The sequence below is a fragment of the Mesorhizobium sp. ESP-6-4 genome (genome assembly GCF_020164735.1).
Classification (GTDB): Bacteria; Pseudomonadota; Alphaproteobacteria; order Rhizobiales; family Rhizobiaceae; genus Mesorhizobium.
This window is the reverse complement of sequence record NZ_JAIUGS010000015.1, coordinates 1-57,671: the sequence shown is the minus strand read 5'-3', so window position 1 is coordinate 57,671 and position 57,671 is coordinate 1. Positions and strand designations below refer to the sequence as shown.

Below are 57,671 nucleotides of genomic sequence, written 5' to 3'. Positions count from 1 at the left end.
GTTTGAAGGCCGGCAGGACGCGACCGCCGATGGCTGTCGGCGCAAGCCGAAGCATGTCCCCAATCTGTAGCGGCCGTGTGCCGGCCAGGATGAAACTCAGCATCGTCGGGCCTTCGACCAATTCGATAAGGCCGACCACATAAGGTGCCACAGGCAGCCAGCCGGCATGGCCGGGCTTGTGCACCTCCGAAAAAGACTTGAGCCGCCCTCTGCCCGATGCGTCTTTCCAGACCAGGCGCTTGTTCCAGCAATGCGGGCAGATCGGGCGCGGATAGAAGATAGCCTTGCCGCAGTCCTCGCAGTGCTGGATGGTCAGCCGGCCTTCGGCGGCGGCATCCCAGAACGGCTTGGTCAGCGCGGTGATCGTCGGGCCAGGGGTTTTCAGCGTATTGAGATCGACGGACATCAGGCGGCTCCCAGCACGAGCGCTGTCGCTTCGCTCATCGTCGCGCCATTGCCGGTGACCAGCGCGAGCCCGGCCTTGCCGATCTGGCGTTCGCCCGCCTCGCCGCGCAGCTGGCGTACCGCCTCGACGACATGAGTCATACCGCCGGCAAGGTCCGGCTGGCCGAAGCCGAGCTGGCCGCCATGCGTGTTGAGCGGCTTGTCGCCCTTGTGGGAAAGGTCGTGGTCGTTGAGCCACGCGCCGAACTGGCCCGGCGCGCAGAGGCCGGCATCCTCGATCGTGGTGGCGACCAGGATCGTATAGCAATCATAGAGCGACAGAAGGTCCATCTCATCGGCCCGCGTGCCGGACTGTTGGAAGGCCCGCGCCATGGCGCTCTTCAACGGACCGGAGGTAAGACTCGGCGCCTGGCTGACCGCGCGGTGCGTGACTTTCTCGCCGGCGCCGAGCAGATGCACGGGCGGCTTTCGCAACGACCGCGCGCGTTCGACCGAGGTGACGACGACCGCTTCGCCGCCGGCGACCGGCATGACGATTTCGAGGAGGTGCAGCGGCGAAGCGATTATCGGCGAGGCCAGCACCGCCTCCACATCGGCCGGCTTGCCGAAGAAGATGGCGTCGGGATTGAGCTGCGCATTGGCGCGCGCGGCCGCGGCGATCAGGGCGAAGTCCCGCGCGGTCGAGCCGTATGCGGCCATATGCGCCTGCATCAGCAGCGCATAGGAGATGTTGGCGCCCGAGGCGCCGAAAGGCACGTCGAACTCGCGGATCGGATTGCGGTTGGGAGAACGAGGCGGCGTCTCCTCGCGGTTGTTGGCGAGCACGCACAGCACCGTCTCGCACATGCCTGCCTCGATCGCGGCGGCCGCGCGCCAGACCATGCCGGCGCCGGATGCGCCGCCGAGGTCCACGACATTGGCCATGGTCGGCGCGAGACCCAGATATTCGGCAATCGTCGCCGGCACATGCTGCGGCGTCTCGCCGACCTGGGGACCGACCAGCAGCCCGTCAATTGCCGCCGGATCGAGCCCGGCGTCGAGCACCGCCAGGCGCGAGACCTCGGCGATCATCTCCAGCGTCCTCACGCCGCTGGTCAGGCGCTGCGGCTTCAACTCGCCGATGCCGACGATCGCTCCCTTCGGCCGGCTCATGCCGCCTTGCTCCGGTCGAGCGTGCGGTATTCCTCTAGGCATGCCGGATTGGCGAGCGAAGCCATGTTCTTGACCGGCTTGCCCTCGAGCGTGGTGCGGGCGGCGCCCTCGACGCGTTTTCCGTTCAGCGTATAGGGCACGGCCTGCACCGCATGGATGCGATGCGGCACATGGCGCGGCGAGGCCCCTTCGCGAATCGCGCCGCGGATTTGCGCGGCAAGCTCTGGGGTCAACGCATAGCCATCATTGAGCTTGACGCAGAGCACGATCTCCTCGTCGCCTTCGACCGGCGCGCCAAAGACCAGGCAATCCTCGATCTCGGCAAAGTTTTCGCAGGCGGCATAGATTTCCGCCGTGCCGATGCGCACGCCGCCGGGCTTCAGCGTCGTGTCCGAGCGGCCGTGGATGACGCCGGAGCCGTAAGCGGTCATCTCAGCCACGTCGCCATGCGTCCAGATCTCGTGGCGCGTGGCGAAATAGGTGGCGTGATAACGCTCGTCGCCGTCCTTGCCCCAGAAGGTCAGCGGCATCGACGGGAAGGGCTCGGTGCAGACGAGATCGCCCTGGCGGCCGATCACCGGCGCGTTGCGCTCGTCCATGACGGCCACGGCGAGGCCAAGGCCTTTCACCGTCAGCTCGCCGCGCCGCACAGGATGGATCGGCGATCCCAGCAGGAAGCAGCCGATGATCTCGGTGCCGCCGGAAATGGAGGCAAAGATCATGTCGCGCTTCACATGCTCGTAGACCCAGTCGAATTGCCCGGGCGAGACGGGCGCGCCGGCCGACAGCAGCGAGCGCAGCGGCGAAACGTCGTGCAGGCGCCCGGGCGCGTAATTTTCGGCGGCAAGCGTCGCCAGATATTTCGGGCTGGTGCCGAAATGCGTGACGCGGGCACGCTCGGCCATCGTCCATAGCGGACTGGGGTCGAGGCCATCGGCCGATTTCAGGATCGGCGCGCCGTCATAGAGAACCACTGTCGCACCGCAGGCAAGGCCGGAGATCAGCCAGTGATACATCATCCAGGCGGTGTTCGTGTACCAACTCATGACGTCGCCGGGGCGAACATCGCCGTGCAGCAGGTGCTCCTTCAGATGCTGGAGCAGCACGCCGCCGGCCCGATGGACGATCGCCTTCGGTGCGCCTGTCGTGCCGGAGGTGTAAAGCACATAGGCAGGATGGTCGAAGGGCACGCGTTCGAAGGTGAGTGGCCTTTCGCCGCCGAATTTGTCAAACGCAACGCTAGCCGCCGCGCAATCCGGCTTGGCGGCCGCTTCGCCGGTCAGCACCAGCATCGTCACTGTCGGCATCGCGGCGACGATCTCGCCCAGCCTGCCGGAAATGTCGTGCTCCTTGCCCGCATAGCGGTAGCGGGGCGCGGCGAACAGCGCCTTGACGCCGATCTGGCCGAGGCGGTCGACGATCGCGGCGGCGCCGAAATCCGGCGAACAGGACGACCAGACGGCGCCGATGGAGAGCGTCGCCAAAAGCGCCACGAGCCCTTCGACCCTATTGGGCAAGATACCGCCGACACAATCGCCCTTGCCGATACCGGCCGCGCGCAGGCCGTCGGCCGTTCGAGCTACAAGCCGGCGCAATTCAGCGAGCGTGATCGCCTGGAAATGGCCGCCCTCGTCGGCCTCGATCACCGCGACCCTCTCGCCGTCGCCACGCAACAGGTTTTCCGCAAGATTAAGCTTTGCTTCCGGCAGGAAGCGGCTCCCGGTCATCGGCGCATTGTCGTCGCGCAGGAAGGAGATCGCGCCTGGATCGCCGACGACCTCGGCGAAATCCCACACCGCCCGCCAGAAGGCCCCGGGATCGCCGATCGACCAGCGATGCAGCGTATCGTAGTCGCGCGGGTCGAAGCCGTTGGCGGTCGAAAAGCGCGCAAGGTTGGATGATTGGAACGCGGCCGGCGCCGGCGTCCAAAGCACGGATGACATGGATTTCCTCCCGCAACGCAGATCGCTCGATGCCGCGACCTTGCCTGCCGATGCATTTCATGATTATTGGTTATAACCAGAATGTCAAGCGGCGATCCCGCCTGTGTGGGTCGCGCGTGCGGAGGATCGGAAATGGATGCGGTTTATGTCGTTGCCGCCAAGCGCACGCCCATCGGCAAGCTGAACGGCGCGTTCGCCAGCCTGTCCGCGGCGGAGCTGGGCGGGCAGCTTATCCAGGCAATGCTTGCCGATACTCAGCTCGCGCCCGATGCCGTCAGCGAGGTGATCATGGGCCAGGTGCTGACCGGCGGCGCCGGGCAGAACCCGGCGCGGCAGGCCGCGCTCAAGGCTGGCCTTCCGGTCAGTATCCCCGCCATGACCGTCAACAAAGTGTGCGGCGCCGGCCAGAAGTCGATCCATCTCGCCGCCCAGGCCATTCGCTGCGGCGACGCCGATTGCGTGATCGCCGGCGGACAGGACTCGATGACCTCGGCACCGCACTTCATTTCCGATATGCGCGGCGGCATCCGCATGGGCGACCGTACCCTCAAGGATTCGATGATCACCGACGGGCTGTGGGATGCCTTCCATCAGGTGCATATGGGCGTAACGGCCGAGGCGCTGGCGCAGCGTTACCAGATCACCCGCGAGGAACAGGACAGGTTCGCGCTGCGCTCACAGGAGAAGGCGGACGCCGCCATCCAGACTGGCCGGTTCGACGAAGAGATCGTCCCGATCTCGATAAGGACAAGGCAGGGCGATCTCGTCATCGACCGTGACGAACATCCCAATCCCTCCACCACCATGGAAGTCCTCGGCCGGCTGAGGCCGGTCTTCGATGCGGCTGGCACGATCACGGCCGGCAACTCGTCAGGCCTCAACGACGGGGCGGCGGCGGTGCTGGTGATGTCGGAGGCGCGGATGAAGAAACTCGGCCTGACGCCCCTCGCCCGCATCGCCTCCTACGCTTCAGCCGGGGTCGAGCCTATGGACATGGGCCTCGGACCGGTGGCGGCCTCGCGCCGCGCGCTCGACAAGACCGGATGGCACGCGTCCGATCTCGACGTGATGGAGGTCAACGAAGCGTTCGCCGCGCAAGCCATCGCGGTCAACCGCGAGATGGGCTGGAACGAGGACATCATCAACATGAGCGGCGGCGCCATCGCGCTTGGCCATCCGCTGGCCGGCTCCGGCTGCCGCATCGTGGTGACGCTGCTCCACGAAATGATCCGCCGCGACGCGCGGAAGGGCCTCGCCTCGCTCTGCATCGGCGGCGGCCAGGGCGTGGCGATCTGCCTGGAGCGGTGAGCCTGAAACTCTGAGCAGTTAGTTGCCTGAGGGAATTGGGCAATGAGGCTTGGCCAGAATCTGGCGAACGACAGCTTTGGGTCAACGATAGAGCTCAAGACTACGGCCGACATTAGGCGCTAAGCAGACGTTCAAGACTTTGTCAGCAGGAGGTCACTTCGGTCAACTTGCGCCATGCGCTTGACAAAGTCGGACTGCCTTAATGGCGACCGGCAGCGGTCCAGCTGCGCCGAGTTGGGACCTGCGAGTAATATTCGGGAACCAAACCAATCCACAGAAATATTTTGTTGGTATTTTTTGTTGGTTAGCACTGCTTTTGCGCGAGTCTTAACCATTTGAAATGACAGCCAGATTTCTCTGACTTGGATTCCGCGTCTGGCACCATCCCCTCTTCTCCCGACATTCCCCTGCGCCGAAGCTTCTACGCTCAGTCGAAGAAACCCGCATCCTCTTCCCTGAGATATTTCCTGGCTGCCTCGGCGTCGATATCGAGCCCCAGTCCCGGCGCTTCGAGCAGGTCCACCATGCTGTCCTTCACGATCTGCGACGGCAGGCCGATGACGATGTCTTCCCACCAGGGATCGGAGGCGCTCGGATATTCGAAGGCGATGTAGTTGGCGGGCAAGGTGGCGCAGACATTGATCAACGCGCCAAGACCGAGCAGGCCGTTGGCGGTGCCGTGCGGCGCCATCAGGATGGAATGCATGTAGGCGTGCTCGGCCACCCATTTGAGCTCGGCGATGCCGCCTATATCGGCCGGATCCGGGCCGATGACGCGCACCGCCTGCGTCTCGATCAGCTCCTTGAAATTGTGCCGCAGATAGATCTGCTCGCCGGTATGGATCGGCGTCGAGGTGGAGGCGGTCAGCTCCCGATAAGCCTGCGGATTGACCCACGGCACATAATCGCCGGTCAGCATGTCCTCCAGCCACATCAAATTGTACTTCTCGACCGCGCGGGCGAATTTGATCGCATCGGGCAACATCCAGCCCGGGCCGCAGTCGAGCGCCAGGCTCACCTTATCGCCCAGCACTTCCTTCATCGCGATCACGCAGTCGAGCATGTGATTGAAACCGCGCTCGCTGATAACGCCCTGATCCATGGCGCCGTGATAGCCGGCCTTCTTCTGCGTCACGCCGTAATGGAAGCCCTCGATGGTGTCCTTCATATTGGAGTGGAACGAGATTCCCTGCTTGATCATGAAGAAGTTCTGCGGCTGCTCCATCATCCATTTGACGTCGGCAGCGTAGTCCTCCGGCCGGTCGCCGGTGCGCTTGCGGCGGATCGAGCCGTTGTAGACGCGCACCTTGTCGCGCACCTTGCCGCCAAGCAGCTTATAGACCGGAACGCCGGCGGCCTTGCCGGCAATGTCCCACAACGCATGCTCAATGGCGCTCACCGCCGCGCCATAGGGTTTGAAGGAGCCGCGCTGACGGATCTTCAGCATCGCCCGCTCGACGTCGGTCGGGTCCTCGCCGATCAGCGCTTCGCGGAAATGCAGCACAAAGGGTTTGAGGTAGGTCTTGGTGAACTCGACTTCGCCAAGGCCGTAGAGGCCTTCGTCGGTCACGATGCGCACGATAGGGTGCTGGCCGATGACGGCGCAACGCAGGTCGGTGATCTTCATGGCGCAGTCCTAGTTCACAGACGAGAAAGCTGTCGGCGTGAGCAGTTGGCTGCTGATATTGGCAATGATCTGCCCGTCGCGCTCAGACTCGTCCCGGGCCCTGTGCCATGCCGGATCGGTGACGAAAGCCGCCCATTTCGCCTCACGCTCGGCCACCGATTCCCATGCTAGGAAATAGGTGAGGCGATTGCTGTTTTCGCCGATCGCCGTGGTGAAAAAACCGGCCTGGCGGATGCCATGCCTCTCCCGGATGGCCAGCGTTTGATCGGAAAAGCGCTTGAGCAATGCCGGCAGCCTGCCCGGCAGGCAATCATAGATACGCAGTTCGTAGATCATGGTTTCGTCCGTTTCCTTCTTCACCTCTCCCTTGGGAGAGGTCGACACGAATGGTCGGTCGTTGGCCCTGTGAACCTGGGGGAATGAGGGCGGGCGGTCTGGCTAACTCCAGGTCCGGTCCCAGCTATATTCATTGTCCCAATGCTCGGTGGATTGCCATATCCCCGTGACACCGGGCTGCAGATGCTGCGCGATCACTTCGTCGACGACGTCGTCGATCCCCAGGCCCGGTCTGTCCGGAACGGTGATGAAGCCGTCCTTCACCAGCGGTTTGGGCAGGCCGGTGACGATATCGTCCCACCAGTCCACATCGGCGGAATGATATTCGAGCGCCATGAAGTTTTCGGTCGCAGTCGCGACATGCGCCGCGGCCATCGCGGCGATCGGGCTTTCGGCCATGTGGATCGCCATGGCGACGCCGTGGTCCTGCGCCATGTCGCCGATCTTCTTGGTCTCGAGGATACCGCCGCTGGTGAGCAGGTCCGGATGGACGACGGAAAGGCCACCGCTCGCGAGCAGGGGTTCGAAACCCTCCTTGAGGTAGATGTCCTCGCCGGTGCAGATCGGCACCGAGGTCGCTTGCTGCAGCTGCCGGTATTGATCGGTGTACTGCCAGGGAATGACGTCCTCGAGCCAGGCTGGGACATATTTCTCGATGCGGCGCGACAGGCGTATGCCGTCCTGCAATGAGATGTGGCCGACATGGTCGATGGCCAAAGGGATCTCGTAGCCGATGACCTCGCGAACCTCGTGAATGTACCGCTCGAGAAGGTCGATGCCCTTCTCGGTGAAATGCAGACCGGTGAACGGGTGCCGCACGTTCTGCGCGTCATAGGCGAGATTGCGGGCCTTGCGCTCCTCGATCGTGCCGCCGCGGCCGCGCGGATTGGCGTGAAACCCTTCGAGCGCGCCGGCGGGCGATGTCACAGCACCCGGAATGTGGGCGATCTGCATCAAGCCGAGATCCATCTTGAGGAAGGTGAACCCGCGGTCCATGCGTTCCTTGAGGCGTTTACCGGTCTCGGTGCCGCTCGGTTTCTCGGCGTCGGTATCGCAATAGACGCGCACGTGATCGCGGAACTTGCCGCCCAGCATCTGGTAGATCGGCACGCTATAGGCCTTGCCGGCGAGATCCCAGAGCGCGATCTCGACCGCCGACACGCCGCCACCCTGCCGCCCGTGCCCGCCGAACTGCTTGATGCGGCGGAATAGCCGGTCGACATCGCAGGGATTCTCGCCGAGCAGCCGGCTCTTCAGCATCAGCGCATAAGTGGCGCTGGCGCCGTCGCGCACCTCGCCAAGCCCGACGATGCCCTGGTTGGTGTAGATCTTGAGCAGCGCCGAGGTGAACGGCGCGCCGACGATCTCGGCCACCCGCATGTCGGTGATGCGAAGCTCGGACGGTCTGGAATTGGTGTTGACCCGATTGAGAGCCTCGTCGGCTGCATCCGTCTTCGGCATGACTTATCCTCGTTCTCGTCGATGGTTATGCCCCTCGCCTGGCTCGCACAGGTCGTTGCTAGCCCAACTCGATCTCGTGGGCCTGCAGGTAGTCGCGATTCATCTCAACACCGAGACCGGGCTTCGACGTCAGCTTGAGGCTGCCGTTCGAAACATCGAGCGGCTTGTCGATGAGGTGGTCGTATTTGGAGAGGTCCCACTCCGAGGTTTCGAGCTTATAGAAGTTGGGAACGGTCATCATCACCTGCGCTCCCGCGACCACGTTGATCGGTCCGGCAGCGTCATGCGGCGAGACGGGCACGTAATAGGCTTCGCACAGGGCGGAAATCTTCTTGAGCTCGGTGACGCCGCCGGTCCAGGTGACGTCCGGCATGATGTAGTCGGCGAGCTTGCCCTCGAGCACCGGCACGAAATCCCACTTCGTGTGGCCGCGCTCGCCCCACGAGATGGCGGCGCTGACCTTGTCGCGCACCTGTTTGAGGGCATTGAGGCTCTCGGGCGGACAGGGCTCCTCGAACCAGTCGATCTGGCCCGCCTCTTCGAGGCTGCAGCAGAGGCGAATGGCGGTCGGAACATCGAAGCGGCCATGCGCATCGATGAGGATGTCGACATCGGAGCCTGCCGTTTCGCGGATCAGGGCCGTCAGTTCGGCGGCCTCGCGCTCGTCCTTGCGGGTCATGCTGCCGTCGAGATAACCGTCCCGCCTTTCGCGGGCCACGCCATCGACGCTGGGGCCCTGATGGGGAAAAGGATCGAATTTGAGGCCGGTGTGACCGGACTCCACGATGTCGCGAATTTCGCGGATCACGGCTTCCTTGCTGGTGAATTTGGCCTGGTTGGGATGGGTGTAGAGCGCGATTTCATCGCGCACTGGCCCGCCCAGCAGCTCATAGATCGGCTTGCCGAGGACTTTGCCGCGGATATCCCAGAGAGCTATGTCGATGGCGCTGACGCATTCGACGGCGGCGCCGCGGCTGCCCATATAGGTGAAGCTGCGGAAAATCTTGTGCCAGAGATATTCGATACGGGCCGGGTCCTCGCCCGTCACTGCGATGCCGATCTGCCGCAGGATCGTGCAGAGAGCCCGGTTGGCGAGCTTTGTCGTGGTGGTGATCTCTCCCCAGCCACTCACCCCCTTGTCGGTCGTCACTTCGACGAACAGGAACTCTCCCCAGTAAGACGCATCGGACTTGATCAGCCATGGCCGAATGCTCGTGATTTTCATCTGGACTATCCTCTCTGAAACGGCCAGGCTGATGGTGTTGCGGATCGGCTACCCTGCCCGGGCGGCGCTACGCGCACGCATGTGTTCGAGGACATGCCGGCCGGAGCCCTCGACATGGCGGGCAATGAGTTCGGCCGCCTTCTCGGCCTCTCCCGATTTTACCAGCGCGATGAGCTCGCGGTGCTCGCGGATGATCGCGGCGCGTCTGGCAAGCGTGAAATTGAACCGCCGGCTGACCGCCCTCAGCACCTCGCGATGCTTCCACCAGAGCTCGGCCGCATGGCGGTTATAATGCCGCTGGTACATCACGGTGTGGAAGGCGGTATCGAGCTCGCTGTGCCTGAACGTGTCGGCAAAATTGTTCTCCTCGATCAGGTTCTGGAGACGTTCGAGCTCGGCGATGTCCTCGTCGGTGGCCATGTTCACAAACCATCGCGTCAAGGCGGGTTCGATCAGGACGCCGATCTCGTAGATATCCCGGACAAAGTCCTGATCTATGGGTCGCACGCGTGCCCCGCGATTGGGGCTGAAGATGACAAAGCCCTCTCCGCGCAATAATTGCAGGGCCTCGCGGACCGGGTTGGTCGAGGTGCCGTGACGCCGGGCGAGATCGGCGACCACAAGCCGTTCGTTGGCGGCTAGCCGTCCTTCGATGATGTCATCCCTGATCAGTTCATAAAGCGAGGCGCCCTCGCTGGAAGCCCCGATGGGGTCTATTCCCGCAGGTGGCTCCGCTTTGAAATCGCTTGTCTTGGCCAAGGCCCATCTCCCCCAAGTGAATACACCCTCCGCCCTATATCACGCTCGGTTTCGATAAAACAATGTACGATTCTTCGCGTTGACAGATAATCTGTGATCTGAAAACGTACAAAGTCGTCGAAGGGATACATTAGAACTGGCAAAATATCCCGCGATCGAACGAGCAACGACCGCTTGCCTCGACGCAGAGCGGCACGGGAGAGAAACCTGGAGGATACCTATGACGAGGATTACGCTCGGCGGTGCCGTCCTGCGCGGCACTGTCTCCACTGCGTTAATGGCATCGTTGATGGCCGCGCCGGCGCTGGGCGCGCCGCCGGTCGACCTGAGCAAGTGGTCGCCGGAATATGTGCGCTCCATTGCGGGCACGCAGGATTTTGACACTGCGGGCGATTGCGCCAAGGTCACCCCGCTCGACTACAAGGGCCGACTGACCTTCTGGTACCAGGGCGTGTTCGAGGGCGACCCGGACCTTTTGCGCCAGTACTACAAGGATTTCTTCGCAACCTTCCGCAAGACCTATCCGAACATCCAGCTCGAGGAACAAGCCCTCACCTACAACGACCTTCTCGACAAGTTCCGCACGGCGCTGCTCGGCAACGCGGCGCCAATGGCGGTCCGCCTGCAAATCCTGGGCGGCACCGAATTCGCCTCGAAGGGCTATCTGCAGCCGCTCAAGCCAGAGGATGTGGGGTATTCGACCGAGGACTTCTGGCCCGGCGCCATGAAGGCCGTCACCTGGGACGGCGTGACCTACGGAATTCCGACCAACAACGAGACGATGGCTTTCATCTGGAACGCCGACATTTTCAAGCGCGCGGGCCTCGATCCGAACAAGCCCCCGGCAACCTGGGACGACGTCGTCAAATATTCCAAGCAAATCCACGACAAGCTCGGCATTGCCGGCTACGGCCTGGTGGCGCGCAAGAATGCCGGCAACACGCCTTATCGCTTCATGCCGCAGTTGTGGGCCTATGGCGGCGGCGTCTTCGACGAGGCTACCCCCAACCCAACCTACAAGCAGATCGAGCTCGACAGCCCGCAGAGCAAGGCGGCGCTGCAGGCCTCCTACGACATGTATGTCCGCGACAAATCGGTTCCGGTCTCGGCGCTCACCAACCAGCAAGCCGACAACCAGCCCCTGTTTCTCGCAGGCCAGCTCGGCATGATGATCTCGCATCCGTCCGACTACAACGTCATGCTCGATCTGCAGAAGAAGGCGACGGGCACCGACAAGGACAAGGCACAGACCGTCATCGACAACATGCGCTATGGCCTCATTCCGACCGGCCCCGACGGCAAGCGCGCCGTCGTGTTCGGCGGCTCGAACATCCACATCCTGAAGCCCGAATATGTCGAGGGGGGCAAGGTGGACGAGCCGGCCGCAAAGGCCATCATCTGCATGTGGACGAGCCCGGAATGGTCGCTGAAGATGGCCTATGCCGGCTCGAACCCGGGCAACCTCAACGGCTTCAAGACCAAATGGATGAAGGAACGTCTGGACAATATCAAGTTCCTCGACGTCACGACCTCGATGCTGCCATACGGCATCCCGTTCCCGGCGCTGCCGCAGTCGCCCGAAATCATGAACATCATCATCCCGGACATGCTGCAGAATGCCCTGACCGGAGCGATGACCGTCGATCAGGCGGCGGAGGACGCGGCCAAGAAGGTGAAAGACCTGATGGGAGGCGGGCTCTAATCCGGGCCTGACCGACTATCGGATCGGCTGCGCCGTGAGCGCAGCCGATCCTTCCCCAAGAACAAGGGCGCGCTACAGTGACGATCGCGACCGGCAAGGCCGAGGCTCGCCGCAGATTGCAACCCGCCGGGTCCGGCGTGCTCCGCAGTGTCTGGGAGCATCGCGCCGACTACGCGTATGTGCTTCCCGCGATCGCCGTAATGCTCATCGTCATCGCCTATCCGATCTACTACACAATCGAGCTGTCCTTCTTCAACACCCCGCCCGGCCTGCAGCTCCGCGACAAGATCTTCGTCGGCATCAACAACTACACGGCCATCCTCACAAGCGAGGTGTTCTGGAAGGTCACGTGGAACACGCTTATCTGGACAGCGGCCTCCACTTTCATTTCCTTCGTCCTTGGCTTTTGCGCCGCGCTGGCGCTCCACCGCGACTTTGTCGGCCGCGGTATCCTGCGCGCCATCCTGATCATTCCCTGGGTCATCAGCGCGGTCGCCGCTTCCTATATCTGGAAGTGGATCTACCATTCGGATTTCGGGGTCATCGGCGCGGTTCTGGTTGGCCTCGGATTGGCCGGAGGGCCGCCGAATTTCATCGACAATGTCAGCACGGTGCTGCCTTCCCTGATCGTCGTCAATATCTGGCGCGAGTTTCCGTTTGCCATGATCATGATGATGGCCGGCCTGCAGACGGTTCCCGACCAGTTGCTGCGCGCCGCGACCGTCGACGGGGCCAATGCGTGGCAGCGCTTCTGGCACGTCACCTTCCCGCATTTGAGAAACGTCTCGACGGTGACGATCCTGCTGCTCGCGGTAGCTAACTTCAACTCCTTCATCATCCCATGGATCATGACCGGCGGCGGGCCGTCCAATGCGTCGCATATCTGGATCACCCACATTTATGAGCTTGCCTTCGGCCGGCAGCGCTGGGGCGTGGCGTCGGCCTATTCGGTGCTGCTGTTCTTCATCCTGATGACACTCGGCTATTTCTATGTCCGTGCGCTGAGCGGCAACGAGCGGAAGGACGGGGGAGCATGAGCACGATTGCCGAGACGGCCCCTCGAGACCGGGCCCGTCGCCGCATGCGAATCGACGGGTGGCGGTGGGGCGGCCGCATATTCCTGGTGTTCATGCTGCTTTACACCGCGCTGCCGATGATCTGGATGCTGCTGACCTCGATCAAGTCCGGCTTCGCGGCGATGCAATTTCCGCCGCAATGGTGGCCGGACCAGCCCACCCTTGCCAGCTACCAGAAGCTACTCGATCCGCAGAACAGCGTCGGTCAGGATTTCCTGCGCTTCTTCTGGAACAGCCTTTACGTTTCCACTGCCACGACCATCCTTTCGGTGATCGTGGCGGTTCCCGCGGCTTACGCGTTTTCGCGCTTTACCTTCCCGGGCCGGAACTTCCTGTTCTTCGCAGTGCTGCTCCGAAACATGTTCCCGGCGGTGATCTTTCTCGTGCCGCTGTTCATCCTGATGCGTGCGCTCGGGCTGGTGAACACGCATGGTTCGCTCATCCTCACCTATCTGACCTTCGGCTTGCCGCTGGCGATCTGGCTGCTCAAGGGCTTTTACGACAACATCCCGGTGCAGCTCGAGCAGGCGGCACGCATCGACGGCGCTACACGGTTCCAGGCCTTCATCCTGATCGTGATGCCGCTCTCGACGCCGGGGATCATCGCCACCGCGATCTATTCCTTCATCGGCGCCTGGAACGAGTACATCTACGCCTACACCTTCCTCTCCAAGAACGAGCAGTTGACCCTGCCGGTCGGCATCCAGCGCTTCTTCTCGGAAAATACGACGGACTTTCCGGGCCTGATGGCGGCAAGCTTCATGATGAGCGTGCCCGTCGTCGTGCTGTTTCTCGTCCTGCAACGATACTTCGTACGCGCCCTGACGGAAGGCGCGGTCAAGCACTAGGAGTCGCTGCCGATGGCCCACGTGGTCCTCAAAGATCTCGTCAAGACCTATGGCGGCTTCAAAGCTGTCAACGACGTCTCGCTGACGGTCAATGACGGCGAGTTCGTCGCTCTCGTCGGCCCTTCAGGCTGCGGCAAGACAACCACGCTCAATCTCGTGGCGGGTCTGACCTCGGTAACATCGGGCGATATCATCATCGGCGACCGCGTGGTCAACCACCTAGATCCCAAGGACCGGGACATCGCGATGGTGTTCCAGAACTATGCGCTCTACCCGCAGAAATCGGTCTACAAGAACCTGGCCTTCCCGCTGCAGATGCGCAGGCTGCCCAAGGACGAGATCGACAAGAAGGTCAGGGAAGCGGCGCGCGTGCTCGATATGACGCAGTTGCTCGAGCGCAAGCCGCGCGAACTTTCAGGTGGTCAGCAGCAGCGCGTGGCCCTGGGCCGCGCCCTCGTTCGAGATCCGGCGGTGTTCCTGATGGACGAGCCGCTCTCCAATCTCGATGCGAAGCTGCGCGTGCAGATGCGGTCCGAGATCAAGCGGTTCCACCAGGACCTGAAGGCGACGATCATCTATGTGACGCACGACCAGCTGGAGGCCGTCACCATGGCGGACAGGATGGCGGTGATGAACGGCGGCTACCTGCAGCAATATGATTCGCCGGCGCAGGTTTTCGCGCATCCCGTGAACATGTTCGTCGCGAGCTTCGTGGGCAGTCCGGCGATGAGCCTTATTCCGCTCGAGGCATCGACGGCGAACGGCGGCACGGTGTTGACCAGCGCGGAGGGCTGGAGCCTTGAGCTGTCGCCGCCCAATGCGCGGAAGGTCGCGACAGCAACGACCCGGAAAGTCGTGCTCGGCGCGCGACATTCGACGATCAAGTTGCACAAGAGTTCTGTCCCCGGCACCATTCCGGCCAAGGCCTATACGGTGGAACCGACCGGAGACGTGACATTCGTTCAGGCCTTCCTGTCCGGCGCCATCGTCAATGTCAGCGTGCCGCCGAGCATTGCCGTCGCGCCCGACGAGCGGATCTGGCTCGAGTTCGACCAGGAGCGGATGCATCTGTTCGACAGTGAAACCGAAATGGCCCTCAGGGCCGATTGACGCGGCGAACGCGTGTGGACGTGGCGCGAATGACGACGAAACTTAAGATCACCGCGATCAAGCCCTACCCAGTGTGGGTAGGAACGCGCAACCAGATGCTTGTCAAGGTCGAGACCGACCAGGACATCTTCGGCTGGGGCGAGAGCGGCTTGAGCGGCCGCGAGAAGGCCGTGGCCGGCGCCGTCGAGCATTATCGCGAGTTCCTCGTTGGCCGCGACGCCATGCAGATCGGCCGGATCTGGCAGGAGCTTTATCGCAGCCAGTATTTCGAAGGCGGGCGGGTTCTGCAGGCGGCGATTTCCGCCATCGACATCGCCCTTCACGACATCAAGGGCAAGACTCTGGGAGTGCCGGTCTACGACCTGCTCGGCGGCAAGCAGCGCGACCGCATCCCCACCTTCGCGTCGACCGGAGACGAGGCCGAGGGCGATGCTGCCATCGAACGCGCCCATGAGTTGCGCGCGCAGGGATGGCAGGCCATCCGCTTCTTTCCCTCCGGCCAGAACAGCAAGGACATCTTCGAGCCGCGCGAGTCAATCGGCGCTACGGCGAGCATGCTGAACAAGGCGCGTGAGGCGCTGGGCGAGGATGTGGTGCTCGGCATCGACTACCATCATCGGCTGTCGGTGGCGGAGGCGGCGAGCTTCTGCAACAAGCTCGGCCGCGGCGTGCTCGATTTCCTCGAGGAGCCGATACGCGACGAGACGCCAGAGGCCTACGAGTCCCTGCGCAGGATGACCGACATCCCCTTTGCCATCGGCGAGGAATTTGCCAGCAAGTGGCAGTTCCTGCCCTACATCGAGCGCGGCATTCATCAGTTCAACCGGCTCGATGTCTGCAATGTCGGCGGGCTCACCGAGGCGATGAAGGTCGCCGGCTGGAGCGAGGCGCATTATGTGGACCTGATGCCGCACAATCCGCTCGGTCCGGTGTGCACCGCCGCGACCGTGCATCTGGCCGCCGCCGTGCCCAACTTCGCCTGGCTCGAAACCAGGGCGCCCGAAAGGAAGCTGGGCTTCGACAGTTCCGACTTCTTCCCCGTGCAGCCGCGGCTCGACGGGACCGATTACCCGGTGAGCGATCTGCCGGGGCTTGGCGTCGAGGTCAACGAGGAGGCGATCAAGGCGCAGAGTTTCCGCTTCTGGGAAGCGCCGCATCTCAAACGCCGCGACGGTTCTGTCACCAACTGGTAGTTCCAACTCATCCGGAGTTCGACAATGACGCATATTCCCGACATCACGCGTCCGCCCAAGGACCTGATCGATGCGCTGAAAGAGATCGGCGCCGCGACCGTTGCCGGCACGCTCGGCCACATGGGCTTCCGCAGTCCGCACATGGTCGGCCCGGTGGCGCAGAACCATGGGAAGTCGATCGTCGGGCCGGCGCTGACGCTGCAATTCCTGCCGCAACGGCCGGACCTATTCGACGAAGGAGAATATACCGATCCGGAAACGCAACTGCACCGGCATGTGCTCTATCATGCGCAGGAGGGCGACGTGGTCGTGGTCGACGCCCGCGGCGACATGAGCTCGGGCGTCTTCGGCGATATGATGTCCACCTATTTCAAGGGCCGAGGCGGCGCCGGCATCGTCATCGACGGATGCATGCGCGACCGGCCCAATGTCGAAAAGCTCGATCTGCCGCTATGGCTGCGCGGCTGGACGCCAAACTATCATGTGCAGACCAGGATCTATCCCAATGCGGTCAACGTCCCGATTGCTTGCGGCGGCGTGACGGTGATACCCGGCGACATCATCGTCGCCGACGATGACGGCGCGGTGGTGGTTCCCGTCGCAATGGCCGCCAAGGTCATCGAGGAGGCTCAGAAACACCACGATTGGGAAGAGTTTTCACGCGAGAAGCTGATGCAGGGCGCTCCGTTGCAACGCTATTATCCGCTGCACGACGATGCCCGCGCAGAGTATGAGGAGTGGCGCAGGACAAGACGCCTTTGAGTTGGCAAGCAGGCTCCCAGCCCGGCGGCGCAAGGCATCGACCATCCGGTCGCGCAAAGGCGGCTTCCCCTTGCTATGAAGGCCTATTCGAACGCGTAGGTAAATCCTTCCGGCGACGCGCCGACGATGACTTTCGCCATCTTCTTGCCCTCGAGCGAGCGGTTGAGGACGCCGCGGCTGAGCTCCGGCAGCAGCGTGTTGGTGAGGATGGCGTCGATCATGCGGCCGCCGGATTCGATCTCCGTGCAGCGCGCCTTGACCAGGTCCATGACGCCGTCGCCGATCACCAGCTCGGCATCGTTGGTATCCTTGAGGCGCTTGGCGATCTTGCCGAACTGGTGACGGGCGATCGCCTCGATCATGGAATCCGACAACGGGTAATAGGGTATCGTGACGACGCGGCCTAGGAAGGCGGCCGGGAAGACCTTCAGCAGCGGGGCGCGCAGCGCGTTATCGAGATCGTCGATGCCGGTCCGCACCGTGCCGTTCTTCGTGCGATCCATGATAACGTCGGATCCGACATTCGAGGTGAGCAGGATCAGCGTGTTCTTGAAGTCGATGCGGCGGCCTTCGCTGTCGTCCATCATGCCCTTGTCGAAGACCTGGAAGAAGATCTCGTGCACGTCGGGATGCGCCTTCTCGACCTCGTCGAGCAGGATCACCGAATAGGGTTTCCTGCGCACCGCCTCGGTCAGGATGCCGCCCTTGCCGTAGCCGACATAGCCGGGCGGCGCGCCCTTGAGCGTAGAGACCGTATGCGCTTCCTGGAACTCCGACATGTTGATCGAGATCAGGTTCTGCTCGCCGCCATAGAGCGTCTCGGCAAGCGCCAGCGCGGTCTCGGTCTTGCCGACGCCGGAGGGGCCGCAAAGCAGGAAGACGCCGACCGGTTTTTCCGGCGCGCCGAGGCCGGCGCGGCTGGTCTGCACGCGCCTGGCGATCATCTCCATCGCGTGATCCTGGCCGACGACGCGCTCGGACAGGGTCGCGGCGAGCCTGAGCGCCTTTTCGGTCTGGCTGGACAGCATGCGTCCGGTCGGGATGCCGGTCCAATCCTGCACCACGGCGGCGACCGCATTGCGGTCGACCGAGGGCAGGATGAGCGGTGTCTCGCCTTGCGCCGCGGCAAGATCGGCCATCAGCTCGCGCAATCGCGCGAGATTGGCAGCGGCTTCGTCTGCCGGCTCGGCGGACACCGCTTCGGCCTTCGCAGCCTTGGCGTTCGTGGCCTCGGCATTCCTGGTCTCGGCAGGCTTGCCGTCGCCAGTCTTGCTCTCGCCGATCTTGCTCTCGGGCGCCGTTTGCTCAGGCGCCTTTGCCGCGCCCTCCGCGCTCTCGGCCTCCGCAGTGACCTCATCGTCCGCCGCATCGAGCGGCACGCCCTCGCCGCGCAATTTTGCGCGCAGGTCGAGTATTTCGGCCACCAAGGCCTTTTCCCGGTCCCAGCGCGCCTGGGCCGCGGCCAAAGCGGTCTCGGTTTCCGCCAGTCCGGCGTCGACACGGGCCTGCCGGTCGGCGACGTCGATGCCGATCGCGGCTTCGCGGCCAATGATGCCGCTCTCGACCTCGAGTGCCTGGCGGCGGCGCAGGATGTCCTCGACCTCGGCCGGCGTCGCATGCTGCGAGACCGCGACGCGGGCGCAGGCGGTGTCGAGCAGGCTGACCGCCTTGTCCGGCAATTGCCTGGCCGGGATGTAGCGGTGCGAGAGCGAGACCGCGGCCTCGATCGCCTCGTCCAGGATCTGCACCTTGTGGTGCTGCTCCAGCACGCCGGCAACGCCGCGCAACATCAGCACGGCCACCGCTTCCGAGGGCTCATCGATCTTGACCACCTGGAAACGGCGGGTGAGCGCCGGGTCCTTCTCGATATGCTGCTTGTACTCGGCCCAGGTCGTGGCCGCGATGGTGCGAAGCTCGCCGCGCGCCAATGCCGGTTTCAGGAGATTGGCGGCATCGCCGGTCCCGGCCGCGCCGCCGGCGCCGATCAGCGTATGCGCCTCGTCGATGAACAGGATGATCGGCACCTCTGAGGCCTGGACTTCGTCGATGACCGCCTTCAGCCGCTTCTCGAACTCGCCCTTGACGCTGGCGCCGGCCTGCATCAGCCCGACATCGAGCATGCGCACGCTGACATTCTGCAGCGTCGGCGGCACGTCGCCCTGGGCGATCCGCAGCGCAAAACCCTCGACCACCGCCGTCTTGCCGACGCCCGCCTCGCCGGTCAGGATCGGGTTGTTTTGCCGACGGCGCATGAGGATATCGACGATCTGCCTTATTTCCGGATCGCGGCCGACGACAGGGTCGATCTTGCCGTCGCGGGCGCGCTGGGTGAGGTCGGTGGCGTATTTCGCCAGCGCCGAATCCCCGCCCGGACGGCGCTTCATCGGCGTCTCGGCAGCGTGCTCGGCGGGCGGTGAGCCGGCCTCCAGCGAGCCTTCGGTGACATCGGCGAAGCGGGAGATGACCCCATCGGCGTCGATCTTGTCGAATTCGGCGCTGATCTTGGAGACCAGGCCCTCCAGCACCGGCGTCTTCAGGCAGGCAAGCAGGATATGGGCGCTGCGCACTTCCTCGACGCCGAACTCCAGCGTCGCAAGGTTCCATCCTTCCTGGATGGCGTGGAAGATGTGGTCGGAGAATTCCTCCACCGAGGTGGCGCCGTAGGGCAGCTTGTCGATGGCTCGGGTCATGTCGGCCGTCAGCCGGCTGGCATCCAGTCCGGCGTCGGCGATGATCATCTGCACATCCGAGCGCTCTGACAGCACCAGTTGCTGGATGAAATGGACAAGCTCGACATAAGGATTGCCGCGCAGCTTGGCCGTGTCGGCCGCGGCCTTGAAGGCGCGCACCCCGGTGGCGTTCAGCTTGGCGACCAGTTCCTTACGCTTGAAGCTCTGCGATGACCGGCGCTGTTCCATCGAACCTGCTCCCGCAACCTGCCGACCGTACCCTGCCATATAAGCGGCTGCTTGACAAAGCCGCACGGCGGATAAGGTTTTTTGACTCTATCCGGGCGGCACCGCCCGGTTACACAAGCCTTGCAAACTCGTGGCCAACAAACACGATTGCTGCCTGGGCTATGCGAGCCATTTCACATACCGGGTCCGGCAATCGCGCAATGGGTTTCGCCGAAGAGAACGGTCGCGTTTAGCTTCCGTTAGTTTTTGCGCAGGTGCTCAATTGTCGTCGCGCGAAGCCGGTGATAACGTTACGTTACATAGGGGTCTCAGGGCCGCTGGCTGGGGGTTGGTGTGATTGATCTCGCACTCTGGCTGAATCCTCTGAACGGTGAGAATCCGTCGGGAGAGGACTTGCGCAACGACCCGGCCTTTCATGAGCTGGAGCGCCTGGCCGAGCCTCAGCTCAAAGTTGTCCATGACGGTAACAGCAAGCCCACCTCGCAACCCAGTCCTGTCGACTGGGCGGCGGTGCTCGAAAAGGCCGAAGAGTTGCGCGCCCGCGGCCGGGACCTGCGCCTGCTTGTCATCGTCGCGCGGGCCTTGGCCAACGAGGAAGGGCTGGCCGGCCTCGCCCAGGGCCTGACGCTGATTGCGCGAACCTTTGAGCAGTATTGGGACACCATGCACCCGTCGCTGCGGACAGGCGCGCCGCGCGATGCTGCCTTGCGGCGCATCAACGCGCTGCTCGATCTGCAGAACGGCCAGGAAGGCTTGCTGGCGAACCTCAGGCAGATGGCCTTCTTCTCCCCGCGCGCGATCGGACCGATCAGCGGCCGGGACCTCGAACAGGCTGCGCTCGACGAACGCGTCATGCTCCAGGAAGCGGCCTCTGGCCTTGGGGCCGCCGAAAAGGCGGCGCTGACGAGCGCCCACAATCAGCTGTTGAACCGCGTGCGCACCGGATGCGCGGCGCAAATCGATCAAGCAGCGGATGTGATGACCTCGCTGCTCGCCGACGCGCGAGCCGCGATCGCTGCCCTCGACGCGGTGGACGCCGCGCTCAACGCCCGCATCGACGGCCATGGCGCCACTGTCCCGGAATTGAAGAAGTTCCTGCAGCGTTTGCTGACGACGCTGGAGCGGAATTCCGGTGCCGGCGCCACGGCGAATGGTGCCGCGAAGGCCGCTCCGCAGGCGGCGGCGGAACCAGCAATGCCCGCCCGCAACGGTCATGGAGCCGAGACGATGGCAAGTGTGGCAAGCGCCGTGGAAGCGAGCACCGGTCTGCCGGACCGCATCAACTCGCGCGACGAGGTCGTCAAATGCCTCGACCTCGTGGTCGCCTTCTACGACCGCACCGAACCGTCCAGCCCCATTCCGCATCTCGCGCGGCGCGTGCGCCGGATGGTGCACATGGATTTCGTGGAACTGATGGAAGATCTCGCCCCGTCGGGGCTGAAGGAGTTCCGGCTGCTTGCCGGCGTTCCCGATCCCAAGAAGCCGGCCCAGAAGGATGAAAGGTAGAAAAGCATGCCAGCAGAGAGCAAAGCGAAGGTCATCGAAAGAAACCGCGCGCCGCGCGTGCAGATCGCCTACGACGTCGAAACCTACGGCAGCCCTACGACGATCGAACTGCCGTTCGTCATGGCCGTGATGGCCGATCTTGCCGGCGCGTCGCAGACCAAGGAAGCGTCGAAGTCGGTGCTTGACCGCAACTTCGTCGAAACCGACGCCAACCGCTTCCCCAAGTTCATGGAAGCGATGGGGCCACGCGTGAAGGCGCGGGTGAAGAACACGCTGCCGCAGGCCGAGGGCCAGGAGCGTGAGGAAGAGCTCATGGTCGATCTCACCTTCTCCAAGATGGGTGACTTCGCGCCGGACAAGATCGCCGAGCAGGTCCCGCAACTGGCCGAGATCCTGAAGATGCGCCGTCAGCTCGAGGAGCTGCTGGGCTTCATGGACGGCCGCGTCGACGCCGAAAAGCGCATCGCGCAGCTTTTGAACAACGAGCCGCTGCTGAGCAAGATCGCCAGCCAGGCGATGGATGACGGCAAGAGCGAGGAGTAAGTCATGGCCGAACAGCAAAAGACCGCAGCCGCCACCGCCGAGGCGGAAGCCATCGATCTCGGCGAATTCAGCGGACTCCTTGAAAAGGATTTCAAGGTCAAGAAGGACGACAGCGAGAAGCTGCAGCAACTGGTGCGCAACCTGGCTTTGGCCGCACAGTCGCGCTCCGAGACCACAACCATCTCTTCCAATGCGATCAAGTCGATCAAGTCGCTGATCGCCGGCATCGACAAGATGCTGACGACGCAGGTCAACGAGATCCTGCATGCGCCGGAAGTGCGCGAGATGGAAGGCACGTGGCGCGGCCTCTGGTACCTGATCAACAACACCGAGACCGACACCAAGCTGAAGATCCGGGTGATGAACATCTCCAAGGAGCAGCTGGCCGACACGCTGGAAGACTATGAAGGCCAGATGTGGGACCAGAGCCCGATCTTCAAGAAGGTCTACACGGACGAGTATTCGATGCTGGGCGGCGAGCCGATCGGCTGCATCATCGGCGCCTACGAGTTCTCCAACCATCCGCGCGACGTCGGCCTGCTGCGCAACATTTCCGGCGTCTGCGCCTCGGCGCACACGCCGTTCATCGCGGCCGCCTCGCCGCGGCTGTTCCGCATGGACAGCTGGCAGGAACTGCCGAACCCGCAGGACTTGCAGATGATCGTCAACAACCCGGCCTATGCCTCGTGGCAGTCGCTGCGCGAAAGCGAGGACGCCCGCTATATCGGGCTCACCATGCCGCGCGTGCTGGCGCGCTTGCCCTACGGCTCGGAAACCGTTCCGGTGAAGGGCTTCACCTTCGAGGAGGAAGTGGGCGGCGACCACAACAAATATGTCTGGATGAACGCCGCCTTCCCGATGGGAGTCAATATCAACCGCAGCCACAAGCTCTATGGCTGGGGCACGCAGATCCGCGGCGTCGAAAACGGCGGCACGGTGCTCAACCTGCCGGTGCACGCCTTTCCGACCGACGACGGGTCGATCGCGATGAAATGCCCGACCGAGGTTGCCATCGACGACCGGCGCGAGGCGGAGCTGGCGAAGCTCGGCCTGATGCCGATCCTGCACCGCAAGAATACCGACCTGGCGGCCTTCATCGGCGCCCATTCGCTGCAGGACGACGAGACGCGCGCCGGACGTCTGGTTGACCCGGACGCGCAAGCGAACGAACGGCTGAGCGCCAACCTGCCCTACCTCTTCCCGGTCTCGCGCTTCGCGCACTACCTGAAGGCGATTGCGCGCGACAAGATCGGCTCGTTCAAGGAACGCACCGACATGGAGATCTGGTTGACCGAATGGATCAACCGGTATGTGCTGGCCAATCCAGCCTTTGCCGATGACAAGGCGCGCGCCAAGCGCCCGCTCGCCGCGGCCGAGGTCCAGGTCGACAGCGTCGAGGGCCGGCCCGGTTACTACAATGCCCGTTTCTACCTGCGTCCGCACTACCAGCTGGAAGGCATCAACGCCTCGCTCCGGCTGGTATCGGAACTGCCGTCGGTGAAGGGCTGAAATCGTTAAGCAAAGTCATCTTGTTTGTAGCGGTGGAGAAAGACAATGCCAGAGAGAACCGATGCGCCTTCGACGAAGATCGACGGCTTCCTGAAAGTCCCGGACATCAAAGGCCCGAGCAAGCGCGACGGCCATGAAGACGAAATCGAGATCCATGGCGTCGACTATAAGATGATCGCGCCCTACGACCCGAATTCGCTCTCGCGGCGCGGCCGCGTGTCGATGGGTATGATCAAATTCATCAAGCACTACGACAAGTCGTCGCCCTATCTGAAGAAGGCACTGTTCGAGAACAAGGCGCTCGACGAGGTGGTGTTCTCGGCACGCCGCACCATCGACGGCGAGACCAGCGACTATCTGGTGGTGACGCTCACCGACGCCTCGATCATGGAATACGACATGCGGCAGGCGCACGACGAGCCAGACCTGATCGAGGAAGAGGTCAGCTTCGCCTACAAGAAGATCAAGTTCGTCTACGACAAGGACGACGAGATCGAAATGGACGTCTATGTCGGCAAGTGAGGCCAAGCGGCCGGCCGCGAAGGCGCAGCTCGCCGGCAGCTCTCGGGCAAAGCGCGAGGCGGTCCAGCCCTCCCTCTGGGACCGCCTTGTCAACGATTTGCCCGGGCTGACGTCGGAGATCGATGGGCTGCGCCGCCTGCTGGATGAAGAACTCGGCGCCGAGCGCGTCGAGGCTCTTCTTGTCGGCAGCGCCCGCCTCATCGATGCCGATGCGGAATTGACGCCCGAGCAGAAACGGCGACTGCACAGGCTGGTCTTCCAGACCGAGCACCGCACCGAGATCGAAAGCCGCGGCGTGGTGGTGTCGGCGCGCGTGCTCAGGGAAGCGGTCCGGCGCGATATCGAGGCCCTGTTCAACACAGAGCGTTTCGAGTCCGTCCCGATGCTTTCCGACGCCGAGCATGAACAGCCCTTGGACGAATTGCCGCCGCTTGCCGATTTTCCGGAGGTGCGGCGCAGCGTCGTCAATTACGGCGTGCCGTCCTTTTCGGGCCGTTCGTCGCGGGATTTCGACCGCGATACTTTAGCGCGCGAAATCCGTGCGGTGCTCGCCACTTTTGAGCCGCGCCTCAAGGAAAGCGCTACGACCGTCAACGTCACGCTTGGCGACAAGACCGTCGGTCTCAAGATCGAGATCGACGCCGTGCTGATCATGACGCCGACGCCGGAACGCATGCGGCTGCGCACCACGATCAATCTCGACAACGGCCTGGCGCGAACCGAATTCCGGGAGACCTGAGATGGATCGGGTCTTCGTGGAGTATTACGAAGAGGAACTGACCCATATCCGCGCGCTGGCCGCGGAATTCGCCGACATGCATCCGGCGGTGGCCCGCAACCTTTCCCTCGATACCGTCCCCTGCCCCGATCCCTATGTCGAACGGCTGCTCGACGGCGTGGCCTTTCTTGCCGCGCGCACGCGGCTGAAGGTCGACGCCGAGCGCTCGCGCTTCTCGCGCGCCGTGCTCGACGTGCTCTATCCCGACCTTGTGACGCCGGCGCCGGCGACGGCGATGGCCGTGCTGAAACCTGGACAGCAGGTGCAATCGATGATCGCCGGCCATGCCGTGGCGCGCGGCACGCGGCTGGTTTCCGGCCTGCATCCTGGGCTCTCGACGCGCTCAACCTTCACCACCGCGCAAGAGGTGACGCTGTGGCCGATCGCGATCAATTCGGTCAGCTATTTCCAGGACCGCAGCGCACTCGCCGCCGCCGGCATCGCGCCTGTCGGCGGCGTTCGCGGCGAAGCGGCGTTCCGCATCGCGCTTACCCGGACCGGAAAGGGCAAGCTCAGCGAATTGTCGCTCGACCGCCTCGATCTCTATTTCGCCGGGCGCGCCAAGGCGCCGCTCATATTCGACGCGATCTTCGGCGCCTGTTCGGCCGTCGGCGGGCGGGCGGAAGGCAAGACCAATCCGCTCACCGCGCTGCCCGAGCCAGAAATGGTCGGGATCCACGACGATGAAGCGCTGATGCCGCGCACGCGGCCGACCTTCGAGGGATACCGGCTGCTGCGCGAATATTTCATGATCCCCGAACGCTTCCACTATGTGCGCGTCGCCGGCCTGCAGCCGGTGGTGCGCAAGTGCGATGGGGGAATGGAGATCATCTTCCTGTTCCGGCGTCCGGTGCCGGAACTCGCCGATGTGACGGTGGCCGATTTCGAGCTGTTCGCGACGCCGATCATCAATCTCTTCGAACGCGAGTGCAACGTCATCGAGATCGATCCGCGCCGGACGCGCCAGGTGCTGCACGCCGACCGCACCCGGGCGCGCGACTTCGAGATCTTCCGGGTCACCCGGGTGGAAGATGCGGACGCCGAAGGCAGCGAGGCGACAATCCCTGAACTGTTCAGCCTGGGGCAGAACCGCGGCAGCGGCTGGGTCTATTCGACCGAGCGGCGCCCGCGGCGGGCCACGGAGGACGAGCGACGCGAAGGTCTGACCCGCACCTCCTACACCGGCGACGACGTCTTCCTCGCCATCTCGCGCCCGGCCGGCAGCCCGTCCAACCGGCCGCTCAAGCGGCTCGACGTAATGGCGCTCTGCACCAACCGCGACCTGCCGATCCTGGACGATACGCCGTCGCTGACGCTGGAGACCGCCGACCCGGTGGAAGCGGTACGCCTGCTCGGCGCGCTGCGGCCGCCGCAGCCGGCGATCCCGGCGGCGCTGCCGGCCGGCGCCGAAGGCGAATCCCGCGCCGACAATCTCGCCTGGCGGCTGGTGGCGCAGCTCTCGCTCAATTTCCTGAGCCTCGCCAAAGAAGGCCGCGGCGTCGATCCGCTGCATGCCTTGCTCGACCTCTATGCCGATCGTGGTGATCCGAGCCTTGCCCGCAACGTGCATTCGATCACCCGGATCGATTCGCGGCCGGTGATCGAGCGGCTCAAGATCGACGGGCCGATGTGTTTCGGACGCGGCACCGAGGTGACCCTGCATGTCGATCAGTCGGTTCTGGCGGGCCAGAGCACGCTGCTGCTTTCGGCCCTGCTGGCGCGGCTGTTTGCCCGCCATGCCGGGATAAACGGTTTTGTGCGGACGCGTACGCGGCTGCTGCAGAAGCAGGAGGACGTGCCATGGCCGATGACGCCCGGCAATCGCTACCTGATCTAGCGCAGCCGGCCCCAGCCGAGGCCGAGGCGCTGTCGGAGAGCTTCGACTTCTTCGAGCTGCTGCGCCGCCTGGAGCAGCGGCGCGGACTGTTCGGGCATTCCGGAACCGCGGACCGTGAGCCGGCAAGGCTCGGCCAACATGTGCGCCTGAGCTTCTCGGCCAGGGACGTGATCAAATTCCAGGACGCTACGGACAAGGCTCCGGCGCGGGTGACGATCGCCAATCTCGGCCTGCTCGGGCCGGAAGGGCCGATGCCGCTGCATCTGACGCGCTGGGTGCTCGACCGGCTGTCGCAGCGCTGGTTCAGCGGCGCCGACGCCGAGCAGACCAGCGACACGACCTTCGTCGACTTCGTCAACATCCTGCAGCATCGCATGATCGCGCTCTACTACCGCGCATGGGCCGATGCGCATCCGGCGGTGCAGGTCGAACGTTCGGTCGGCGGGCGCGTGCGCGCCATGCTGGAGGCCATGGCCGGCATCGGCCTTCCCGGCACGCAGGACCCCGAGCTCGATGCGGTGCGGCTGCGCCAGGCCGGGTCGCTGGCCAACCAGGTCGACGGCGCGGAGCGGCTGACGCTTTTTCTCGCCACCGCCTTCAAGGTGCCGGTTGAAATCAAGGAATTCGTCGCCGCCTGGATCACCATTCCCACGGCGCTGCAGAGCCGCGTCGGCAAGGCCTATGCGGCGCTCGGCGGCGGGGCAACGATCGGCCCGCGCGTCTTCAGCCGGCAGAGCCGGATCGAATTGCGCGTCGGCCCGCTGAGCCTCGACGACTTCAAATCGTTCCTGCCCGGAGAACGGCGCCTTGCCCTGTTCAAGAAGGCGGTGCGCGACATGATCGGCGAAGCGCTCGACGTCGATCTCAGGATCGTGCTCGCGCGCGACGCCGTGCCTTCGCCGAAGATGGGAACCATCCAGCTCGGCCGTACCTCCTGGCTTTCGCGCCCTGCCGAAAAGGGCGATGCCGACGATTTCAGGCTGCGCACCATCGTCGGCTGGCGGCCGGACATGGCGGAGGCAGCCTGATGAGCCTGCTGCTGACCCTGGAACAAGGCCCGCGCTCGCAGGTGGTCAGGCAGGCCCGGCTGGACGAGGGCGAGCTGGTGATCGGCCGCAGCGCCGATGCCGGCTGGCAGATCGACGATCCGGACATGTTCGTCTCACGCGCGCACTGCAAGATCAGCGGCGGCCGCGACGGCTATTACGTCACCGACACGTCGAGCAGCGGATTGTTCATCGACGATTCCGACAGCCCGCTCGGCACCGGCAGGTCGACGCGCCTGCAAAGCGGCATGCGGCTGCGCATGGGCGACTATGTGCTCCATGTCGAGGTGCAGCCCAGCGCCGGCCACACCTCGATCAGCCAGGCGCCGATCGCCAACGCCGAGCCGGCATGGTCGCCGCAATCGCGGACGCCGGCCAGCATCGGCGGCGACGACTTTTTCTCGGCCAAGGTCGAGGAAGAGCCGCTGCGGCCGCGCCCGGCCGGGCTGCCCGATCCGTTCGAGCAGCCTGTGCCCGGAGCTTACGATCGCAGTTCCAACCAGCGCAGCTCGCCCGCCTTCGACGACCCGTTCAGCCTCGATCCGGTGGCGACGCCGGCCTCGAACGACGAGCCCGCCGTCGGCAGGTCGGATCCGTTCGGCTTCGGCGACATGCCGTTGCGCAGCGATATGCCCGAACCCGCGGCGAAACCGTCCGGCTTCGACGATTTCGGCTTCGGGCCAGCCGCGACGCCCGCTTCCGGCAACAGTGCCGATTCAGCTGGCCGCGTCGAAAAGGCCGCCGAGAAGCCGCAGGCCGCCCGCCCATGGGAGATGCCGGTGCGGGCCGAACCCGCTGCGCCGCCGCGTCCCGCTCCCAAACCGTCACGTCCGATGCAACCGGCGCCCAGCGACATGGCGTTGCGCGCGGCGTTCCTGCGCGGCATGGGCGTCGAGGAGGCCGATTTCCCCGGGCGCGATCCGATCGCCGAAATGGAGAAATTCGGGCGCGAGTACCGGCTGATGCTCGATGGGCTGATGCAGCTCCTGCGCAAGCGCGCCGAGGAGAAGGGCAGCGCGCGCGTCGCCCAGACCATGGTCGGCGCCTCCGAGGTCAACCCGCTCAAATTCCTGCCGACGGTCGAGGATGTCATCGTCACCATCATCGCGGAACGCAGTCCCGGCTTTCTCTCCGGCGAGGCGGCGATCGGCGACGCGGTGAAGGACCTCGCGCAGCATCACGTGCGCGCCTGGCGCGGTGTGCAGGCGGCGCTGCGGCGCATGATCGACCGCTTCGATCCGGCCGCGATCGAGGAAGAGCTAAAGTCAAATTCCGCGATCGGCAATCTGCTCGCCGGCGGGCGCAACGCCAAGCTGTGGGAGCTCTACCAGAAACGCCATCGCGACATCGCCCAGAGCGCGGAATCGAGCTTCCTGGGCGAGATCGGCGCAGATTTCAGGGACGCATATGAAGAGGAGTAGGGACATGATCGACAGACGTGAATTCATCGTCGCCATCGGCGCGACGGGGCTGCTTGCGGCTTGCCAGAGCGGCCCGCCGAAACCATCGGTCATCTCGGTCAACGTGACCGGTGGCGCCGGCATGAATCCGGGACCGGGCGGCGGCGACAGGCCGGTGACCGTGCTGGTGATGCGGCTTGCCAGCACAGGCAAGTTCAACTCGGCCGATTATTTCGCGCTGCAGGGCGATGCCGGCTCGGCGCTCGGCGCCGACCTCATCGGATCGGACGCGATCTCGGTCGCTCCGGGCAAGACGGCGGCCAAGACCATCACGGTCGAACCGAACGCGACGGCGCTCGGCTTCGTCGCGCTGATCCGCGAACCCGGCGGACGCAACTGGCGCACGACCAAGTCGGTATCGCCGGGGTCGAAATTCACCATCAACGTCAGCCTCGGCAAGGGCGGCATTTCCGCCTGACGACGAGACAGCACGGCAGTGCAGAGAGCAGTGGCATGAGCGACGCAAACAGGGTGCTGTGGTCCGAGGGACTCTTCTTGAGGACCCAGCATTTCCAGCAGCAGGACCGGTTCTTCGAGGGGATGGTGCGCGGCGCCTTGCAGGCCGGCCAGCTCCATACGTTCGGCTTCCAGCAGCTGACGCTCGACCAGTCGCTGCTCGATGCCGGCCAGGTGTCGATCGTGTCCGCCCGGGGCATCTTCCCGGACGGTACGCCCTTCTCCATCCCGGAACTGATGGACGCGCCGAAGCCGCTGCCGGTCACGGCCGACACCGGCGCCGGGCCGGTGCTGGTGGCGTTGCCGCTCGAGCCGCCCGGCGGCGTCGGCTTCGATCCGGCGCATTCCGCGTCGACGGGCGCGCGCTACCACGGCAAGATCGTTGCGGTACGCGATGCCGTGCAGGGCGGCGCCGATCCGGAAGAGATCGAGATCGCGCGGCCGCAAGCGGTGCTGCTGGCGCCCGGCAAATCGGTCGGCGGCTATACGGCGCTGCCGGTCGCCGACATCAAAGGTGTGCGCGCCGATGGCGGCGTCTCGCTCGACCAGGCCTTCCTGCCGCCGACGCTGATCACCGGCGCCGTCCACTGGTACCGGCAATTGCTGCAGGAGGTCGTCACCGGTCTTGACCAGATCGCCGAGGCGCATGGCAAGATGGTGATGGGCGGCGCCGGCCGCAGCGTCGAGGACCTTTTGATGCTGCATCTCGCCAATGCCGCGCGGCCGCGCCTTGCGCATATGCTGGCGCAGGATGTCTTCCATCCGGCCGAGCTCTATCTTGAGCTTGCCGGCCTCGCCGGCGAGATGGCCACCTACGGCTCGAGCTCGCGGCGGCTCGGAGAGCTGCCGGCCTACGACCACATGGCGCCGGGTCCCGCCTATATGGCGCTGGCCGACGCCTTGCGTTCGCTCATCCTCAGCCTGCGCTATATCGAGCCGAAGTCGCGCGCGCTGCCGGTCATGCGGCACGCGACCAATGTCTGGAAGGTGCGCATCGACAACCCGAAGCTTTTGGTCGCCAGCCGCATCGTCATCCGCGTCGGCTCCGAGCTTTCGGAGGATGCGCTGCGCAAGATCTTCGTCAACCAGGCGACGGTCGGGTCCGCCGACCAGTTCGAAGGATTGTGGAAGTCGCGCCTGCCGGGCATTCCGCTGAAACCGCTGCATTCGCAGCCGCGCGAGATCCCGTATGACGGCGACAGGCTGTGCCTGGAGCTCGACCAGAAGAGCGAGCATTGGGCCTCGCTGCTCGACGCCCCCGGCTTCGTCATCGGCGTTTCCGGTGTGCTGCCGAGCGAGCCGCAGGTCGACTGCTATTCGGTGAACAGGTGAGGCCATGAGCCGGGATGATCCTTTCGGACTGTCGGAGGATCGCGAGCGAACCCGCATCCGCCTGACCGGTGCCGCGCCCCGACCGATGGCGCCGCTGGCGCCCGGCGCGCCGGTCAAACGGGCGCGTGCCCATCCCAACACGCTGATCAATATCTTCGCGCCGCTGCTCGAATTCGCGCCGGAGCTCGAAAGCGCGCTGGCGCCGGAGAACCCGGAAGTCATGCGCACGCGCCTGCTCGACGAGCTGGTGCGGGCGCGCGATGCCGCTGTTGCCGCGGGCTCGTCGCTGGAGCGCGCCGACAAGGCGGCTTGGGCGGTGGCGGCGCTGCTCGACGATCTCGCGCTCAACACGCCGTGGGGCGGCGCCAGCGCCTGGCCGCGCCAGCCGCTGGTGGTCATGCTGCGCGGCGATGTCGATGCCGGCACCCAGTTCTTCACGCGCCTCGACGAGCTGGAACGGCATCCCAACCGCGACCGCGAGATGCTGGAACTGCAATATTATTGCCTGGCGCTCGGCTTCCGCGGCAAATACCGGGTGCCCGGCCGCGCCGGCGACCGTTCGCTCAACGCCGTGCGCGTGGCCGCCGCACGCTTCCTGCGCAACGCGGACGCCGAGGACGCACCGCTGTCGCCGAACTGGAAGGGCGTAATCGCCTCCGACGAGCCGCAGCGCTTCATCGTTCCGATTTGGGTGATGGCGCTTGCCGCGATCGTCGTCGCCGCAGCCGCCTATATCGGCCTGTCGATGGGCCTGAGCAGCCAGGCGGTCGAGCTTTCCGCGCTGGTGCGCACGCTGCCGCCGGCCTCGCGCGGCGACATCACCCGCGCGGCGCCCAAGCTGGATGCACCCGCGCCCGAGCCGCAGCCGGTCGATTTCGCGCTGCTGCCGGAATTCAAGGCCGAGGCGCCGGACAACCTCAAGGGGGCGCTCAGCGGCACCGAGAGCGTCTCGCTGGCCAAGCTGATCATCCAGTCCTCCAATCCCGAGCTGTTCCAGTCCTCCCGGCCGACGCTGACGGAAGGATACGAACCGCTGATCGCAGCGATCGCCAAGGTGATCCTGGACAATAAGGAGTTGATCGGAAAAATCACCGTCGTCGGCCATACCGACAATGTGCGCCTGCAAAAGTCCAACCCGCTGGCCAGCAACCAGCGTCTGTCGGAAGCGCGCGCCGAAACCATAGCCAAGCTTCTGGTGCAAGCCGGCGTGCCGCCGGAGAGTATTTCTTCCGAGGGCCGCGCCGAAACCGATCCGGTGGCCGACAACTCGACGCGCGAGGGCCGCGCGCTCAACCGGCGCGTCGAGGTTCTGGTCGAGAAGAGGCTCTGAGATGTTCATCCTGCGCTTCCTCTGGGCCGTCATCACCTCGCGTTTTCTCTGGACGCTGATCGGCATTGCGCTGCTTTCGCTCCTGATCTGGGTGTTCGGCCCGATCGTGCAGGTCGGCCCCTACGCGCCGTTCGAATCCGACAATGTGCGCATCGCCATCATCGCCGGGCTGATCATCCTGTGGCTGATCTGGCTGATCATCGCGCAGCGCCGCGCGATCCGCGCCAACCGCATGTTCGTCGCCGAGATCGCGGCGCCGGTCGCCGAAAAGCAGCTTACGCCCGGCGAGGAAAGCGTGGCCGCCGTCGGCGCCAAGTTCGGCGAGGTGATGGCGGAGCTGAAGCGCCGCAAGCTCGGCGGCAGAAAATTCCTGCGCGAGATGCCCTGGTATGTGATCGTCGGTCCGCCGGCCACCGGCAAGACCACGGCATTGCGCCAGTCGGGCCTCAATTTTCCGATCGACCTCACGGACGACCTGCAGGGCGTCGGCGGCACACGCAATTGCGACTGGTTCTTCTCCGAGAACGCGGTGCTGATCGACACGGCGGGCCGCTACGTCCAGCAGGAAAGCCAGCCGGATGTCGACGCGGCGGAGTGGCTGGGCTTCCTCGACCTTCTAAAGAAGCACCGAGGCCGGCGCGCGCTCAACGGGGTGATCGTGGCGTTGTCGATCGATGCGCTGTCGGAGGGCGACGACGCGATCAAGGCGCATGGCAGAAAGATCCGCCGCCGGCTGGCGGAGCTGAACGACCGGCTGGAGATCCGCCTTCCTGTCTACCTGATGCTGACCAAGGCCGATCTGATCAAAGGGTTCGAAGCGTTCTTCGGCGGCTTGTCGACCACGGCGCGCGAGCAGGTGTGGGGAACCACTTTCCCGCTCGACGCCCGCGTCAGTGCCGGCATGATCCAGACCGAACTCGCCAGGCTTGCCAGCGAATTGGAGCGGCGGCTGGTGCCGCGGCTGGAGGATGAAGACAAGCTCGGCCAGCGCGCCGAGATCTTCCGTTTCCCGGCGCAGCTTGCCAGCCTGTCCGAGCCGATCCAGGTGCTGGTCGAGGCGATGTTCGGCGAGAGCCGCTATGAGGAAGCCGCCTGGCTGCGCGGCCTCTATCTGACCTCGGCGACGCAGGAAGGCGCGCCGATCGACCGGCTGACCGCGGCGCTGTCGTCATCCTTCGGGCTGCCGCCGCGCCGTGCCATGCCGGCAGCGCGCGTCGAGAAGCGCAGCTTCTTCCTCAGGAATCTGCTCACCGAAGTGATCTTCAAGGAAGCCGGCCTTGGCACATTCGATCCGCTGGCGCAGCGCCGCCGCGCCTGGATCTGGCGCGGAGCCGCCGCCGCCTGCGCGCTCGCCGCCCTGCTCGCCGGCGGACTGTTCACCTGGTCCTATCTCGACAACCGCAATGCGATCGCCGAACAGGCCGGTCAATTCGAGGCGCTGCAGGCGCCGCTCACGGACGTCGCCGCGATGCCGGCTGCGGTCGAGCAGCCGACCATCGACGGCGCGCTGGCGGCGATGGACGCGGTGGCCACGGCCCGCACGGCACCGCCGGATGCCGTCCACAATCTGCTCGGCCCGACCGCCTCGGCCGAGCTTATTCGCGCGCAGGCCGATACCTACGACCATGCGCTGCGCAACGTTCTGGAGCCGCATATGGTCGCGTTGCTGGAAGCCACGATGTGGCGGCAGATCCGCGATCCGGATTTCATGCTCGGCGCGCTGAAGACCTACCGGATGATGACCGGCCTATCGCAGATGGACACCGATTTCGTGCAGAACTGGTGGGTGAACAGCCTGCCGCAATTCGCGCCGGCCGCGCCCTTCCCGACAGCGGACGCCGAAGAGCACCAGCTTGCCGCGATCCGCCGCATGGCCGTCGACGACAGCTACATCGCGCCGGACAAGGAACTGGTCGCCGAGGCGCTGAAGACGGTGTGCACGATCTCGCTGCCGGAGCGCGCCTACAAGCAGTTGCTTGCCGACCCGGAAGTGGCGGCGGTCAAGGAATGGGTGCCGGCCAATTTCGCCGGACCGAACGGCGCCAAGGTGTTCGCGCGCCGCTCCGACAAGACGCTGCGGGTGGGTGTGCCGGGCCCCTACACCTATGCCGGCTTCCACGACGCGATCCTCGACCGGGTCGAGGATGTCGCCGGACAGGCGGCGCTCGACCGCGCGGTGTTTGCCGGCGGCTGTTCGGAGAATTCGGAGACGTCGGTCTCGGCGCTGTCGGAAGACATTCTGAAGCTCTATTACGACGACTATATCGCGCAGTGGGATAGTTTCCTGCGTGACATGCGGCTGGCGCCGCTGACCGACCTCAACGTCGCCAGCGAGAACCTCAAGGATCTGTCCAGCGCCGACTCGGCGCTGAAGCGCCTGCTCACCGCGGTGGTGCAGGAGACCGACCTGACCCGTTCCGACGAGGCGGCGGCCGACGACAAGAGCGGCGCTGCCAAGACCGGCTCGAAGCTTTTGAGCAAGCTCGGCAAATTGGGCAAGGTGGTGAAGACGGGCGCGAAATTGTTGCCCCGCGCGGGCTCGGCCGACCAGGTCGACATGACCGGCAGCCTGGTGGCCGAGCATTTCAAGCCGCTCAAGGGCACGATCGCCCAGGTCGACGGCCAGCCGCCGGCGCTCGACGCCGCCGTCGTGGCGCTGACGGCGTTGTCCAACGTGCTGCAGACGGTGACCGCCAACCCGGATCCGCAGGACGCCATCAAGAAGCAGGGCGGGCTGGCCGAACTGACGGGCGCCGTCGCCAGACAAGCGCAGATCCTTCCCTCGCCGATCAACGACTGGCTGGGCGGCATTGCCGGCGACACAAGCGGCCTGTCGCAGAAGGCCGTCACCAACGAGCTCAACGCCATTTGGCGCGCCGATATCCTGCCCTTCTGTCAAGCCGCGCTCAACAACCGCTATCCGTTCAGCCCCGACAGCGCGGTCGACGTCAATGTGCGCGACTTCCAGCGCCTGTTCGGGCCGACCGGGCTGATCGACGCCTTCACCAACGACCATCTGATCAACTATGTCGACACCGCCAGCGAGCCATGGAAATGGCGCGCCGATTTCGGTCTCGACCCGGCGGCGCTCGCCGCGTTCGAGCAGGCGCGCCACATTCGCGACGATCTGTTCCCCGGCGGCACCGGACCGGTGATGAATTTCACGCTGGAGCCCAAGGACCTGTCGCCCAACGTGGCGCGGGTGACGCTCAACCTCGATGGCCAGAACCTCGTCTACTACAACAACGCGACGAGGCCGCAGCCGATGACATGGCCGGGCAAGGACGGCACCGGCGTGATCTCGCTGGCCTTCCAGCCGGTCGACGGCTCGCCCGAGGTGATGCTCAACGAGACCGGCAGCTGGGCGTGGCTGAGAATGCTGCGCGGCGGCCGCTTCAACGCGACCAAGCTCACCGACGTCTACAGCCTGCGGCTCGGCACCAAGGGGATGTGGGCCGATTTCGAGCTCAAGGCGGCCAGCGTCGAGAACCCTTACACGCTCGAAATGTTCAAGAAGTTCACATGTCCGCCGCAGATCTGATCCTGCCCGGCTTCTATGGCAAGATGCCTGCCGCCGGCGATTTCGTCACGCGCCGGCTGCCAGGCGATTTCGTGCGCGTGTGGGACCGCTGGCTGGCGCAGCACATCGTGCCGCTGTTCGGGGTAGAGACCTGGCCGGCGGACACGGCGCTGCGGTTCCTTAGCGGCCCTGCTTCGTTCGGTGCTGCGGCCGGCGTCGTGCTGCAAAGCGCCGACCGGGTCGGCCGGCGGTTCCCGCTCAGCGTCGTCGCCCGGATTTCGGAGGCGCCGCTGAAGCTGGCTTATGCGGATAGGTGGTTTGACGGCATCGAGAATGCCGCCCTCGCCGCGCAACGGGGCGAGCTGACGCCCGACGAACTCGACGCGGCGCTTGCGGACCTGCCCATTCCGCCCGTCGAGGGTGAGGGCGATGTCATCGACGGCCTCGTGGCATGGACGGCGCATACGGATATTTTCGACGTCGATCCGCAGGCGCCGCAGCCGGTGCTGGAGCAGATTTTCGCGGCTAGTTGGGAGACCAGCTGATGCAGATCTGGAACCAGATGGGCTATCCGCACCAGTTCACTATGGGCATGGACAAGGCCGGCCATGAATGGCTCGTCGTCGTGGTGAAGGGTACGTTCGACTTTCCTGAGAAGCCTGGCGGACTGGTGCAGAAATCGGCCGAGCAGGTGCCGCTGGTGATGGCCGACACGCACACCGGCGTGCCGGGCTATTCGGCGACGCTGTGGGAGACGGATTTCGCCTTCCGTAAGCCGCGCTGCGATGTCATCGCCAATGGCTGCGCCTATGCGCCGGGAGGGCGCCCAGCCGAGCGCGTGCCGGTCGGCATCAAAGTCGGCAACTGGTCGAAGCTCCTCGAGGTCGTCGGCCACCGCGAGTGGCGCGCCATCGGACCGGTGTTCAACGCGACGGCGCCGCAGCCCTTTTTGAAACTGCCGATCTCTTACGATGTCGCCTGGGGCGGCATCGATCGCCTGGATCCGGAGGACGAACTGCCCGCCAGCTACAAATACAACCCGGTCGGCACCGGCTGGTCGCGAACGAAGAACCAGCGTCTCATCCCAGGCCTGCGGCTACCGAACACGCAAGCTGTCAACGAGGAAATCCGCTCGCCCTTCGGCGACTACAAGCCGATGAGCTTTGGGCCGATGGGCCGCGGCTGGCCTGGCCGCATCGAATATGGCGGCACCTATGACGACAACTGGACGAAGAACATTTTTCCGTTCCTGCCGCCGGACTTCGACGAACGCTATTTCCAGATGGCGCCTGAGGACCAGCAGATCGATCACCCGCATGGCGGCGAGGAGATTGCGCTTGTGAACCTCACGCCCGATGGGCGTGTTAGCTTTCGGCTGCCGTCGACTGCATTGCCCATCACCTTGTTCAAGGGGAACCAAAAGGCCTACGAAGGTGATATTTTTCCCGACACCGTCCTCCTCGACCCCGAAAGGCGTCGCTTCTCGCTGGTCTGGCGCGTCTCACAGCGAATCCAGCGGACCATCCTCGATTTCTCCGAGTGCTGGGTCGGTCCGCCCACGCCGGCAATGCTGAAGGCGCGCGCGACAGGCCGCACCTATATCCGCGCCAACGGCACGGCGCCGGAGGAGGAGGAAGCATGACCTCCCCGGTCGAGATCGTTTCGGTTGGTATGGTGACGGCCGTTGGCCTTGACGCGCCCTCAGCCTGCGCAGCGATGCGCGCTCGGCTCGATGGCTTCCAGGAAACCCGTTTCGTGGGCTCACCCGCGGGCTGGCTTACGGGTGCGCCGGTGCCGCTGCCACGCAACTGGATCGGCGAAAAACGAATGGCCCACCTAGCAGCAGGGGCGATATCGGAAGCGTTCGGAAATCATCCGCAAGCTCGAGGGCAGACGGCGCTCATCCTCTGCCTACCGGAGGAGGATCGCCCCGGCCGCCCGGTCCGGGACAATCTCGCCTTGCTCCGCCGGATCAGCGAAATCGTCGAGATCGAATCTCATCTGCGTTCTCGCATCGTGGCTTATGGACGTCCTTCCGGGCACGTAGCGTTCGATCAAGCGCGCAGACTGCTTGCATCTGGCGAAGCTCCCTATGTCATGATTGCAGGCGTCGACAGCTATCTGACCGGATCAACAATTTCCCACTACCTCAGCAAGCGCCGCTTGCTTACGGCGGATAATTCCAACGGCTTCATTCCAGGCGAAGCCGCTGCGGCCATTCTCTGCTCGAGACCGCAGGGTAACGGTTTCCGGCTGTTCGGCCTCGGTCTTTCGCGCGAGGAGGCTTCTATTTACAACGACCAAGATCTGCCGTTGCGCGCCGATGGCATGACGGCTGCCTACGATGCGGCGTTCCACGAAACCGGGATTGATATGAACCGGCTCGGCTATCGCATCGCCGACCTGATCGGCGAGCAATACTGGTTCAAGCAGACCGCGCTGGCCTCGATCCGCCTGCTGCGGGGGCGCCATGAGTTCCAGGACCTATGGTCGCCCGCGGAGTCTCTGGGCAACATCGGTGCCGCAGCCGTTCCGCTTATGGTAGGCATGGCGTGGACCGCAGCCGGCAAAGGATATGCCGCCGGCAATCCGGTCCTCATCGAGGCGTCTTCCGACGCAGGTGCGTGCGGCGCCGCGGTGTTCGCTTACGGGAGAAGGGCATGACCGTCTACGCCAATAGTCTTGAGATTGCCTGCAAAGCGCAGGCTAACCAGGTCATCGCGGCCTTTCCTTACGTCTGCTTCACCCCGCCACAAACTCCGGCAACACCGCCCGGCGTCCCGGTACCCTATCCAACGTTTGGAATGGACAGCGACACGGACAACGGAACAGGCACAGTCAAGATCGGCGGAAAGACTGTCACGCAGAAAAACAAATCTTACTACACCAGATGTAGCGGCAACGAGGCGGGCTGCGCGCCAAAGAAAAACATCATCACCTCGGTCAATACGGGCAAGGAATACGCCCATGCCTGGTCCGGCGACGTCAAGATGGATGGCGAGCCGATCAGCCGTTTCACCGACATTTCATCGAACGATCACGCCTCCCCTACCGCGGGCGGACCTCCAATGCCGAAGGTCGCTACGGCCACGCCGGCAACCTTCAAATGCTCGGATCTCGAGATAAAGCCGTACAAGGAGCTGGAATGCCCGGAAGGCTATGAAAAGGAGCATACCGTTGAGGTCCAGTTCTTCACGGCCGAAGGTGTGCGCGACCTGACTCTGGACTGCTGCAAGGACTACGACGACAAAGAAGCGCCATGCATTTGCATGAAGGCGAAATGGATGGCGGGCGAAGCGGCAAAAGCCAAGGCTGCGGGCGCGCCCGGCAAAAAGGTGGTCGGCAAGAAGCGCAAAACCCCGCACAATAAAAAGTCTGCGGATGCCCGCAACTGGCTGAGCAACAATTCTGCCGGCAAGCTGGGCGATTTTACTGACGAATGCGTGAACAGCACGGTGAAAAACCTTGACGACCCCAAGATTCCGCCTGCCGTGCACGCCGCTGCCACAGAATGCCTCAAGACTGCGAACATGGAATACTTGAAGAAGAGCATGAACAAGTCCGAGAAACAGGTGAAGGACAAGAAAGCCTGCCACGGGACTTGCCCTAAGGCGAAGGATCAGGCTCGTCTTGTTCAAGTCGCCAAAAAGCGCCTCAGGAAGGCGGCGGGTGGGGAATCCGTCGTTGTGACAGCCGCGGATGTGGCCCCCTCGAAAGTTTCCTGCTAGCCGGAAAGGACGAAGCGAATGAAGATGGACAAAGAAGACCTCGAGGGATTCGCAACCGATCCGGACACCGACATCGAATGCCTGCAGGTTGCGCCGTTGAGCGGCAACAAAGTGGCCATCCTGTTCCTGCTCAGCGATGCCGACTACGTCACCACTGTCTCGGTGATTTTCGTCGTCGAGAATTTCGACCCCAAGAAATCCCGTGGTGCCCTGGTAACGTCTGAATGGCTGATGGCGCTCTCAGCCGCGCCTTCTGGCGAGTTGTTCGCACTTGAGGCGACCACCTGGATCTGGCGATACGCTGGTACGACTTGGACACGTGACAAAGTCAGCGACAAAAGCCTCAGGCAGGTCTGGGCAGAGGATGCCGGAGGGCCGATCACGGTTGGCACGGACGGCGTGGCCTTCCGGCTCGTTGGGCCGCGATGGCAGGCGATTACGCCGCTCGGATCCAACGAGTACTTGGATATTCATGGACACCGCAAGCACGGCATCTATGCATGCGGTGAGATGGGCACTCTCCACCGCCTGATGGGTGCAGGCTGGCAGTCCTTGGAAACACACCGGCACGATCAGTTGCGCGGTATCGACGTCGCGCCTGACGGCAAGATCAGGGTCGCCGGCGATGACGGCGTCTGTCTTCGAATTGCAAATGACGAAATAACCGAGATAACCGCTACCGCCGACATGACTTATCTCTCCGTGCGAACCTTCAATGGCAATGCCTATTGGGGCGACGAGGCCGGGCTGAACATCGAAAAGGCCAACGCGCTTCTGCCATTCGAGGACACCGGCATTGCCTCAGACCTCCGCACGGATGGCGAGTTCCTGTACGTCGCCGGCATCGACACGGCGTGGCGGTTCGATGGCCGCAGATGGAAGACGCTGACTCTTGTCTACGATGACGGCCTTCGACTTATCTGAAACTGCCCAGCGGGGGCAGTATTTCTTTACCTCCGCAGACGAGGTTCACACTACGGACGTCTCACCAGACTGATGGCCGTTCTGCGACAGGTACGCTCGCACCTTGGCAAGGTCGAGGTCGGCAACGCGTTTCGGCGCGCCGTCGATCAGCATGCGCAAGACGAACATCTCTCCCGCTTCGGGATACTCGGCATAGAGGGCCTCAGCAATTTCCCGTCCGGCATCGCCGGCGGTCCGGAGGCCATCGAGATGAGCATCCAGCCTTTCGACAAGGCGCTCGAGCCGCTCCTCGTCCATATCGGGATTCTCGTCGGGATGCAGCAAATGATGGTCATAGACGGTCCAAAGAAACGCCGCCATTTCCGCGTGCTGACGCACGATCTCGCGCAGGACAACCTTGGGCATCAGTTGAGATTCACCGATGCCCCACGAACACGGTTGGTTGCGCTGGCATGGCTCGTTACGTAGGTGCCGCGGATCGTGATGCGTCCGTCTTTTTCCATGATGATCGTGGCCTTTCCGCAGCGAAGTTCAATGCGCTCATTTGCGTTGATCCTCACACGTTCTCCGTCCCGAACCACGTGCGGCGCATCAGATTTACGCGCGGGGTCAACAATCCGCCCGACAATCAGCGGCCGGCCTGGATCGCCCTCCTGGAAGAGCAGTGCCACCTCGGCGCCGATCATGTCCGAGGTCAATTCCGCGAGGCTTCGCGCCGACACGGCAGTTTCCTTTGGATTGCCCGGGAAAACCACAAGGGGGGAATCCTCACCGAAGCCCAGGAAAATGCCGATCACAACGCCATCAATCCGTTCTTTTGTCACCGCCATGGCCAGCCCTCAGTTCTGCTTTATCTCTGACCCCTTCATCGTGATGTCGCTCGAGGCCTTAACATTGATCTTGCCGGAGCCCTTGATGGAGATGTCGTTGCCTTCGATGGTTATGGTGCCGTCTTTCTTCATCGTAATCGCTGCGGAGCCGCATTTGAGGGCAATCGAATCGCCGGCCTCGATAAGGAATGTCTTGCCGACATTTATCTTTCCGTCCTCGCCGATTTGAACCATGCTCCCTTTGGCGATCCGCAACTCGTAGGCGCCCCCCACCTTGGTTCCGTCGTCGGCGGCGATTTCGGCACGCCTTCCCTTGCCGATCTTCGACTTCTGATCGCCGGCGATGTTGACGGTTTGGCCGCCGCCGATCGTCACGTCCTGATTTGACGCGATGTTCCAGCTGTCGTCGGCACCAATTTGGTGGCTCTGCGCCGACCCCACAGTGACCGACCGTGTCGCCCCAATCGTGTTCGTCTGCGAAGCGCCGACAGTTCGCGCTTCAGCCGCCCCCACCGTATCCACACGCGCCGCGCCCACCGTGACCGTCTGCACTAGCCCCACCGTCTGCGAGTGGTTCGCGTCGATGTTCTCCGTCGAATTCGAAACGACGTGAATCGTCTCGTTTGCCATCACCGTCAGCGACCTGTTCTTGCCCACCGTCTCGGTGTCGTTCGACCCGATATTCGTCGTCTGGTCGACGCCGATCTTGACCGTCTTGTTGTTGCCGACGTCCTCGTCGAGGTTGTGGCCGACGGAATGTTTGGCGTCGTGGTCGATGCGGTCGGACTGGTCGTGTTGGACCGTCTTGTTGCGGTCGTGCTTGATCAGCAGGTGGTGGTCCTTCTGGGCCTGGAAATTGACCAGCTCGGAGCCCGCCTTGTCCTCGAACATCAGCTCGTTGTAACCGCCGCCGCCTTTCGAGGAATTCGACTTCCAGCCCGACTGCGTGGCGTTGCCCGGCAATCCATAGGGCGGCATCTGCGACGCGTTGTAGACGCGGCCGGTGATGATCGGCAGGTCCGGATCGCCTTCGATGAAATCGACGATGACCTCCTGGCCGATGCGAGGGATCTGGATGAAGCCCCAGTTGCTGCCGGCCCAGGTCTGCGAGACGCGCACGAAACAGGAGGAGTTTTGGTCCTTCTTGCCGAGCCGGTCCCAGTGGAACTGCACTTTCACCCGCGCATATTTGTCGGTGAAGATCTCCTCGCCCGAAGGGCCGACGACGGTCGCGGTCTGCGGACCGCGCATGATCGGCCGCGGCGTGATGCGCGCCGGCCGGTAGGGCAGTTTGGTGGGCGCAACGCCGAGCACCACCTTGAAATTCTCGCTGTGGGCCTCGTTCTGCGTCCGGTAGCCCGGGTCGAACAGGCGATATTCGGCGCTGACCACCAGATAGTCCTGGTTCTGGTCGTCGCGCGGAAAGCTCTCCAGCGTGAACTTGCAGCCGGAAAAAAGGCCGCGCACGGTGCCAACCGCCGTGCTGTGCTGGTGCACGGCCTGAAGCTCCTCGCGGCGGATCCCGGCGATCTTGTCGCCGCGCCCGACATCGAGATGCGCGCCGGGCTGGCGATAGTTCTCGCCCGAAGCCTCCTTGTGGGCGAAAGGCTGGGCGGATTTCGCCATCAGATCGGCGCCGGGCTTCTCAAAATCATAATCCGTATGGGCATAGGCGCCCGGGCGCACCGCGCTGCCAGGGATCCATTCGGTGATGTATTCGACATCGCGCCGTGAGGCCTGGCCCTCGAAGTTGTAAAGCACCTTCTCATAACCGGGCGCCGGCTTTAGCTTGCTCATCGCGTCACAGAGGATGAGCGTGTGCTTGCCCTCGTCATGCTCGAAGAAATAGAAGATGCCTTCGTGCTCGAGCAGCCGCTGCACGAAATCGAGATCGCTCTCGTCGTACTGAACGCAATATTCGCGCTGGGGATAGGACCCCTGCAGCCGCTTCTCGAATTTGGCGATGCCGTATTTCGAGAATACCTTCTCGACGATCTCCACCGCGGTCATGTTCTGGAAGATGCGGCAGTCGGTGGTGTTGCCGAGAAACCAGGGCCATGGCCTGACGGTCGCCTCGTAGAAGGCCAGCCGGTCCTCGATGCGGGTCAGTTTGAAATCCGACACGAGGCCGCTGAACCAGCGCTTCGGATCGGATTCGCCCTCGACCGAAACGACGCCGCCCAACATCTTCAACGGGTCGATGTCGCGGTTCTTCGAGACGAAGCCGACCGTGTAGGCAAAACAGCGGCTGATCTCATCGCGGCCGATGAGATGGGTGAAGGTCAGGTCGGCGCCCGCCGGCGTCTGCACAACCGTGGCGCGTTCGTTCGGCATGGTCGTGCCCCTCCTGGACGCGGCCGCCAGTATGATGGATTGAAGCCCCCGCTATGTTAACCGCATCACGTTCGGGAACTTTTCACGCCCACCGCACCGGACCACTTTCAGCCTAGCACATGTTTGGCGGCGGCCAAATAACAGCCGTGGCTAAACCGCCCCGTGCGCCGGTGTGAAACGCAGCTCTCCCGCCGCGCTCGCAAGCTGCTAGAATGCCAGAGCATTTCCAGGAAAGCTGCGTTGGCGTTTCCGCCTGGAACTGCGCGGAAAATAAGCATTTTGTTGACCAAGTTGGGCGACGCTTCCGGATGTTCATCTCGCTCCAGATCAGCAATGTCGACAGGCTGCCGGCCGGCACCGCCGCCAGCTATGCCGCCCGCGACCGCAGTTTCGAGATCGGCCGCGAGAATTGCGACTGGACGTTGTCCGATCCGGACAAGTTCATTTCGGGCCGGCACTGCGAGGTCCGCTACCAGGCGGGTTCGTTCTGGCTCTACGATGTCTCGCGCAACGGCACTTTCATCAATGGGTCCAGCCAGCGCATGAGCGGACCGCATCGGCTGGCCCAGGGCGACCGGCTGCTGATCGGCCGCTACGTCGTCGGCGTTTCAATCGAAGACGAACGGGCCGCGACCGGACATCCGCAGACCAGGACGGGATCGACGCAGCGCGAGCTGCCGCCCTCGCCCAACGGCCCGTCGGTTCCCAGCCATGAGCCGTTCTTCAGTCCGGCGGAACCGCGCCCGACCGGGACGGCGCCCATCTCCAGATCCTCGGCCCCGCAGCCCGGTCCGGCCGCGCAGGCCAATCGGCCGGCCGAAGCGGACGCGATGCTGCGGGAGATCGCCAGGGCGGCGGGCATCGCGCCTGACTTGCTGCAATCGCGCGACCCGCACGATATCGCGGCCGAGATCGGCTCCGTGCTGAGGACCACGGTCGAGCAGCTATCCCTGCTCCTCAAGGCGCGCGCGGCGGCAAAGGTGCTCGCCAAGAGCGCGCACCGCACGATGATCGGCGCGGAGGACAACAACCCGCTGAAATTCGTGCCGGGCACCGACGACATATTGGAGATCATGTTCGCCAAGCGCAGAGCCGGCTATCTCGATGCCAGGCGCAGCGTCGAGGATGCGTTCCGCGACCTGAAGACCCATGAGATCGCGACCTACGCCGCCATGCAGGCCGCGCTGTCCAGGCTGCTTGACGACCTGTCGCCGGAAGCGATCGCCAAAAAGATCCCGCCGGCGTCCTTCTCGTCCAGAAAGAGCCAGGCCTGGGATGCGCTTGTCGCGACCTGGCGGACGATGGAAGACAAGCACGAGAACGGCATGCTGGATGTCTTCCTCGCCTATTTCGCCGAAGCCTACGCCAAGGCCGACAAGCAGAAATAGCCGCACGGGCACGGACCGCGCCGGCCGTATGTGACGGGTCTCATAGAAGAAGCCGCCTCTTCGAGCATCTTGCTCTCCGATTTCAATCGGCGGGCCGTTTCAATTGGGTATCCGGGCGACTAGAATGCCCAGGGATGCTTGCCCGGCGGGCAAAGCGGCGTGGCTTGGGGCGTGTGCAGCAATGTCATGTTTCGGCGAGATGAGCCTGTCCATGCGGTGCGCCGCCGAGGCTCAGGCTGGAACGCGTTCCCCCGGGCCAAAACCTGCTCGTTGCAATTCGAGGGCGGGTCGTCGCCGATGAGTTCCAAGGACGATCCTTCCAGGCCGGCGGATAGAACCGTCATCCGCGCGCCGCGGCCGAAGCAGAAGCCGCTTGCGGCTCCCGAGAGATCCGGTCCGGAAGGCGCACGTCCTGCTCCATCGCCTGCCCGCGAGGCGACAGTGTTCGACCCCGGCGGCGGCCGACAGATGCCAACCGGTTGGTCGTCCGGAACCGTGCTGTTTCAGGGGCCTGCCCCGGGAGCGGTGGACAATGCGACGCCGGGGCTGCCGCAGGACGCCGTGCTCGCCGCCGCCGAGGGCGTGCGATATGCCGCGACAAATCCGATCCTTGCCGCGGCGGCGCCGCTGCTGATGCTCTTCGGCCAATTGCGGCTGATGCCGGTCGAACGGCAAGCCGCACCCTTGGCGGAGCGTATCGCTGACGCGATCGAGACCTTCGACCGCGCGATCGCCAAAGTCGGCGTAGCCGAGGAAGACGCACGCATCGCCAAGTTCGCCCTTTGCGAAACCGCCGACGACCTCGTCGGCAATCTACCTTGGCCGGACAAGGACAGCTGGCTTCAGCACAGCATGGCGGCGCGGTTCTTCCACACCCAACCGACGGGCACGGGCTTCTATGGAGCGTTGAACAAGATTCTCGCGAGGCCGGAAGCGCATTACGACCTGCTCGAACTGATGCATGCCTGCCTGTCGCTCGGCTTCGAAGGCCAGTATCGGGGGCTGACAGGCGAACGAAACATGCTCGAACGCGTCCGGCGCGACGTCTACGACACGCTGCGCTACTTCAAGCCCCGCGCCAATGATGACATCTCGCCACGCTGGCAAGGCATGGCGGCGGCGCTGCCAAAGCCAAGGGCGCGGCTGCCGCTCTGGGCGGCAGCGGCCGCCGCGGCGACGCTGGTGACAGCGGCCTTCTTCGGGCTGCGGATGCTGATCACCGACGAAGGCGACGCGACCGCTGGCGAATTGCTGGCGCTCAACCCGTCGACGCCCGTCACCATCGAGCGCGCCAGCGTGGCGGCGCCCACTGAGCCCGTGCAAGCCAGCCCGCCGCCGCCCGCGGTTCCGGGCACCACCCAGATCGACCGCATCCGCGCCGCACTTGCCAAGGAGATCGCCGGCGGCGGACTGAGCGTCGGCGAGAAGGGCGAGTTCATCGTCGTCGAGATCAACAACCAGCTTTTGTTTGCGCCCGGCCAGGCGGAGCTGAAGCCGCAGTTCCAGCCTGTCGCCGCCGACATCGCCACGGCGCTCGATGCTGAACCGGGGCCCATCAATATCATCGGCCACACCGACAATGTGAAGCCGAAGAAATCGAGCACATTCAAATCGAACTTCGATCTTTCCGTCGCCCGGGCGAAGGCCGTCCAGGCGATGATGGCCAAGCAGTTGAAGGACCCGTCGCGGCTGACCGCCGACGGCAGGGGCGAGGATGAACCGATCGCCGACAACGGCACGGCGGACGGTCGCGCCAGGAACCGCCGCGTCGACGTTATGATCCCGAAACAGGAGACGTTGCAGACAAGCGCAGCAGCGGAGAACGGCGACTGATGCGCTGGATGCTGCGGATCTTCAGCTTGGCCGCGCTTGCCGGTTTCTCGGCGGCGGTCTGGTATGCCGGGCCGCTGATCCGCTTCGCCAATACGCGCCCGTTCGGGCCTGTGTGGCTCAGGGCCACCATCATCGGCGTCACCATCGTGGCACTCGCACTGTTCTACGGGATCCGCTTCTGGCAGCGGCGCAAGGCGCAAAAGGCGCTCGAAACGGCGATCTTGCGCAGCGACGAACGCAACGACGATTCACAGGTGCTCGAAGCGCGCATGAGCGAAGCGATCGCGACGCTGAAGCGGACGAGCGGCAAGCGCAATTTCCTGTATGACATTCCCTGGTACATCATCATCGGTCCGCCAGGCGCCGGCAAGACAACGGCGCTGGTCAATTCCGGGCTGAAGTTCCCGCTTGCCGGCTCCGGCAGCGCGCAGCCGCTGGCTGGCGTCGGCGGCACGCGATCCTGCGACTGGTGGTTCACCGACGAGGCGGTGCTGATCGACACGGCCGGCCGCTATACGACGCAGGAATCGGACCGCGAGCGCGACAAGGCAAGCTGGCTCGCCTTCCTGGGACTGCTCAAGAAGCACCGCGCCAGGCAACCGATCAACGGCGTGATCCTCGCCATCAGCCTTGCCGACCTGATCGGCTTCGACGACCGGCAACTCGACGCGCATGTCGCCGAGATCAGGAGCCGCCTGCGCGAGCTGCACGAGACGCTGAAGGTCCAGTTCCCGGTCTATCTGCTCTTCACCAAGGCCGATCTCATCTGCGGCTTCATGGATTATTTCGGCGATTTCGACGAGGCGCGCAGGCGCAAGGTATGGGGGGCGACGTTCCAGACCGCCGACCGCACCAAAAACATGGCCGGCGAGGCGCCCGCAGCCTTCGACGAGCTGGCGAAGCGGCTCGCCGAAGAAGTCGCCGATCGCTTGCACGAAGAGCCCGACCCGGTGGCGCGGATCGCGCTGTTCGGCTTCCCGGCCCAGTTCGGGGCGCTGAAGAACCGGATAACGCAGTTTGTCGGCAGCCTGTTCGACACATCGAGGTCGCAGGTCAATGTCAGCCTGCGCGGGCTCTATTTCTCGTCCGGGACGCAGGAAGGAACGCCCTTCGACCAGGTGTTGGGCGCGATCGGCCGCAGTTTCGGCAGTGCCTCGCAGGCGCATCTTTCCGGCGCCGGCAAGAGCTTCTTCCTGCACGACCTGCTGGCCAATGTGATCTTCCCGGAATCGGGCTGGGTGTCCTTCGACCGGGCGGCCGAGCGGCGCGCGAAGCTCGCCAGGTTCGGCGGCCTGGCCGCAATCGCGCTGGCAGCGTTCGCGGCGCTCGGCATGCTTGGCCTCAGCTTCTTCGCCAACAAGGCGCTGATCGCTTCCACACGCCAAGCCATGGCGCATTATCGCGACAGCGCCGATAGCCTGCTCAAGAGCACCACGGTGACGGACGTCGACCTCGAAAACGTCATCGGTCCGCTCGACCAGCTGCGCAACCTGCCGGCCGGGTTCGAAAATAGCGACCAGGGAAAGCCGATCGAGGAGACGTTCGGGCTCAGCCAGCGCGAGCGGCTGCTGTCGGCCTCGAAGACGGCCTACCGGCAGGCGCTGGAGCGGACCTTCCGCTCGCGGCTGCTGGTGCAGGCCGAGCGGACGATCCAGGCCAGGATGGCCGATCCGATCGCGCTCTACGAGCCGCTCAAGATCTACCTGATGCTGGGCGGCAAGGCGCCGAAGGTCGACGACGAGCTGATCGTCTCCTGGATGAAGCAGGACTGGGAGGAGAACCGCTACCCCGGCGAGAACAACCGCGAGGGCCGCGCACAGCTCGAAAAGCATCTGCGCGCGATGCTTGCGCTTGACGACGCCTACGATCCAACCTTTGCGCTCAACCAGCCGCTGGTCGAGGCCGCGCAGCGCTCGCTCGGACGCATGAGCCTCGCCGACCGCGCCTCTGCGCAGATCAAGTCGGCGGTCTACGCAGCAAAGCTGCGGGATTTCTCCATCGCCGCGAAAGCCGGTCCGGAAGCGCAGCTGCTGTTCGAGCGCACGGATGGCAGCGAGCTCGCCGATCTTCAGGTCCCCGGTCTTTACACGCGCGCCGGGTTCAATCGCTTCTTCCTGCCGCAGCTCTCGCGCATCGCGCAGATGCTCGTCGACGACCAATGGGTGCTCGGCGGCGGCGGCGAACAGGGCGGCATCGACCAGGACCTGCCCAGGCTCGGTCCCGAGCTCATCGACCGCTACGGCAAGGAATTCGCCGCAGCCTGGAACGGCGTGCTCGACCAGCTGAAGCTCAAGGCGATGCTGAAGGACAAGCCGCAATATCTGGCGCTCTCCGCCCTCGCCGCGCCGGACTCGCCGCTCGACCAGCTCTTCACCGCAATCGCCGATGAAACCGCATTGACGAAGGATAGCGGCGCCGACGGCGATATCGGCACGGCGCAGCAGGACCCCGCCAGCATGGCCAAGGGGCTGGCCCGCATCGGCCTGCAGATCGCCGGCGGCAAGTCGCAGAGCCGCGCCGGCGCTAGCTCGGCCGTCGTGCAGAATGCCGGCGCGAGCGTCGAGGCGCAGTTCCGTTCGTTCCAGGCGCTGGTCGGCGGGGCCGCCGGGCGCCGGCCGCTCGATGCGCTGACGCAGAACTTCCACGACATCTTCCAGAGCTTGAAGCTGGCGGCCGATGTCCCCACGCAGACCGAACGCGTCAACGCCAACCTGCAACTGCAGATCTCGACGCTAAGGGCCAATGTCTCGCGCCTGCCCAAGCCGCTGGCGCGCATGGTCAACGCGGCGGCGGACGAGCTCGAAGGCAATGTCGCCGAGGCCTCCGTCGCCAACCTCAACCAGAGCCTCGACCAGACGGTGACGCGCGTCTGCGAGGAGGCAGTCAACGGCCGCTATCCCTTCACACGCGACGGCACCGACGAGATCTCGATGGCGGATTTCACCAAGCTGTTCGCGCCTGGCGGCCTGATGGACCGGTTCTTCGCGCAGAACCTCGCGCCGCTGATCGACATGACCGGCCAGGAGTGGACTTGGAAGCAGGACGCCCGTTCCAGCCGCGACCTGGCCAAGTCGACCTTGAAGGCGTTCCAGTCGGCGGCGGAAATCCGCAGCGCCTTTTTCCCTTCCGGTGGCTCGGTGCCCTCGGTGTCGATCACCATAACGCCCACCTCATTGAACAGCGAAGTCGACAGTGCTTTGCTCGACGTCGACGGGCAGACGGTCCAGAGCGCCCAGGCCGGCAACGCGCCGAGCATCGTGACATGGCCAAGCGGCGCCGCTTCCGGATCGGCGAGCCTCAGCCTCGTGCCGGAAATGCCCGGTCGGGAGTCCGCGCTCAAATTTGAAGGACCATGGGCATTGAAGCGGCTTTTCGACAAAGCAACCGTCACCGGCGACGGCGCCAACACCGAAGCGCGCTTCGTGATCGGCGGACGCGATGTCGCCTACACCATCCAGGCCGGCTCGGGCGCCAATCCGTTGCTGCTGCCGGCCTTGTCCGGCTTCAGCTGTCCGAAGGCGTTCTGAGATGGTCGGTCCCAGCCTTCATTTCGGTACTCTAATACATACGCTTGTGGCAGAGTGGCCTGGGCACGCGGCCCATGGCTGGTCACAGAGGACGCCTGCTGAGCGCTTGGTGGCAAATTGAGCACTGTCGCCCTCCCCATCGACAGCTTCGGCGTGAGCCACAAGGGCTGCGTGCGCGACCACAACGAAGACAATTACCTCATCGAGCCGCAGACCGGGCTGTGGGTGGTGGCCGACGGGATGGGCGGGCATGAGGCCGGCGAAGTCGCCTCGGCCAGCATCGTCGACCATCTCGCGACGATCGGAATTGCGAGCTCGGCGCCGGATCTTCGTGCCCGCTTCGAGGACAGGCTCAGCCGCGCCAATGCCGAGATCCGCAACATATCGCGCTCGCGCGGCATCACCATCGGCTCCACTTTCGCGGCCCTGCTTGCCATGGATGGGCGCTTCGCCTGCCTGTGGGCCGGCGACAGCCGCATCTATCTCGTCCGCAACGGCTCGATCTTCCAGGTTTCCAAGGATCACACCGAGGTGCAGGAATTGCTCGACCGCGGCATGATCAGCGCCGAGGAAGCGCGCGTCTGGCCGCGCCGCAACGTGATCACGCATGCGATCGGCGTCAGCGACGAGCTCGAGATCGATTTCCAGCAGGGCGAGCTGATGGCGGGCGATGTCTTCGTTCTGGGCACCGACGGATTGACCGCGCATGTCAGCGACGCCGAGATCGAGGCCGCGGTCAGATCCGCCACGCCGCGGACGGCATGCGAGAACCTCTTGAAAACCGTGCTGGCGCGCGGCGGAACCGACAATGTGACCATCGTGCTCGTGAGGATCGGCGACGGGCAGAGCGGCACGCACCATTCGGATCGGTCCGCAGCGGAGGGGCTGGCCGGATGAGCGACGACGACAAGACACGGTTGTCGACGAACGTCACCTACACGGGTGTCGGCACGCAGCTCAGCGGCATCTACGAACTCGACGAGAGGATCGCCTCCGGCGGCATGGGCGAAGTCTATCGCGGCCACAACATCCAGACCGGCGACCATGTGGCGATCAAGATCGTGCTGCCCGAATTCGCCCGCGACCAGACGATCCTGTCGCTGTTCCGCAAGGAAGCGTCGATCCTCAACCATCTGTCGCATGACGCGGTGGTGCGCTACCACGTCTTCACCATCGATCCGGGGATCGGCCGTCCCTATCTTGCAATGGAGTTCGTGGACGGCCAGTCGCTGTTCGACATCATGCGGCGCGGGCCGATGCCGGGGGACGATGTGCGCCGGCTTTGCCATCGCCTCGCCTCGGGGCTCGCCGCGGTGCACCAGGCAGGCGCTGTCCACCGCGACCTCTCGCCGGACAACATCATCCTGCCCGGCTGTCGGGTGGAGCGCGCCAAGATCATCGATTTCGGCATCGCCCGTTCGGCCACCGTCGGCGGAGAAACGCTGATCGGCGGAAAGTTCGCCGGCAAATACAATTACGTTTCGCCCGAACAGCTCGGCCTCTATGGCGGCGAGGTGAGCGAGCAATCCGACATCTACAGCCTCGGCCTGGTGCTGGCCGCGGCGCTGCGCGGAAAGCCGCTCGACATGAGCGGGTCACAATATGAGGTCATCGAAAAGCGCCGGGCGGTGCCGGACCTGTCGGATATCGATCCCGATTTCCGCGAGCTGATCGAAGCCATGCTGCAGCCGGATCCGCGCGACCGGCCGGCCAGCATGGCCGAGATTGCCAGGGCCTCGCGCGGCGAGGATCTCGAGGCGACATTGCCGCCGCCGGTGTCGTTTGGGGCACGCGAACGCTCCGGCCTGCCGCGCGCCGGTTGGACGGCGCTGCCCGATTCCACACCGCAGCCGCCGGCGTCTCCCGGCGAGCCCCGCTTCGTTGAGCATGTGCGTCCCGCATATCTGTCGGAGCCACGGCCAGCGCCGGCAGCCGCCCCGGCCAGAGCGCCCGCACCGGCCGCACCCAAAAAGACTTCGCGCATGCCCGCCATCGTCGGCGGGGTCGCGGCTCTCGCTGTGCTGGTTGGGGGCGGCGTTTATTTCAGCGGTGTCCTGGCGCCCCCGCCGGCAACGGTAACACCCAAGCCACTGACGCCGAAGCCGGTCGCCGAAGCCGCCAAGCCGGTGGCCGAGGCGCAGCCACCGGAGGCGCCGAAACCTCAGACGCAGGCACCGGCCGCGGCTCAGCCGCAGGCGCCGAAGCCTGACGGCGCCGCCACCATCGAGACGGCGAAGCCGCCTGTCCAACCCGATGCGGAGGCAAAGACGCCCGTCGAGAGGCCGGCCCGGCCTGCCACTCAGCCGGAGAGCGAGGCCAACAGCCAACCGCATCTCCCCCAGATCGAGACCAAACCCGCGCAACCGCCAGCCGAGCAATCGCCGATGCCTGCACCGGTCCCCGCATCGAAACCCGCGGAAAGCCAGAAGCCGGCGCAGCCTGCAACCGCGCCGGCGGTCAAGATGCCGGAACCGAGCCAGACGGCTGAAAACAAACCGGTGCAGGAGGCAAGCCCACCGGCAGCCAAGCACAGCGTAAAAGACCTCGTTGACATGCTTTCCAAGCTGCAGAAGCTGAACGCTTCCCCACCTCCCGTTTCGGAAAGCCCGGCACCGGCGCAACCTGTCAGTCCGCCGGCCAAGCTGGAGGCGCAGACCCCGACGGCCAACCCGCCGCAAACGCCGACCGCGCCGGCACAGCCGGCGCAGCAAGCGCAGCCGCCGGCGGCCAAGCAGCCTGACAACACCGACGTTGCCATCAATGTGCCCAAGCCGGCGCTTCCTTCAGCGGAAGACGACATGATCAAGTGGAACGACCAGCGCTCCTGGGTGCGTGATTTCAGCGGCGGCAGTTGCTTCTACGCGAACGTCACCTCGGGACCCGGCGCTTCCCCGACGATCGAGGGATACGCAACGGCGGTGCAGCCCTTCGAACAATTGCTCAACGATTTCCAGACGAGGTTCCATGTCGAGCCGGACATCAGCGTGCGCCTGATCACCCCGCCGCAGTGCGGCGTGCCCACCTTCCTTCGCTTCCTCGACCGAAGCTCGGCTGCAAAGCCACAGCTTGTCCTCGACCGGACATCGGTCCCCGACGGATCGCCGGTCAGCGGCGCGCTGTATACGGGCGGCGGGCTTGTCTCGAACATCATGCTGATCGACCACAAGGGCATCGCCTTCAATCTCGACGACCGCATGGTGCCGCAGACCGACAAGGTGACCTTCAACATCCCGATCGGTCTCGCTGCCGCGGACAAAGCAGCCGGCAAGGCGGTGCCGCAGATCATGCTGGTGATCACCGGCCCCAAGGACATCCAGGCCGCCTTGTTCTCCAGGCCGACGCCGGCCTCGGAGCTTTTGCCGAGGATCCTCGAGGAGATCGAGGCCGATGGATCGCAGTTCTCCGCCACGGCCACCTATTTCCGGCTTGGCGGATAGCATGAACGCCGATGGACCTTCGCCGCCTGCGTTATTTGCACCAGCCCTCGCCACGCAAGCAGCGTAGCCGGCTCCGATTGCCGAGCCGCATCACGCTTGCGGCGCTGCTCGGCGCGGCGCTGTTCTTGATCTTTTCGCCCGGCAAGGCGCATGCCGAATTCACCGTCTGCAACCAGACGCTCGACGTCGTTAATCTCGCGGTCGGACAGAAAGTCGACAATGCCGACCAGACGGACGGCTGGTGGACCATCGGCGCCAACCAGTGCGTCAACGTCATCCGCGAGGAGCTCACCAACCGCTATATCTATCTCTACGCGACCGACGTCTTCGGCCACGCGATCCTCAACGGATCGACCGAGATGTGCATCGACCGGCGGCGCTTCTCGATCCGCGGCATCGAGGAGTGCTGGCAGCGCGGCCATATCGCGGCGCGCTTCGTCGAGGTCGATACGCAGGAGCAGGTGCGCTGGACCTACTTCCTGACCGGAAGCAGCCCGTGACGCACTCGATCGACACGAGCTTCAAACAGAAAAAGCTGGCGCGCTTGGCCGAGCGCCGGCGCAAGCTCTGGCGCGGAATCCTTGCAGGGGCCGCAACGCTCGCCGTCGTCGCTTTGGCCACCGGCTTCTACCTGACCAAGGACTATTGGTCGTTCGGCGACGAGGACGAGGAGCTGCATCCCGTCGAGGGTATGGAAGACGTGCCGCCCGACGCTTCGGTCTATGTACCGGCGATCATCGATCTCGCCGGCGATCCGATGTGGATCACGCTGGCGCCCGATGCCGACACCGCGACGAAAGGCAAGACCGTCGCGCGCCCTGCCGAACTCGACAGTTCGGGCGCCTCGCCGCAGATCGAAATCCTCTCCGACGTGATGCTGAGCGCCAGCGAAAAGTTCATGACGACGATCCCGTCGACGCAAGAGGATTTCGCCTTCTTCCAGGCGCAGCGGCAGGCCGCTTCCAAGCCTTCGGCGGCGACGCCCGACGACGCGCAACCGGCACCGCCCGCTCCGGCCGCGGCGCCAGACGATCAACAGGGCGATCCGCAGGGCGACCTCGAGAACGACCTCCAGGCGGCGCCTGACGAGAGCGACGCCGGCCCGGCGCCCAAGGCCGACGCCGACGATCCCGAGGCCGGCTGGGGCGAGACCATCGACAAGGGGGAAGCCGCGCTCCCGGCTTTCAAGAAGACCGCGGTCGAGAACAACACGACCGTGGCGACCGTCGCCAGCGAATACCAGCGCTTCGAGGCGACCGAGGATACCTTCGTGAAGATCCTCAACGACCGCAGCCTGGACAGCGTGGCACTCGACGCGCATTTCTCCGCCGACGACGCGAAGCTTGCGGGCGAGGCGCTGAAGACGCTGTTCAACCGCGACGGGCTGGAGCCCGGCTTTGTGGTGGCCATGCGCGGGTTCCGGCCGAACCGCGAGACGACGATGATGTCGCTGATGCAGGTCTCGATCTACGCCAAGAATGTCTATGTCGGCACGCTGACGCGCAATGCGGCCGGCGCCTTCGTGTCGGGCGTCGACCCCTGGGTCCGCGAGGATTTGTTCAACTATTCCGGCGCCTCCGACCAGGGCGGGCCCAAGCGGCAGTACCGCCTGCTCGACGCGATCTATTCGACGGCAGCACGCAACAAGGTGCCGACCAGCGTCATCGGCGAGGCGATCATGTATCTGTCGCGGGGGCAGGACCTCGACGCCTTTGCCAGCGAGGACCAGCGCCTGGTGCTGATCTATTCGCAGACGCCGCGCGGCCAGGGCGAAATCTCCGGACGGGTGCTCTATGTCGGCGTCCAGGGCGCGCAAAAGAGCCTCGACTGTTTCGTCTTCCAGCAAAGCGACGGCCAGTATGCCTGCGTGACGGGCGACGATCAGGTGCGATCGCTGACCGTCACCAACGGCATGGTCACACCGGTCGCCGGAGTGATGACCTCGACCTTCGGCCCGCGCAAGCATCCGATCCTCGGCACGGTTCGAATCCACAAGGGCGTCGACTGGGCGGCGCCGGTCGGCACGCCGATCGTGGCCGCCTTCGACGGCGCGATCTCCTTTCAGGGCGATGGCGGCGGCTACGGCAATCTGGTGAAGATCACGCATGCCAACGGCCGCGAGACGCGTTATGCGCATATGCAGAAATTCGCCATCGCCAGCGGGGTCGGCACCAAGGTGAAGGCCGGCGACGTCATCGGCTATATCGGCACAACAGGGCTTTCGACCGGCCCGCATCTGCATTTCGAGCTCTATCAGAATGGCGAGGCGATCGACCCGCTGGGCACGGTCACTTCGGTCGCCACCGCCGTTTCCGTCAGCTCCGGCGGCTCAGGTGATTCCGCCGTCGAGACGCTGACCGACCGGATCGTGCACGTCGAAAGCGGCGGCAGCGCCCGTGCCAAGAACCCGCTTTCGTCGGCAACCGGCGCCGGCCAGTTCATCTCCAAGACCTGGATCCGCATGATGAACACCTATCGTCCCGATCTCGCCCGCTCGCTTTCGACCGCCGACCTTTTGGCACTCCGCTACGACGCGACGCTGTCGCGCGAGATGGTGCGCAACCTGGCGCGCGAGGGAGAAGCCTATCTGCGCGCCCGCGGCCACCAGATCACCGCCGGTCGCCTCTATCTTTGCCATTTCCTCGGCATGGAAGGGGCGCATCAGGTGCTGGCGGCGCCGGGCTCGTCGCAATTGACCGCGGTTCTGGGATCAGCCGTCATTCAGGCCAACCCGTTCCTTACCGGCAAGACCGCCAGTTATGTCGTGGACTGGGCCGAGCGGAAAATGGGGCAGAAAGCGCCGCGCGTGGTGACCGATCAGGGCCAGCCGGCGACGACCACGACCGAAATCCGGCAGACGTCTCCGGAATTCGAAAAATACAAGCAGGCGATCACCGCGCTGATAGGTTCGATCCAGAATACGCTGGAGCCCGGCTAACGGCACTGCACAGGGATTTTGACCTCTGTTTGCGTTGGCAGATGGCCTGCACTGAAGATTGGCCGAAACGCCCATCGCGATCGTCATTCTATGGCGGAGCAAGGAGCGAAGCTCCGTCGCGGAGACCCTGAAATCCATGCCTTTACCTTCGCCACGGATCGCAACGGAGCAAAATTCTGCACCGTGGCGGCGCTTCCAAGGCACGGAATGGATCTATGGTCTGCGCCGCGTCGCTTCGCTCCTTGCTCCGCCATAGAATGACGAGTCCCCTGCGTTTGCGCTGATTTCACGCAAATGACCAGGGCGCTGATCTTCGGCACCGCCATCGCGTTGGGCGGCGCGCGCTCACCGGCCGCCTATTGCGTCCTGATCCGCATTTCCACCCGGCGGTTGACCGGATCGTAGGGATTGGCGACGCGCGGATGCGACTTGCCTAAGCCGATCGGCTCGAGGCGGGTCGATTGAACGCCGTTCGCCGTCAGGAAGGCCGCCACCGATTGCGCCCTTCGCTGCGACAGGTCCTGGTTGTAGCGATCCGTACCGGTCGCGTCGGTGTGGCCTTCAACGACGAAGCTGAACGTGCTCAGCCTATTGTCCTTCAGCGCCTTGGCGAACTCGTCCAGCTCCGTGCGGGCGGTCTGGTCGAGCTGGGCCGAATCGAGGGCGAAATTGATCATCATGTCGAGGCTGCCCTTTTGGGGCGCCTCGTTCTTGTCGGCTTTGCTCTTGCACTCTTCTTCGGTGCCGACGCAGATACCGCGCGACGCGCCAAGATTACCCTGGCCAGCGAAGAACTTCACGATGTCTTCCGATTTCTGTAGCGGATCGGCATAAACGTGCGTTGAAAAAAGCACGGTCGCCAATGCCAAGGCTGAGCTGCCCCACCGCATGACCGTCACTCCTGTTTGAGCGGGTTTCGCTGGCGCGCACCATATCAAATCTTGAAGCGATTGTCTGTGAACAAGCGCACGTTGCCGATGGCCGCCACCTGCTAGAGTCTTTCACGTTTTGACGGAAGCGTATCCGGCGTTTTCGAAGTAGTTCTTGCATTCGGCTGCCTCGATGGTT

At 64.4% G+C, this 57,671-nt stretch carries 44 protein-coding genes (1 of these 44 running past the window's edge); 31 read left to right on the top strand and 13 right to left on the bottom strand.

Going from position 1 to position 57,671, the window contains the following annotated elements; translation table 11 throughout:
• The 3 genes in view from LB523_RS22355 to LB523_RS22345 are tightly spaced (each overlapping or abutting the next) and all read right to left on the bottom strand, a layout consistent with a single transcriptional unit that may run on beyond the window.
• Positions 1-406, bottom strand: partial view of a Zn-ribbon domain-containing OB-fold protein gene (locus LB523_RS22355; protein ID WP_140844159.1) — the 5' portion only. 35 nt of this gene lie to the left of the window's left edge; 406 of the gene's 441 nt are visible here — the first part of the coding sequence; the start codon lies at positions 404-406; its stop codon lies beyond the left edge, outside the window.
• Positions 406-1,557, bottom strand: a complete 1,152-nt coding sequence (locus LB523_RS22350; protein ID WP_140844158.1) for a thiolase family protein — start codon at positions 1,555-1,557, stop codon at positions 406-408. Before LB523_RS22350 ends, LB523_RS22355 begins: the two co-directional genes overlap by 1 nt.
• The gene (locus tag LB523_RS22345) at positions 1,554-3,500 is read right to left on the bottom strand and encodes an acetoacetate--CoA ligase (protein ID WP_224607038.1); all 1,947 of its coding nucleotides are present in this window, start codon (positions 3,498-3,500) and stop codon (positions 1,554-1,556) included. Before LB523_RS22345 ends, LB523_RS22350 begins: the two co-directional genes overlap by 4 nt.
• Before the next feature lie 132 nt (positions 3,501-3,632).
• On the opposite strand from LB523_RS22345, the gene LB523_RS22340 reads away from it, so the two are divergent.
• Positions 3,633-4,808 (top strand): acetyl-CoA C-acetyltransferase, encoded by a 1,176-nt coding sequence (locus LB523_RS22340; RefSeq protein ID WP_224607035.1) that lies wholly within the window; start codon positions 3,633-3,635, stop codon positions 4,806-4,808.
• A 427-nt stretch (positions 4,809-5,235) separates the two neighbouring features.
• Here LB523_RS22340 and LB523_RS22335 read toward each other — a convergent pair whose 3' ends face one another.
• The 5 genes from LB523_RS22335 to LB523_RS22315 all read right to left on the bottom strand — a co-directional run bounded on the left by LB523_RS22335 (position 5,236) and on the right by LB523_RS22315 (position 10,216).
• Positions 5,236-6,435, bottom strand: a complete 1,200-nt coding sequence (locus LB523_RS22335) for a mandelate racemase/muconate lactonizing enzyme family protein (RefSeq protein ID WP_224607032.1) — start codon at positions 6,433-6,435, stop codon at positions 5,236-5,238.
• Positions 6,436-6,444: 9 nt separating this feature from the next.
• Positions 6,445-6,771, bottom strand: coding sequence for an NIPSNAP family protein (locus LB523_RS22330; protein WP_224607029.1), 327 nt, complete (start codon positions 6,769-6,771; stop codon positions 6,445-6,447).
• A 102-nt stretch (positions 6,772-6,873) separates the two neighbouring features.
• Positions 6,874-8,232 carry a mandelate racemase/muconate lactonizing enzyme family protein gene (locus LB523_RS22325; RefSeq protein WP_224607026.1) on the bottom strand — a complete coding sequence of 453 codons (1,359 nt, stop codon included), beginning with the start codon at positions 8,230-8,232 and terminating at the stop codon, positions 6,874-6,876.
• Between the two features lie 58 nt (positions 8,233-8,290).
• A complete protein-coding gene (locus LB523_RS22320; protein ID WP_224607024.1) occupies positions 8,291-9,457 on the bottom strand; it encodes a mandelate racemase/muconate lactonizing enzyme family protein in 1,167 nt (388 codons plus the stop codon).
• 48 nt (positions 9,458-9,505) lie between these two features.
• The gene (locus tag LB523_RS22315) at positions 9,506-10,216 is read right to left on the bottom strand and encodes a GntR family transcriptional regulator (RefSeq protein ID WP_224607022.1); all 711 of its coding nucleotides are present in this window, start codon (positions 10,214-10,216) and stop codon (positions 9,506-9,508) included.
• A 220-nt stretch (positions 10,217-10,436) separates the two neighbouring features.
• Between LB523_RS22315 and LB523_RS22310 the strand changes: the two genes are divergently transcribed.
• The 6 genes from LB523_RS22310 to LB523_RS22285 all read left to right on the top strand — a co-directional run bounded on the left by LB523_RS22310 (position 10,437) and on the right by LB523_RS22285 (position 16,907).
• Positions 10,437-11,918 (top strand): ABC transporter substrate-binding protein, encoded by a 1,482-nt coding sequence (locus LB523_RS22310; protein ID WP_140844144.1) that lies wholly within the window; start codon positions 10,437-10,439, stop codon positions 11,916-11,918.
• Between the two features lie 77 nt (positions 11,919-11,995).
• The gene (locus LB523_RS22305; protein WP_224607020.1) at positions 11,996-12,955 is read left to right on the top strand and encodes a carbohydrate ABC transporter permease; all 960 of its coding nucleotides are present in this window, start codon (positions 11,996-11,998) and stop codon (positions 12,953-12,955) included.
• A complete protein-coding gene (locus LB523_RS22300) occupies positions 12,952-13,842 on the top strand; it encodes a carbohydrate ABC transporter permease (protein ID WP_140844140.1) in 891 nt (296 codons plus the stop codon). The genes LB523_RS22305 and LB523_RS22300 overlap by 4 nt, the downstream gene beginning before the upstream one ends.
• Before the next feature lie 12 nt (positions 13,843-13,854).
• Positions 13,855-14,952, top strand: coding sequence for an ABC transporter ATP-binding protein (locus LB523_RS22295; protein ID WP_140844138.1), 1,098 nt, complete (start codon positions 13,855-13,857; stop codon positions 14,950-14,952).
• Between the two features lie 29 nt (positions 14,953-14,981).
• The gene (locus tag LB523_RS22290; RefSeq protein WP_224607018.1) at positions 14,982-16,145 is read left to right on the top strand and encodes a mandelate racemase/muconate lactonizing enzyme family protein; all 1,164 of its coding nucleotides are present in this window, start codon (positions 14,982-14,984) and stop codon (positions 16,143-16,145) included.
• 24 nt (positions 16,146-16,169) lie between these two features.
• Entirely contained in the window at positions 16,170-16,907 is a 738-nt protein-coding gene (locus LB523_RS22285) for a ribonuclease activity regulator RraA (RefSeq protein WP_224607016.1), read from the top strand.
• A gap of 83 nt (positions 16,908-16,990) precedes the next feature.
• Here the strand turns inward: LB523_RS22285 and tssH are convergent, their stop codons facing one another.
• Complete coding sequence (gene tssH, locus LB523_RS22280) at positions 16,991-19,825, bottom strand: type VI secretion system ATPase TssH (protein ID WP_224607013.1); 2,835 nt, start codon at positions 19,823-19,825, stop codon at positions 16,991-16,993.
• A gap of 333 nt (positions 19,826-20,158) precedes the next feature.
• Here tssH and tssA point away from each other — a divergent pair, with 333 nt between their 5' ends.
• The 17 genes from tssA to LB523_RS22195 are packed head-to-tail and all read left to right on the top strand — an operon-like array spanning position 20,159 to position 40,316.
• A complete protein-coding gene (gene tssA / locus LB523_RS22275; protein WP_224545034.1) occupies positions 20,159-21,331 on the top strand; it encodes a type VI secretion system protein TssA in 1,173 nt (390 codons plus the stop codon).
• 6 nt (positions 21,332-21,337) lie between these two features.
• Positions 21,338-21,874, top strand: a complete 537-nt coding sequence (gene tssB, locus LB523_RS22270) for a type VI secretion system contractile sheath small subunit (RefSeq protein ID WP_224607010.1) — start codon at positions 21,338-21,340, stop codon at positions 21,872-21,874.
• A 3-nt stretch (positions 21,875-21,877) separates the two neighbouring features.
• On the top strand, positions 21,878-23,383 hold the full coding sequence (gene tssC, locus LB523_RS22265; RefSeq protein WP_042638543.1) for a type VI secretion system contractile sheath large subunit: 1,506 nt from the start codon (positions 21,878-21,880) through the stop codon (positions 23,381-23,383).
• A 45-nt stretch (positions 23,384-23,428) separates the two neighbouring features.
• Positions 23,429-23,905 (top strand): Hcp family type VI secretion system effector, encoded by a 477-nt coding sequence (locus LB523_RS22260; RefSeq protein ID WP_095765810.1) that lies wholly within the window; start codon positions 23,429-23,431, stop codon positions 23,903-23,905.
• Entirely contained in the window at positions 23,892-24,644 is a 753-nt protein-coding gene (gene tssE, locus LB523_RS22255; protein WP_224607007.1) for a type VI secretion system baseplate subunit TssE, read from the top strand. Before LB523_RS22260 ends, tssE begins: the two co-directional genes overlap by 14 nt.
• A 1-nt stretch (position 24,645) precedes the next feature.
• Complete coding sequence (gene tssF, locus LB523_RS22250) at positions 24,646-26,520, top strand: type VI secretion system baseplate subunit TssF (RefSeq protein WP_224607005.1); 1,875 nt, start codon at positions 24,646-24,648, stop codon at positions 26,518-26,520.
• On the top strand, positions 26,484-27,548 hold the full coding sequence (tssG, locus tag LB523_RS22245; protein ID WP_224607003.1) for a type VI secretion system baseplate subunit TssG: 1,065 nt from the start codon (positions 26,484-26,486) through the stop codon (positions 27,546-27,548). The genes tssF and tssG overlap by 37 nt, the downstream gene beginning before the upstream one ends.
• Positions 27,548-28,987: a type VI secretion system-associated FHA domain protein TagH gene (tagH, locus tag LB523_RS22240; RefSeq protein ID WP_224607001.1), complete on the top strand. Its 1,440-nt coding sequence runs from the start codon at positions 27,548-27,550 to the stop codon at positions 28,985-28,987. Before tssG ends, tagH (LB523_RS22240) begins: the two co-directional genes overlap by 1 nt.
• 4 nt (positions 28,988-28,991) lie before the next feature.
• Positions 28,992-29,444, top strand: a complete 453-nt coding sequence (gene tssJ / locus LB523_RS22235; protein WP_095765815.1) for a type VI secretion system lipoprotein TssJ — start codon at positions 28,992-28,994, stop codon at positions 29,442-29,444.
• Positions 29,445-29,479: 35 nt separating this feature from the next.
• The gene (tssK, locus tag LB523_RS22230; protein WP_095765816.1) at positions 29,480-30,814 is read left to right on the top strand and encodes a type VI secretion system baseplate subunit TssK; all 1,335 of its coding nucleotides are present in this window, start codon (positions 29,480-29,482) and stop codon (positions 30,812-30,814) included.
• Positions 30,815-30,818: 4 nt separating this feature from the next.
• A complete protein-coding gene (icmH, locus tag LB523_RS22225; RefSeq protein ID WP_224606999.1) occupies positions 30,819-32,144 on the top strand; it encodes a type IVB secretion system protein IcmH/DotU in 1,326 nt (441 codons plus the stop codon).
• Position 32,145: 1 nt separating this feature from the next.
• On the top strand, positions 32,146-35,685 hold the full coding sequence (gene tssM, locus LB523_RS22220) for a type VI secretion system membrane subunit TssM (RefSeq protein ID WP_224606997.1): 3,540 nt from the start codon (positions 32,146-32,148) through the stop codon (positions 35,683-35,685).
• A complete protein-coding gene (gene tagF / locus LB523_RS22215) occupies positions 35,667-36,209 on the top strand; it encodes a type VI secretion system-associated protein TagF (protein ID WP_224606994.1) in 543 nt (180 codons plus the stop codon). Before tssM (LB523_RS22220) ends, tagF begins: the two co-directional genes overlap by 19 nt.
• A complete protein-coding gene (locus LB523_RS22210) occupies positions 36,209-37,306 on the top strand; it encodes a DUF2169 domain-containing protein (RefSeq protein ID WP_224603272.1) in 1,098 nt (365 codons plus the stop codon). The genes tagF and LB523_RS22210 overlap by 1 nt, the downstream gene beginning before the upstream one ends.
• On the top strand, positions 37,303-38,328 hold the full coding sequence (locus LB523_RS22205; RefSeq protein WP_224606990.1) for a beta-ketoacyl synthase N-terminal-like domain-containing protein: 1,026 nt from the start codon (positions 37,303-37,305) through the stop codon (positions 38,326-38,328). Before LB523_RS22210 ends, LB523_RS22205 begins: the two co-directional genes overlap by 4 nt.
• Entirely contained in the window at positions 38,325-39,392 is a 1,068-nt protein-coding gene (locus tag LB523_RS22200; protein WP_140844108.1) for a PAAR-like domain-containing protein, read from the top strand. Before LB523_RS22205 ends, LB523_RS22200 begins: the two co-directional genes overlap by 4 nt.
• Positions 39,393-39,410: 18 nt before the next feature.
• Positions 39,411-40,316 carry a hypothetical protein gene (locus LB523_RS22195; protein WP_140844106.1) on the top strand — a complete coding sequence of 302 codons (906 nt, stop codon included), beginning with the start codon at positions 39,411-39,413 and terminating at the stop codon, positions 40,314-40,316.
• A 45-nt stretch (positions 40,317-40,361) separates the two neighbouring features.
• Here the strand turns inward: LB523_RS22195 and LB523_RS22190 are convergent, their stop codons facing one another.
• The 3 genes from LB523_RS22190 to tssI are packed head-to-tail and all read right to left on the bottom strand — an operon-like array spanning position 40,362 to position 43,480.
• Positions 40,362-40,721, bottom strand: a complete 360-nt coding sequence (locus tag LB523_RS22190; RefSeq protein ID WP_140844104.1) for a hypothetical protein — start codon at positions 40,719-40,721, stop codon at positions 40,362-40,364.
• Entirely contained in the window at positions 40,721-41,146 is a 426-nt protein-coding gene (locus tag LB523_RS22185; protein ID WP_224606987.1) for a DUF6484 domain-containing protein, read from the bottom strand. The genes LB523_RS22190 and LB523_RS22185 overlap by 1 nt, the downstream gene beginning before the upstream one ends.
• A gap of 9 nt (positions 41,147-41,155) precedes the next feature.
• Complete coding sequence (gene tssI, locus LB523_RS22180; RefSeq protein ID WP_224606984.1) at positions 41,156-43,480, bottom strand: type VI secretion system tip protein TssI/VgrG; 2,325 nt, start codon at positions 43,478-43,480, stop codon at positions 41,156-41,158.
• Between the two features lie 308 nt (positions 43,481-43,788).
• On the opposite strand from tssI, the gene tagH (LB523_RS22175) reads away from it, so the two are divergent.
• The 7 genes from tagH (LB523_RS22175) to LB523_RS22145 all read left to right on the top strand — a co-directional run bounded on the left by tagH (LB523_RS22175) (position 43,789) and on the right by LB523_RS22145 (position 56,603).
• Complete coding sequence (gene tagH / locus LB523_RS22175) at positions 43,789-44,868, top strand: type VI secretion system-associated FHA domain protein TagH (RefSeq protein ID WP_224606981.1); 1,080 nt, start codon at positions 43,789-43,791, stop codon at positions 44,866-44,868.
• 297 nt (positions 44,869-45,165) lie between these two features.
• On the top strand, positions 45,166-46,701 hold the full coding sequence (gene tssL, locus LB523_RS22170) for a type VI secretion system protein TssL, long form (protein ID WP_224606978.1): 1,536 nt from the start codon (positions 45,166-45,168) through the stop codon (positions 46,699-46,701).
• Positions 46,701-50,228, top strand: coding sequence for a type VI secretion system membrane subunit TssM (tssM, locus tag LB523_RS22165; RefSeq protein ID WP_224606975.1), 3,528 nt, complete (start codon positions 46,701-46,703; stop codon positions 50,226-50,228). The genes tssL and tssM (LB523_RS22165) overlap by 1 nt, the downstream gene beginning before the upstream one ends.
• Before the next feature lie 117 nt (positions 50,229-50,345).
• A complete protein-coding gene (locus LB523_RS22160) occupies positions 50,346-51,125 on the top strand; it encodes a PP2C family protein-serine/threonine phosphatase (protein WP_224606973.1) in 780 nt (259 codons plus the stop codon).
• Positions 51,122-53,665, top strand: a complete 2,544-nt coding sequence (locus tag LB523_RS22155) for a serine/threonine-protein kinase (protein ID WP_224606971.1) — start codon at positions 51,122-51,124, stop codon at positions 53,663-53,665. Before LB523_RS22160 ends, LB523_RS22155 begins: the two co-directional genes overlap by 4 nt.
• Positions 53,666-53,676: 11 nt before the next feature.
• Positions 53,677-54,165, top strand: a complete 489-nt coding sequence (locus LB523_RS22150) for a DUF1036 domain-containing protein (protein WP_224606969.1) — start codon at positions 53,677-53,679, stop codon at positions 54,163-54,165.
• The gene (locus LB523_RS22145) at positions 54,162-56,603 is read left to right on the top strand and encodes a M23 family metallopeptidase (protein WP_224606968.1); all 2,442 of its coding nucleotides are present in this window, start codon (positions 54,162-54,164) and stop codon (positions 56,601-56,603) included. Before LB523_RS22150 ends, LB523_RS22145 begins: the two co-directional genes overlap by 4 nt.
• Before the next feature lie 356 nt (positions 56,604-56,959).
• Here LB523_RS22145 and LB523_RS22140 read toward each other — a convergent pair whose 3' ends face one another.
• Positions 56,960-57,493 carry an OmpA family protein gene (locus tag LB523_RS22140; RefSeq protein ID WP_224523530.1) on the bottom strand — a complete coding sequence of 178 codons (534 nt, stop codon included), beginning with the start codon at positions 57,491-57,493 and terminating at the stop codon, positions 56,960-56,962.
• Positions 57,494-57,671: the final 178 nt, after the last annotated feature.

What these genes read in the sequence shown, in the direction of transcription:
- LB523_RS22350 (WP_140844158.1), bottom strand. Translation starts at nt 1,557, where the DNA reads ATGAGCCGGCCGAAGGGAGCGATCGTCGGCATCGGCGAGTTGAAGCCG.
- LB523_RS22345 (WP_224607038.1), bottom strand. Translation starts at nt 3,500, where the DNA reads ATGTCATCCGTGCTTTGGACGCCGGCGCCGGCCGCGTTCCAATCATCC.
- LB523_RS22340 (WP_224607035.1), top strand. Translation starts at nt 3,633, where the DNA reads ATGGATGCGGTTTATGTCGTTGCCGCCAAGCGCACGCCCATCGGCAAG.
- LB523_RS22335 (WP_224607032.1), bottom strand. Translation starts at nt 6,435, where the DNA reads ATGAAGATCACCGACCTGCGTTGCGCCGTCATCGGCCAGCACCCTATC.
- LB523_RS22330 (WP_224607029.1), bottom strand. Translation starts at nt 6,771, where the DNA reads ATGATCTACGAACTGCGTATCTATGATTGCCTGCCGGGCAGGCTGCCG.
- LB523_RS22325 (WP_224607026.1), bottom strand. Translation starts at nt 8,232, where the DNA reads ATGCCGAAGACGGATGCAGCCGACGAGGCTCTCAATCGGGTCAACACC.
- LB523_RS22320 (WP_224607024.1), bottom strand. Translation starts at nt 9,457, where the DNA reads ATGAAAATCACGAGCATTCGGCCATGGCTGATCAAGTCCGATGCGTCT.
- LB523_RS22310 (WP_140844144.1), top strand. Translation starts at nt 10,437, where the DNA reads ATGACGAGGATTACGCTCGGCGGTGCCGTCCTGCGCGGCACTGTCTCC.
- LB523_RS22300 (WP_140844140.1), top strand. Translation starts at nt 12,952, where the DNA reads ATGAGCACGATTGCCGAGACGGCCCCTCGAGACCGGGCCCGTCGCCGC.
- LB523_RS22295 (WP_140844138.1), top strand. Translation starts at nt 13,855, where the DNA reads ATGGCCCACGTGGTCCTCAAAGATCTCGTCAAGACCTATGGCGGCTTC.
- LB523_RS22290 (WP_224607018.1), top strand. Translation starts at nt 14,982, where the DNA reads ATGACGACGAAACTTAAGATCACCGCGATCAAGCCCTACCCAGTGTGG.
- LB523_RS22285 (WP_224607016.1), top strand. Translation starts at nt 16,170, where the DNA reads ATGACGCATATTCCCGACATCACGCGTCCGCCCAAGGACCTGATCGAT.
- tssH (WP_224607013.1), bottom strand. Translation starts at nt 19,825, where the DNA reads ATGGAACAGCGCCGGTCATCGCAGAGCTTCAAGCGTAAGGAACTGGTC.
- tssB (WP_224607010.1), top strand. Translation starts at nt 21,338, where the DNA reads ATGCCAGCAGAGAGCAAAGCGAAGGTCATCGAAAGAAACCGCGCGCCG.
- tssC (WP_042638543.1), top strand. Translation starts at nt 21,878, where the DNA reads ATGGCCGAACAGCAAAAGACCGCAGCCGCCACCGCCGAGGCGGAAGCC.
- LB523_RS22260 (WP_095765810.1), top strand. Translation starts at nt 23,429, where the DNA reads ATGCCAGAGAGAACCGATGCGCCTTCGACGAAGATCGACGGCTTCCTG.
- tssE (WP_224607007.1), top strand. Translation starts at nt 23,892, where the DNA reads ATGTCGGCAAGTGAGGCCAAGCGGCCGGCCGCGAAGGCGCAGCTCGCC.
- tssF (WP_224607005.1), top strand. Translation starts at nt 24,646, where the DNA reads ATGGATCGGGTCTTCGTGGAGTATTACGAAGAGGAACTGACCCATATC.
- tssG (WP_224607003.1), top strand. Translation starts at nt 26,484, where the DNA reads ATGGCCGATGACGCCCGGCAATCGCTACCTGATCTAGCGCAGCCGGCC.
- tagH (WP_224607001.1), top strand. Translation starts at nt 27,548, where the DNA reads ATGAGCCTGCTGCTGACCCTGGAACAAGGCCCGCGCTCGCAGGTGGTC.
- tssJ (WP_095765815.1), top strand. Translation starts at nt 28,992, where the DNA reads ATGATCGACAGACGTGAATTCATCGTCGCCATCGGCGCGACGGGGCTG.
- tssK (WP_095765816.1), top strand. Translation starts at nt 29,480, where the DNA reads ATGAGCGACGCAAACAGGGTGCTGTGGTCCGAGGGACTCTTCTTGAGG.
- icmH (WP_224606999.1), top strand. Translation starts at nt 30,819, where the DNA reads ATGAGCCGGGATGATCCTTTCGGACTGTCGGAGGATCGCGAGCGAACC.
- tssM (WP_224606997.1), top strand. Translation starts at nt 32,146, where the DNA reads ATGTTCATCCTGCGCTTCCTCTGGGCCGTCATCACCTCGCGTTTTCTC.
- tagF (WP_224606994.1), top strand. Translation starts at nt 35,667, where the DNA reads ATGTCCGCCGCAGATCTGATCCTGCCCGGCTTCTATGGCAAGATGCCT.
- LB523_RS22210 (WP_224603272.1), top strand. Translation starts at nt 36,209, where the DNA reads ATGCAGATCTGGAACCAGATGGGCTATCCGCACCAGTTCACTATGGGC.
- LB523_RS22205 (WP_224606990.1), top strand. Translation starts at nt 37,303, where the DNA reads ATGACCTCCCCGGTCGAGATCGTTTCGGTTGGTATGGTGACGGCCGTT.
- LB523_RS22200 (WP_140844108.1), top strand. Translation starts at nt 38,325, where the DNA reads ATGACCGTCTACGCCAATAGTCTTGAGATTGCCTGCAAAGCGCAGGCT.
- LB523_RS22195 (WP_140844106.1), top strand. Translation starts at nt 39,411, where the DNA reads ATGAAGATGGACAAAGAAGACCTCGAGGGATTCGCAACCGATCCGGAC.
- LB523_RS22190 (WP_140844104.1), bottom strand. Translation starts at nt 40,721, where the DNA reads ATGCCCAAGGTTGTCCTGCGCGAGATCGTGCGTCAGCACGCGGAAATG.
- LB523_RS22185 (WP_224606987.1), bottom strand. Translation starts at nt 41,146, where the DNA reads ATGGCGGTGACAAAAGAACGGATTGATGGCGTTGTGATCGGCATTTTC.
- tssI (WP_224606984.1), bottom strand. Translation starts at nt 43,480, where the DNA reads ATGCCGAACGAACGCGCCACGGTTGTGCAGACGCCGGCGGGCGCCGAC.
- tagH (WP_224606981.1), top strand. Translation starts at nt 43,789, where the DNA reads ATGTTCATCTCGCTCCAGATCAGCAATGTCGACAGGCTGCCGGCCGGC.
- tssL (WP_224606978.1), top strand. Translation starts at nt 45,166, where the DNA reads ATGAGTTCCAAGGACGATCCTTCCAGGCCGGCGGATAGAACCGTCATC.
- tssM (WP_224606975.1), top strand. Translation starts at nt 46,701, where the DNA reads ATGCGCTGGATGCTGCGGATCTTCAGCTTGGCCGCGCTTGCCGGTTTC.
- LB523_RS22155 (WP_224606971.1), top strand. Translation starts at nt 51,122, where the DNA reads ATGAGCGACGACGACAAGACACGGTTGTCGACGAACGTCACCTACACG.
- LB523_RS22150 (WP_224606969.1), top strand. Translation starts at nt 53,677, where the DNA reads ATGGACCTTCGCCGCCTGCGTTATTTGCACCAGCCCTCGCCACGCAAG.
- LB523_RS22140 (WP_224523530.1), bottom strand. Translation starts at nt 57,493, where the DNA reads ATGCGGTGGGGCAGCTCAGCCTTGGCATTGGCGACCGTGCTTTTTTCA.